The organism is Novosphingobium sp. BL-S-33, assembly GCF_056857025.1.
The window spans coordinates 3423160-3480830 of the sequence record NZ_CM166474.1 but is presented as its reverse complement, the minus strand read 5'-3'; the positions used below and the strand labels follow the sequence as shown (position 1 = coordinate 3480830).

At 64.5% G+C, this 57671-nt stretch carries 51 protein-coding genes and 1 other RNA gene (2 of these 52 only partly in view); 32 read left to right on the top strand and 20 right to left on the bottom strand.

The features are described 5' to 3' along the window. A protein-coding gene (locus AC1VVM_RS16080; protein ID WP_482904624.1) for a TonB-dependent receptor crosses the window boundary here: on the top strand, positions 1-1915 show its 3' portion. 716 nt of this gene lie to the left of the window's left edge; 1915 of the gene's 2631 nt are visible here — the last part of the coding sequence; the start codon falls outside the window, past its left edge; its stop codon occupies positions 1913-1915. A 157-nt stretch (positions 1916-2072) separates the two neighbouring features. Further along, positions 2073-2474: a DUF1801 domain-containing protein gene (locus AC1VVM_RS16075; RefSeq protein WP_482955497.1), complete on the top strand. Its 402-nt coding sequence runs from the start codon at positions 2073-2075 to the stop codon at positions 2472-2474. Positions 2475-2489: 15 nt separating this feature from the next. Here AC1VVM_RS16075 and mtgA read toward each other — a convergent pair whose 3' ends face one another. Beyond that, positions 2490-3155, bottom strand: a complete 666-nt coding sequence (mtgA, locus tag AC1VVM_RS16070; protein WP_482956366.1) for a monofunctional biosynthetic peptidoglycan transglycosylase — start codon at positions 3153-3155, stop codon at positions 2490-2492. A gap of 182 nt (positions 3156-3337) precedes the next feature. Between mtgA and AC1VVM_RS16065 the strand changes: the two genes are divergently transcribed. Continuing rightward, entirely contained in the window at positions 3338-4087 is a 750-nt protein-coding gene (locus AC1VVM_RS16065; protein ID WP_132386606.1) for an SDR family oxidoreductase, read from the top strand. 19 nt (positions 4088-4106) lie between these two features. Then, entirely contained in the window at positions 4107-5150 is a 1044-nt protein-coding gene (locus AC1VVM_RS16060) for a patatin-like phospholipase family protein (RefSeq protein ID WP_482904621.1), read from the top strand. Between the two features lie 74 nt (positions 5151-5224). Here AC1VVM_RS16060 and rpoH read toward each other — a convergent pair whose 3' ends face one another. Together rpoH and AC1VVM_RS16050 are read right to left on the bottom strand one after the other, a co-directional pair. Continuing rightward, positions 5225-6136, bottom strand: coding sequence for an RNA polymerase sigma factor RpoH (rpoH, locus tag AC1VVM_RS16055; RefSeq protein ID WP_482904620.1), 912 nt, complete (start codon positions 6134-6136; stop codon positions 5225-5227). An 89-nt stretch (positions 6137-6225) separates the two neighbouring features. Further along, on the bottom strand, positions 6226-7170 hold the full coding sequence (locus tag AC1VVM_RS16050) for an RluA family pseudouridine synthase (protein WP_482955496.1): 945 nt from the start codon (positions 7168-7170) through the stop codon (positions 6226-6228). An 18-nt stretch (positions 7171-7188) separates the two neighbouring features. Between AC1VVM_RS16050 and AC1VVM_RS16045 the strand changes: the two genes are divergently transcribed. The 4 genes from AC1VVM_RS16045 (at position 7189) to rnpB (ending at position 9565) form a co-directional block, all read left to right on the top strand. Next, positions 7189-7686 carry a M67 family metallopeptidase gene (locus tag AC1VVM_RS16045; RefSeq protein WP_482904618.1) on the top strand — a complete coding sequence of 166 codons (498 nt, stop codon included), beginning with the start codon at positions 7189-7191 and terminating at the stop codon, positions 7684-7686. A 17-nt stretch (positions 7687-7703) separates the two neighbouring features. Then, positions 7704-8360, top strand: a complete 657-nt coding sequence (locus AC1VVM_RS16040) for a histidine phosphotransferase family protein (protein WP_132387429.1) — start codon at positions 7704-7706, stop codon at positions 8358-8360. Positions 8361-8409: 49 nt separating this feature from the next. Then, positions 8410-9114, top strand: a complete 705-nt coding sequence (locus AC1VVM_RS16035; RefSeq protein WP_482904617.1) for an N-acetylmuramoyl-L-alanine amidase — start codon at positions 8410-8412, stop codon at positions 9112-9114. Positions 9115-9123: 9 nt separating this feature from the next. After that, an RNA gene (gene rnpB / locus AC1VVM_RS16030) (RNase P RNA component class A) lies at positions 9124-9565 on the top strand. Between the two features lie 42 nt (positions 9566-9607). Here the strand turns inward: rnpB and AC1VVM_RS16025 are convergent. Next, a complete protein-coding gene (locus tag AC1VVM_RS16025) occupies positions 9608-10402 on the bottom strand; it encodes a metallophosphoesterase (protein ID WP_482904616.1) in 795 nt (264 codons plus the stop codon). A 237-nt stretch (positions 10403-10639) separates the two neighbouring features. Between AC1VVM_RS16025 and AC1VVM_RS16020 the strand changes: the two genes are divergently transcribed. After that, positions 10640-11416, top strand: coding sequence for a TorF family putative porin (locus AC1VVM_RS16020; RefSeq protein WP_132386594.1), 777 nt, complete (start codon positions 10640-10642; stop codon positions 11414-11416). A 194-nt stretch (positions 11417-11610) separates the two neighbouring features. Continuing rightward, positions 11611-12039, top strand: coding sequence for a VOC family protein (locus AC1VVM_RS16015; RefSeq protein ID WP_482904614.1), 429 nt, complete (start codon positions 11611-11613; stop codon positions 12037-12039). Positions 12040-12073: 34 nt separating this feature from the next. Here AC1VVM_RS16015 and nhaA read toward each other — a convergent pair whose 3' ends face one another. Further along, positions 12074-13282, bottom strand: a complete 1209-nt coding sequence (gene nhaA / locus AC1VVM_RS16010; RefSeq protein WP_482955495.1) for a Na+/H+ antiporter NhaA — start codon at positions 13280-13282, stop codon at positions 12074-12076. A 101-nt stretch (positions 13283-13383) separates the two neighbouring features. Between nhaA and AC1VVM_RS16005 the strand changes: the two genes are divergently transcribed. The 6 genes from AC1VVM_RS16005 (at position 13384) to AC1VVM_RS15980 (ending at position 19595) form a co-directional block, all read left to right on the top strand. Then, positions 13384-14559, top strand: coding sequence for a glycosyl transferase family protein (locus AC1VVM_RS16005; protein ID WP_482955494.1), 1176 nt, complete (start codon positions 13384-13386; stop codon positions 14557-14559). 13 nt (positions 14560-14572) lie between these two features. Then, entirely contained in the window at positions 14573-14800 is a 228-nt protein-coding gene (locus AC1VVM_RS16000; protein WP_482955493.1) for a hypothetical protein, read from the top strand. Positions 14801-15327: 527 nt separating this feature from the next. Beyond that, positions 15328-16011: a hypothetical protein gene (locus AC1VVM_RS15995; protein WP_482955492.1), complete on the top strand. Its 684-nt coding sequence runs from the start codon at positions 15328-15330 to the stop codon at positions 16009-16011. Positions 16012-16058: 47 nt separating this feature from the next. Beyond that, positions 16059-16973: a sulfite exporter TauE/SafE family protein gene (locus AC1VVM_RS15990; RefSeq protein WP_482904611.1), complete on the top strand. Its 915-nt coding sequence runs from the start codon at positions 16059-16061 to the stop codon at positions 16971-16973. A gap of 41 nt (positions 16974-17014) precedes the next feature. Further along, complete coding sequence (locus tag AC1VVM_RS15985) at positions 17015-17734, top strand: TIGR02186 family protein (RefSeq protein WP_132387427.1); 720 nt, start codon at positions 17015-17017, stop codon at positions 17732-17734. Positions 17735-17849: 115 nt separating this feature from the next. Continuing rightward, positions 17850-19595: an ATP-binding protein gene (locus tag AC1VVM_RS15980; RefSeq protein ID WP_482955491.1), complete on the top strand. Its 1746-nt coding sequence runs from the start codon at positions 17850-17852 to the stop codon at positions 19593-19595. 37 nt (positions 19596-19632) lie between these two features. Here the strand turns inward: AC1VVM_RS15980 and AC1VVM_RS15975 are convergent, their stop codons facing one another. The 3 genes from AC1VVM_RS15975 to AC1VVM_RS15965 form a co-directional block, all read right to left on the bottom strand. Then, on the bottom strand, positions 19633-21063 hold the full coding sequence (locus AC1VVM_RS15975) for an MATE family efflux transporter (RefSeq protein ID WP_482904609.1): 1431 nt from the start codon (positions 21061-21063) through the stop codon (positions 19633-19635). A gap of 8 nt (positions 21064-21071) precedes the next feature. Then, on the bottom strand, positions 21072-21818 hold the full coding sequence (locus tag AC1VVM_RS15970; protein WP_482955490.1) for a 7-carboxy-7-deazaguanine synthase QueE: 747 nt from the start codon (positions 21816-21818) through the stop codon (positions 21072-21074). Between the two features lie 561 nt (positions 21819-22379). Beyond that, a complete protein-coding gene (locus tag AC1VVM_RS15965) occupies positions 22380-25049 on the bottom strand; it encodes a valine--tRNA ligase (RefSeq protein ID WP_482955489.1) in 2670 nt (889 codons plus the stop codon). Positions 25050-25235: 186 nt separating this feature from the next. On the opposite strand from AC1VVM_RS15965, the gene AC1VVM_RS15960 reads away from it, so the two are divergent. The 5 genes from AC1VVM_RS15960 (at position 25236) to AC1VVM_RS15940 (ending at position 29790) form a co-directional block, all read left to right on the top strand. Then, a complete protein-coding gene (locus AC1VVM_RS15960) occupies positions 25236-26351 on the top strand; it encodes an ABC transporter permease (protein WP_482955488.1) in 1116 nt (371 codons plus the stop codon). Next, positions 26348-27301 (top strand): ABC transporter ATP-binding protein, encoded by a 954-nt coding sequence (locus AC1VVM_RS15955; RefSeq protein WP_482904606.1) that lies wholly within the window; start codon positions 26348-26350, stop codon positions 27299-27301. Before AC1VVM_RS15960 ends, AC1VVM_RS15955 begins: the two co-directional genes overlap by 4 nt. A 10-nt stretch (positions 27302-27311) precedes the next feature. Beyond that, positions 27312-28250, top strand: coding sequence for an MlaD family protein (locus AC1VVM_RS15950; RefSeq protein ID WP_132386572.1), 939 nt, complete (start codon positions 27312-27314; stop codon positions 28248-28250). An 11-nt stretch (positions 28251-28261) separates the two neighbouring features. Beyond that, the gene (locus AC1VVM_RS15945; RefSeq protein ID WP_482904604.1) at positions 28262-28936 is read left to right on the top strand and encodes an ABC-type transport auxiliary lipoprotein family protein; all 675 of its coding nucleotides are present in this window, start codon (positions 28262-28264) and stop codon (positions 28934-28936) included. A gap of 296 nt (positions 28937-29232) precedes the next feature. Then, positions 29233-29790, top strand: coding sequence for an outer membrane protein (locus AC1VVM_RS15940; RefSeq protein WP_482904603.1), 558 nt, complete (start codon positions 29233-29235; stop codon positions 29788-29790). Between the two features lie 395 nt (positions 29791-30185). On the opposite strand, the gene AC1VVM_RS15935 is transcribed toward AC1VVM_RS15940, so the two are convergent. From AC1VVM_RS15935 to crcB, 6 genes are read right to left on the bottom strand one after another with little or no spacing between them, the layout of a single operon-like run. Then, a complete protein-coding gene (locus AC1VVM_RS15935) occupies positions 30186-30884 on the bottom strand; it encodes an ATP12 family chaperone protein (protein ID WP_482904602.1) in 699 nt (232 codons plus the stop codon). A gap of 12 nt (positions 30885-30896) precedes the next feature. Then, a complete protein-coding gene (locus AC1VVM_RS15930; protein WP_482904601.1) occupies positions 30897-31124 on the bottom strand; it encodes a hypothetical protein in 228 nt (75 codons plus the stop codon). Continuing rightward, on the bottom strand, positions 31121-31771 hold the full coding sequence (locus tag AC1VVM_RS15925; protein ID WP_482955487.1) for an HAD-IA family hydrolase: 651 nt from the start codon (positions 31769-31771) through the stop codon (positions 31121-31123). The genes AC1VVM_RS15930 and AC1VVM_RS15925 overlap by 4 nt, the downstream gene beginning before the upstream one ends. After that, the gene (locus AC1VVM_RS15920; protein WP_482955486.1) at positions 31768-32370 is read right to left on the bottom strand and encodes an FMN-binding negative transcriptional regulator; all 603 of its coding nucleotides are present in this window, start codon (positions 32368-32370) and stop codon (positions 31768-31770) included. The genes AC1VVM_RS15925 and AC1VVM_RS15920 overlap by 4 nt, the downstream gene beginning before the upstream one ends. After that, entirely contained in the window at positions 32370-33692 is a 1323-nt protein-coding gene (locus AC1VVM_RS15915; protein ID WP_482904598.1) for an RluA family pseudouridine synthase, read from the bottom strand. Before AC1VVM_RS15915 ends, AC1VVM_RS15920 begins: the two co-directional genes overlap by 1 nt. Continuing rightward, positions 33689-34108 (bottom strand): fluoride efflux transporter CrcB, encoded by a 420-nt coding sequence (crcB, locus tag AC1VVM_RS15910; protein ID WP_132386560.1) that lies wholly within the window; start codon positions 34106-34108, stop codon positions 33689-33691. Before crcB ends, AC1VVM_RS15915 begins: the two co-directional genes overlap by 4 nt. A gap of 153 nt (positions 34109-34261) precedes the next feature. Between crcB and AC1VVM_RS15905 the strand changes: the two genes are divergently transcribed. The 7 genes from AC1VVM_RS15905 (at position 34262) to gatB (ending at position 40538) form a co-directional block, all read left to right on the top strand. Further along, positions 34262-34966 carry a hypothetical protein gene (locus tag AC1VVM_RS15905; RefSeq protein ID WP_482955485.1) on the top strand — a complete coding sequence of 235 codons (705 nt, stop codon included), beginning with the start codon at positions 34262-34264 and terminating at the stop codon, positions 34964-34966. A 231-nt stretch (positions 34967-35197) separates the two neighbouring features. Then, on the top strand, positions 35198-35404 hold the full coding sequence (rpsU, locus tag AC1VVM_RS15900) for a 30S ribosomal protein S21 (RefSeq protein ID WP_132386556.1): 207 nt from the start codon (positions 35198-35200) through the stop codon (positions 35402-35404). Between the two features lie 307 nt (positions 35405-35711). Next, complete coding sequence (locus tag AC1VVM_RS15895) at positions 35712-36284, top strand: FKBP-type peptidyl-prolyl cis-trans isomerase (RefSeq protein WP_482904595.1); 573 nt, start codon at positions 35712-35714, stop codon at positions 36282-36284. After that, positions 36281-36808, top strand: coding sequence for an FKBP-type peptidyl-prolyl cis-trans isomerase (locus tag AC1VVM_RS15890; RefSeq protein ID WP_482904594.1), 528 nt, complete (start codon positions 36281-36283; stop codon positions 36806-36808). Before AC1VVM_RS15895 ends, AC1VVM_RS15890 begins: the two co-directional genes overlap by 4 nt. 127 nt (positions 36809-36935) lie before the next feature. Beyond that, a complete protein-coding gene (gene gatC, locus AC1VVM_RS15885) occupies positions 36936-37238 on the top strand; it encodes an Asp-tRNA(Asn)/Glu-tRNA(Gln) amidotransferase subunit GatC (protein WP_132386552.1) in 303 nt (100 codons plus the stop codon). Positions 37239-37370: 132 nt separating this feature from the next. Next, positions 37371-38858, top strand: a complete 1488-nt coding sequence (gene gatA / locus AC1VVM_RS15880) for an Asp-tRNA(Asn)/Glu-tRNA(Gln) amidotransferase subunit GatA (protein WP_482955484.1) — start codon at positions 37371-37373, stop codon at positions 38856-38858. 177 nt (positions 38859-39035) lie between these two features. After that, on the top strand, positions 39036-40538 hold the full coding sequence (gatB, locus tag AC1VVM_RS15875) for an Asp-tRNA(Asn)/Glu-tRNA(Gln) amidotransferase subunit GatB (protein ID WP_482955483.1): 1503 nt from the start codon (positions 39036-39038) through the stop codon (positions 40536-40538). Between the two features lie 329 nt (positions 40539-40867). On the opposite strand, the gene AC1VVM_RS15870 is transcribed toward gatB, so the two are convergent. From AC1VVM_RS15870 to AC1VVM_RS15860, 3 genes are all read right to left on the bottom strand, one after another. Beyond that, positions 40868-41167, bottom strand: coding sequence for a hypothetical protein (locus AC1VVM_RS15870; RefSeq protein WP_132386546.1), 300 nt, complete (start codon positions 41165-41167; stop codon positions 40868-40870). A gap of 38 nt (positions 41168-41205) precedes the next feature. Continuing rightward, positions 41206-44115, bottom strand: a complete 2910-nt coding sequence (locus AC1VVM_RS15865; protein ID WP_482955482.1) for a M16 family metallopeptidase — start codon at positions 44113-44115, stop codon at positions 41206-41208. Positions 44116-44341: 226 nt separating this feature from the next. Continuing rightward, entirely contained in the window at positions 44342-44794 is a 453-nt protein-coding gene (locus AC1VVM_RS15860) for a nuclear transport factor 2 family protein (RefSeq protein WP_482955481.1), read from the bottom strand. Positions 44795-45118: 324 nt separating this feature from the next. Here AC1VVM_RS15860 and clpB point away from each other — a divergent pair, with 324 nt between their 5' ends. Then, the gene (clpB, locus tag AC1VVM_RS15855; protein ID WP_482955480.1) at positions 45119-47698 is read left to right on the top strand and encodes an ATP-dependent chaperone ClpB; all 2580 of its coding nucleotides are present in this window, start codon (positions 45119-45121) and stop codon (positions 47696-47698) included. Between the two features lie 193 nt (positions 47699-47891). Continuing rightward, positions 47892-48341 (top strand): hypothetical protein, encoded by a 450-nt coding sequence (locus AC1VVM_RS15850; protein ID WP_482955479.1) that lies wholly within the window; start codon positions 47892-47894, stop codon positions 48339-48341. A 106-nt stretch (positions 48342-48447) separates the two neighbouring features. Here AC1VVM_RS15850 and AC1VVM_RS15845 read toward each other — a convergent pair whose 3' ends face one another. The 3 genes from AC1VVM_RS15845 to AC1VVM_RS15835 form a co-directional block, all read right to left on the bottom strand. Continuing rightward, positions 48448-51432 carry a TonB-dependent receptor domain-containing protein gene (locus tag AC1VVM_RS15845; RefSeq protein ID WP_482955478.1) on the bottom strand — a complete coding sequence of 995 codons (2985 nt, stop codon included), beginning with the start codon at positions 51430-51432 and terminating at the stop codon, positions 48448-48450. 346 nt (positions 51433-51778) lie between these two features. Continuing rightward, positions 51779-52342 (bottom strand): hypothetical protein, encoded by a 564-nt coding sequence (locus tag AC1VVM_RS15840; RefSeq protein WP_482955477.1) that lies wholly within the window; start codon positions 52340-52342, stop codon positions 51779-51781. Next, on the bottom strand, positions 52339-52728 hold the full coding sequence (locus tag AC1VVM_RS15835; RefSeq protein WP_482955476.1) for a hypothetical protein: 390 nt from the start codon (positions 52726-52728) through the stop codon (positions 52339-52341). Before AC1VVM_RS15835 ends, AC1VVM_RS15840 begins: the two co-directional genes overlap by 4 nt. Before the next feature lie 36 nt (positions 52729-52764). Between AC1VVM_RS15835 and AC1VVM_RS15830 the strand changes: the two genes are divergently transcribed. Together AC1VVM_RS15830 and AC1VVM_RS15825 are read left to right on the top strand one after the other, a co-directional pair. After that, on the top strand, positions 52765-55836 hold the full coding sequence (locus tag AC1VVM_RS15830; RefSeq protein ID WP_482955475.1) for a TonB-dependent receptor domain-containing protein: 3072 nt from the start codon (positions 52765-52767) through the stop codon (positions 55834-55836). Between the two features lie 101 nt (positions 55837-55937). Then, positions 55938-57671, top strand: the 5' portion of a protein-coding gene (locus AC1VVM_RS15825; protein ID WP_482955474.1) for a tetratricopeptide repeat-containing sulfotransferase family protein. Its footprint extends 312 nt past the window's final position; 1734 of the gene's 2046 nt are visible here — the first part of the coding sequence; the start codon lies at positions 55938-55940; its stop codon lies off the right edge, out of view.

Below are 57671 nucleotides of genomic sequence, written 5' to 3'. Positions count from 1 at the left end.
GCCGCTGGGTGACAATGGCGACTTCATCTCGATCGCCGGCAACTACAACGTCAACCGCAACCGCAACTTCTCGTCGGTTCCGCTGCGCACCGATTCGTCGATCTTCACGGTCAACGGCACGGCGCCGAACCAGACGCTGACGACCACCGATCGCGTTGTCGGTTCGGGTTCGACCAACCGCTTCCCCACCACCCGCGACGAGCGCGACTACACCCTCGCAAACTGCCAGGTGGCTGCCGCGCGTACCGGTGTTGTCGATTCGCCCAACGTATGCGGCACGCGTTACGACGAGAGCTACAACCCGTCGAACACCGGCAGCATCCGCATCAATTCGCGCTTCACGCTTTCGGACACTCTCGCCCTGACCGTGGACCCGAGCTACCAGTACACCAAGGCGAATGGCGGCACCGGCGCGGTTACGGGCTATGAAGGCTTCTACAAGACCAAGGCTGGCCAGAACATCTTTGGCTACATTGGCGGCAAGCCCTACTTCGGCGGCGTCGACCTCAACGGCGACGGCGACACGCTTGACAGCGTTACGGTTTACGCACCCAGCGAAACCAAGACCAACCGCTTCGGCGTCATCGCCAACCTGATCTGGAACCCGGTCGATGGTCAGACCTTCCGTCTGAACTACTCGCTCGACTACGGCCGTCACCGTCAGACCGGTGAAGCGGCGCTCCTGTTCCAGAACGGCCTGACCACGGAATACTTCCCCGAGGACAATCCGATCCTCGACGCTTCGGGCCAGCCGATCGAGAAGCGCAATCGCAAGTCGATCGCCATGCTCAACCAGGCTTCCGCCGAATACCGCGGCGAGTTTCTGGACAAGCGCCTGACCGTAAACCTTGGCGTCCGTTCGCCCTGGTTCACGCGTCGTCTCGACAACCGTTGCGTGACCGAAGCGGGCGGCGCCTTTGTCGACTGCTTCAACGACGAAGCGTCGCAGGCGGCCTTCCTGATCGCCAATCCGACCTACGTCGGGCCGACCAAGCGCACCTTCAACTACCACAAGTTCCTGCCGACTGCCGGTCTGAACTACTCGGTCACCGGCAACGTCAGCGTGTATGCTAACTACTCGAAGGGCATGCAGGTTCCGGGTACGGACAACCTGTACCAGTCGCTGGGCTTCACTTCGGACGAAGCTGTGCCGAAGCCGGAAACCACCGACAACTTCGATCTCGGCGCGCGCTACATCTCGGGCAAGGTCCAGGCTCAGGTTTCGGCCTGGTACACCAAGTTCCAGAACCGTCTGGCTTCGTCGTACGATCCTGTGCTCGACGTGACGCTCTATCGTAACCTCGGCAAGGTTGACCGCTACGGCCTCGATGGCAGCGTCGGCTACTCGCCGATCAAGGAAGTCACCATCTACGCCTTCGGTTCGGTGATGAAGTCGAAGATCCTCGACAACGTCCAGTCGGGCGAGTGCACCGCGGCAAACGTCACGGCAGGCGCATCGACCGGCATCGGCACCTGCGCGGCTGTTGGCGATCCGATCTACTACCTGACCAAGGGCAAGCGCGAGAGCGGCGCGTCGACCTACATGTTCGGTACGCGCATCCAGGGCAACCTGGGTCCGGTCCAGCTGGGCGTGCAGGCCAAGCGCACTGGTCCGCGTTACGTCAACGACCAGAACATCGCGATCACGTCGAGCTACACGCTCAACGGCAAGGTCACGAACTATCAGGTCTATGGCGCCAAGACCCCGGCCTACAACGTGGTCGATCTCGACGCCAAGGTGAAGCTCGGGTTCCTCGGTCTGAACGACCAGACCTACCTGCAGCTCAACGTGACCAACCTGTTCGACAAGCTCTATGTCGGCGGCTTCGGTTCGAGCACCTCATCGACCTCGATCCCTTACGCCTACATCGGTTCGCCGCGCACTGTCAGCGGCACCATCACCGTGGGCTTCTGATCCAGGAATTCGCGTCACGCGAAACAGGGGAGGGGAGAGAACTTCGGTTCTCTCCCCTTTTTTGTGCGTGGGTGCCAATGCGCCGTGGGCCTTGCGGAAATGTGGGCGGCTGGCCTAGCCTGCGTCCCTGCGACTGAATGGCGGGAGCGTGACGCAAATGAGCGGAAATGGCGACGGGGCGGAGCCTTCGCGGCTCATCGATGCACGGATCGCGGAACTGAATGACTGGCGCGGCGAAATGCTGGCGCGTCTTCGCTCGATCGTGCTCAAGGCCGATCCGGAAGTCGTCGAGGAATGGAAATGGCGCGGCGTGCCGGTTTGGTCGCGCTCCGGCATCATCTGCACCGGCGAGACGTACAAGGCGGCGGTCAAGATGACCTTTACCAAGGGCGCCTCGCTTCCGGATCCGGCGGAGCTGTTCAATTCCAGCCTGGACGGCAACGTGCGCCGCGCCATCGATTTTCATGAAGGCGAGACGGTCGACGAAGCGGCGCTGACCGCACTGGTACGCACCGCAATCGAACTCAATCTTGCGAAGAAGCCTGCCCGCTCGAAGTGAGCAGGGCTTTCCGGCTTACTCGTAGATGCAGGAATCGAAGCCGGCGCGCTTCACCGTGCCGATGCGCGCGGCAATCGTGTTGCCGTAGCGGCGCGTGAAGCCGGAGGGGTTCTTGACGTCGCGCGTCTTGGGGCTGGGCAGGGCGGCGGCGATGCGCGCGGCCTCGATTGGCGTGAGATTGGTGGCCGATTTGCCGTAGTAGCGCTGGGCGCCGGCTTCCACGCCGTACGTACCAATGCCGGTTTCGGCGACGTTGAGGTAGACTTCCATGATTCGCCGCTTGTCCCACAGCGATTCGATCAGGAAGGTGAACCAGACCTCGAAGCCCTTGCGGATGTAGCGCGTCCAGCCTTCGCCTTGCCACAGGAACACGTTCTTGGCGGTTTGCTGGCTGATCGTTGAACCACCGCGCAGGCGTCCGCCGGCGGCGTTGCGTTCGAAGGCCTTTTCGATGGCGTCGGTGTCGAAGCCATTGTGCGTGCAGAACTTTCCGTCCTCGGCGGCGATGGCGGCGGCGGGCATGTTGCGGTCGATCCGGCTCAGCGGCTGCCAGTCCTTGGTGATGCCGTTGCCGTCGGACAGCATCGTGACCGTCACCGGCGGCGGCACGAAGCGATAGAGCACGGTCAGCCCCACGCTGATCGCGACGAACCAGACGATGACTTTGGCAGTGATGCGCAGCAAGCGAGAGGGCCCTGAATTCGAAGGAAGTTGCCGCATCCCCTAGCGGGCTTGGACGCGGCGGAAAAGTGCACTGCGATCAATCCTCGTGCACCGCAGCGTCATCGAAACCCGTTATGGCGACTTTCCTGCACGGAATTTGCGATTACACCGATGTTTCCCCGGCAAAGGAGTGTCCCCCCATGAAGACCAGCGGCAACACCATTCTTCTCACCGGCGGTGGCTCCGGCATTGGGCGCGAACTGGCGCAGCGCTGGCATGACGCGGGCAATGTCGTGATCGTGACCGGGCGCACGCTCGCCAGTCTGGAAGAGACGGCCAAGGGCCGCGCGAACATCCACGCGGCGGCGCTCGATGTGACGGATGAAGGCGCGATCCGGACTTTCGTGCAGGACGTGCTGGCGAAGTTCCCGGCGCTCAACGTGCTGGTCAACAATGCGGGGATCATGCCGCTGGAGGATGTTTCTGCTCCGCGCGATCTTGCCGTGGCGGAGGCCTGTGTGGTCACCAACCTGCTCGGGCCGATCCGCCTGACCGATGCGCTGGTCGAGCATCTTTCGGCGCAGCCTGACGCGGCGATCGTCAATGTCAGTTCGGGGTTGGCGTTCGTGCCGCTGGTGCGCGCGGCGGTCTATTCGGCGACCAAGGCGGCGATCCATTCCTGGTCCGATTCGTTGCGCCTCGCGCTGGCGGGCAAAGTCGAAGTCATCGAACTGGCCCCGCCGGCGGTGCAGACCGAACTGACGCCCGGCCAGTCGACCCGGGAAGGCTACATGCCGCTTGGCGATTTCATTGACGAGGTGATGAGCCTTTTCGCGCAGGAGCCGACGCCGGGCCTGATCGGCGTGCAACGCCTCGCCTTCCTGCGCAACGCCGAGGCGGAGGGTCGCTACGCCGAGACTTTCGCCACTCTCAACGCGCCGCAGAACTGATCTGTCGGCGCGCATGGGCATGTTTTCCAAGGAAAAGCCCATCCCCAGCCTCGATCTCGCGCTCCAGGGCGGGGGCGCCCATGGCGCCTTCACCTGGGGCGTGCTCGACGGCTTGTTGCAGGATGAGCGGCTGAACATCGGCGCGCTCAGCGGGGCGAGCGCGGGGGCCATGAATGCGGCCGTGCTGGTCTCAGGCCTCGTTTCCGGCGGACGCGAGGAGGCGCGTGAGCGGCTGCGGGCCTTCTGGAAGGAACTCAACCGCTCGGGGCGCGAAGCCGGGCCGCTGATCCCGATGATCGAGGCGTTCCCGCAGACCTCCCGCGCAGTCTCTTCGTGGTGGACCACGGTGTTCGGCGACATCGGCATGACCCATGGCTCGCCCGAACTTGGCCGCGAGATGCAGGAGATCCTGCGCAAGGTGATCGAGACGCATGTCGATTTCGACGCCATTCGCAGCGAAAATGCCCCGCAACTATTCATTTCGGCCACCAACGCGCGCTCGGGCCGGCTGCGCCTGTTCCGCAACGAGGAACTGAGCACCGATGCGCTGCTCGCTTCGGCCTGCCTGCCGCTCTATTTTCCGCCGGTGAGCATCGATGGCAAGGACTATTGGGACGGTGGCTACAGCGCCAATCCGCCGCTGGTCCCGCTCGTGCTGGAAAGTCCGAACGACGATCTGCTGCTCATCACCGTCAATGCGCAAGTTCGGCCCGATACGCCGCGCGGGGTCGCGGCGATCGTGGACCGCCTGACCGAGATCGGCTTCAACCAGTCGATGCGGAAGGAATTGCAGGGGCTGCTGCTGCTGAAATCCTCGATCGGGCATACCCGCGCCAAGGACGGCCTTATCGCCCAGGTCGAGCGGCTGCGGCTTCACGAGATCCATGACGAGCCCACGCTCTCGGCCATGCCCGCGCAGACCAAGCTGCTGCCCGTCCGCCACCTGCTTCTCAAGCTCCACGATGTGGGCGAGGTGGCGGCGAAGCAGTGGTGCGAGGCCAATATCGAACACCTCGGCAAGCGCGGTACCGTGGACATGGCGGCGCGGTTCGGACCGGCCTGAGGACGCGGGGGACAAAAGAAAACCGGGCCGTCCCTGCGGACGACCCGGTTTCTATTTCAGCAGTGCCGCAGCCCTTAGAGCGCGGGAACCAGCTTCTTGTCAGAGGCGATGCGGTTCATCGCCTTCTGGAGCTTTTCGAAAGCGCGCACTTCGATCTGGCGCACGCGTTCGCGGCTGACGCTGTAGACCTGGCTCAGTTCCTCAAGCGTCTTGGGATCGTCCGTCAGGCGGCGTTCGGTCAGAATGTCGCGCTCACGTTCGTTGAGGCTGTCCATCGCTTCCACCAGCATGGCGTGGCGCACGGTGGCCTCTTCGGCATCGGCGACGGTTTCGTCCTGAAGCGGGCGGTCATCCGCAAGGATGTCCATCCACTGGCCTTCGCCTTCCTCACGCAGCGAGACGTTCAGCGAAGCATCGCCGCCCATCATCATGCGCCGATTCATGTTGACCACTTCCTGCTGCGACACGCCGAGCGTGGTGGCAATGGTGGCCACATCCTTCGGATGCAGATCGGTGTCTTCGTAAGCGTCGAGATTCTTCTTCATGCGACGCAAGTTGAAGAACAGCTTCTTCTGCGCGGCGGTGGTGCCCATCTTCACGAGCGACCACGAACGCAGGATGTACTCTTGAATCGACGCTTTGATCCACCACATAGCATATGTGGCGAGGCGGAAGCCCCTATCGGGTTCGAACTTCTTGACCCCCTGCATAAGGCCGATGTTGCCTTCGGAGATCAGTTCGGACACGGGCAGGCCATAGCCACGATAGCCCATCGCGATCTTCGCGACGAGGCGAAGATGGCTGGTTACGAGCTGTGTCGCTGCTTCGGGATCTTCATGTTCCGTGTAGCGCTTGGCGAGCATGTATTCCTGCTCGGGCGCCAACACCGGGAACTTGCGAATCTCGGAGAGGTAGCGGTTAAGGCTCTGCTCACTGCCCAGCGATGGAACCGCCGGGAGATTGCGTTGCTTGGTGCTCACTGTCATCCGTCCTTTCCGGTCGGCCCGCGGTCAAAGACCCTATGCAGGCATCTTAGCTTGGGGCCACCTGTTCAAGATAGCATGTTAAACCGATTTCACTGACGCAGTTCGTCGATCAGGGCCCGCATGTCGTCGGGAAGCGGGCTGGAAAATCGGACCGTCTCCCCTGTAACGGGGTGGACAAAGCCAAGTTCCGCAGCGTGCAGAGCCTGGCGATGAAATCCGAGTCGCTGAAGGACCGGGCGAATTGCTGAAGGGGTGCGTCCATAGACAGGATCTCCCAATAGCGAATGCCCGATTGACGACATGTGAACGCGCACCTGATGTGTTCGTCCTGTTTCGAGGCGGCACTCCACGAGCGCTGCGCCTTTCAGCGCCTCGATCGTGCGGTAATGCGTTACCGCGTGCTTGCCTCTGCCTGATTCTACGAGTGCCATCTTTTTACGGTTGGTATTCGAACGACCGATCGCTCCGGTTACAGTCCCGGCGAGCGGAATCGGTTTTCCGGCGACGACGGCGCGATAGGCGCGCTCGATCGAGTGATCCGCGAACTGGACGGCAAGGCCTTCGTGAGCCCGGTCGGTCTTGGCGACGACCAGAAGGCCCGACGTATCCTTGTCGATGCGGTGAACGATTCCCGGCCGCGCGACGCCGCCGATTCCCGAAAGCTGGCCCCGGCAGTGATGAAGCAGGGCATTGACCAGCGTGCCGTCAAGATTGCCCGCTGCAGGGTGAACGACCAGGCCGGTCGGCTTGTCGACGATGATCAGGTATTCGTCCTCGAACACGACGTTGAGGGGGATATCCTGGGCTTCGGCCTCGGCGGGGGCGGCTTCGGGCACGGCGATGGCGAACGGTGTGCCCGGCGCAACCTTGAGTGAGGCCTGTCCGGCGGGCTTGCCCGAAAGCGTGACCCGGCCCTCGCCCATCAGGGCCTTGATTCGTTCGCGCGAAAGGCCGCTGGCATCGGCCAGTGCCTTGTCGAGGCGGCCACCAGCCTCCCCGATCGTACCTTCAATGATGTTTTCCATGACCCCCATTGTCTGTACGATTTGGGGATGAATGTCGAAGTGACAAGAGTTGTCGAGCTGACAGAAGAGGTTGTGTCGGCTCTGCTGGCCGCCGCGGTCCGCGCGCATCCGGAAGAGTGCTGCGGGCTTCTGCTGGGCGAATCGCTGGACGGGCGCGAGCGCATCAATCGCGCCGTGCCTGCCGGCAATGTCGCGGCCGAGCGCACGCGGCATTTCGAGATCGATCCCGCTGCGCTGCTCGCCGCGCACCGCGCCGCGCGGAGCGGTGGGCCCCAAGTTCTGGGCTATTACCATTCGCACCCTACGGGACAGCCCGTACCTTCCGCCGTGGATCGCGAACATTCCACCGGCGATTTGCGGATTTGGGCGATCATCGGCGACGGGCGTGTTGCTTTCTGGCGAGATAGCGGGAATGGTTTTTCACCAATAACCTGCGACATCGCTGGTGGACGTCGGCCGGATTCGGCTGTCTCGCCAGAGTCGCAAGCACCCGATACCCACCCGGCATCCCAATCCGGAATGTGATGGAAGTCCCTTTCACGATGACCACGAGCGCGATCGAACTTGCCAGCCTTCTCTGTTCGCGCCTGTGCCACGACATGTTGAGCCCGGTGGGGGCGCTATCGAACGGTCTTGAGCTGCTCTCGGACGAGAAGGATCCGGAGATGCGCCAGCGCTGCTTCGAACTTCTCGACCAGAGCGCACGGATCTCGGCGGACAAGCTGAAGTTCTTCCGCCTCGCCTTCGGCGCGGCGGGCGGTTTCGGAGACATGGTGCCGGTGAGCGAGGCGCGGGCACTGGTCGATGCGCTGATCGCGAACAATGCGCGGATCGTGGTCAACTGGTCGCTCGGCAGCGATATTCTGCCCAAGCCGGCGATCAAGACGCTGCTCAATTTCGCGCTGATCGGGATCGAGGCGCTGCCGCGCGGCGGCACGCTGGACATCGCCGCCGAACTGCGCCCGGACCAGCTTACCAGCGGTACCAGCGAGATCGTGGTCCGCGCGGCGGGCCCGCGCATTGCGTTCGATCGCGACGTCGGCCGGGCGCTGGAAGGTACGCTGCCCGAAGGCGACCTGTCGAGCCGCACCGCACCCGCGGCCATGATCCAGCAGCTCGCGCAAAGCCTCGGCGGCCGCCTGCAATATGCTTTGGGGGATGACGCGCTGGTACTTGGCGCGGTATTGCCCGGAGTCTGACCGCAAGGCCAGAGTGCGCGAGACCGGATAGTAGGGAAAGGGAAGGGCGATGAATCGGTGGCTGGTCAACCGCGTCGTCGAATCGCCCAACCAGAATGCGCGCAAGCTGCCGGTGTCGATGGTGGTGCTCCACTATACCGGCATGAAAACCGCCGAAGAAGCGCTCGCGCGGATGTGCGATCCCGAGGCCGAAGTCTCGGCGCATTACATGATCGACGAGGAGGGCCTGGTTACCTCGCTCGTGCCCGAGGACAAGCGGGCCTGGCATGCAGGCCGGTCCTACTGGCGCGGCGTGACCGACGTGAACTCAGCCTCGATCGGCATCGAACTGGTCAATCCCGGACACGAATGGGGTTACCGGCCGTTTCCCGAGGCGCAGATGGATGCGCTGCTGCCGCTGCTGGCGGACATCATGGACCGGCACGATATCCCGCGCGCCAATGTGGTCGGCCATTCCGACATTGCCCCCGCGCGCAAGGAAGACCCGGGCGAGTATTTCGACTGGGAGCGACTGGGCCAGCTTGGACTCGCGCTGGAAATTCCGGCCGCGAAGATGAACCTGTTCTACGACAATCCCGGCGCCTTCTACCTCGCGCTCGAACGCTTCGGCTATGACATCGCCGATGGCCGCGCGGCGGTGCGGGCGTTCCAGCGGCGCTGGCGGCCCGACATGATCGACGGCGAGATCGATGGCGAAATAGGCGGAATCCTGTTCGAACTGCTGTTGGAGCGAGACACCGGCCGTGCTAGGTGACCGCTCGCACCGGGGAGCTGGGCAGCCGCGGGCATCTTCGGATGCGCGAGGAAAGTCCGGGCTCCACGAAACAAGGGTGGCGGGTAATGCCCGCCGGGCGAGTCGGGTTTTCAGGCCCGGCGAAGCCTAGGGAAAGTGCCACAGAGAGCAGACCGCCTCGCCTCGTCAGGGTTCGCCCTGAAAGGCAGGTAAGGGTGAAAGGGTGCGGCAAGAGCGCACCGCGCTTCCGGTAACGGAAAGCGGCAAGGTAAACCCCACCCGGAGCAAGACCGAATAGGGGCTGCGCGCTGTCTTGAACGGCGGGTTTGTTTCAGACCCAGGCAGCCCGGGTTGGTCGCTTGAGCGGCGTAGCAATGCGTCGCCTAGAGGAATGGCTGCCGCCGCGGCGTAAGGTCCCTCGATTGGGAGACCACGCCAGGCACAGAACCCGGCTTACAGGCTCCCCGGTGCATTAGATGAAATGTGTTCCCCACCCCGTCTTGGGGCTGGGACTTTACGCGGCGATCTGGATCGAGATGCCGCCGCCTTCGTCGCGCGCCTGGATGAACCAGCGGTTTTCGCCCTCAAGGCCGATCGCGGTCAGCGTGCCGTGGATATAGGCGCCGGTATCAATGCCGATGCGGTTGGCGCGGATTTCCGGGGCTTCCGTGATCGTGTGACCGTGCACCACCACGGCGCCGAAATCACCGTCATGCGTGAGGAACGGCTCGCGAATCCAGCGGCAATCGTGGCCGAGCTGGTGGTCCAGCGGCGTGTCGGGGCGCACCCCGGCATGGACGAAGAGATAGTCGCCGATGCGCACCATCTTCTCGAAACTGTCGAGGAAATCGAAATCGTCCTGCGGAATGGCGTCCAGCATGGCCAGCTGGAGTTCCTCCATCCCCGCTTCCATCGCGAAATCGGGGTCGACTCCGTAAGAGATGATCGTCTCACGGCCGCCGAACTTGAGGAAGCTGCGGAACGCCTCAAGCTTGCGGGCGGCGACCAGCAGCATTTCCTCGTGATTGCCCTGGATGAATTCAACGCGGCGTTCGCGCGACCAGCGGCGAGCGCGATCGATCACGCCGGCGCTGGCGGGGCCACGGTCGATCAGGTCGCCCAGCAGGATGACATCGCTGACCGCCTCGCCCCGTGCCGCGTCGTCACGTTCGATCGCGGCGATGAGCCCTTCGAAGAGATCGAGCCTGCCGTGAATGTCTCCAACGGCATAGACGCGCTGGCCCGGCGGGAGCTTCGGTGTCCTTTGCTTGGCGGGACGGGCAACGAGATTTCTGATTTTGGCAAACATCCGGTGTCGAGGTGTACGCCGCGATCACCGCCACGGCAAGCGCGGGGCGTGCTGCATGTGCGAGTGGCAAAAAGTCCACACTTCGTTTCCTGATTGTTGCTTAAACGAAATTTTACTTGTGCACGACCTTGGTGCGATGCAGCATTATTGTGCTGTCGCAAGTTGCGCCCAAAACGAGGCGTGCGGTGAAAGTGCAGGCGGGAACAAGCACCAAAAAGAATTTGTGAGGGAATGAACATGCTTATGTCCGTCCGTGGCGCCATCGCCGCGACTCTCCTCGCGGGCTCCGCGCTCGCTGCAACGCCCGCCTTTGCTGACGAAGCTGCGCCTCCCAAGGACTTCACCGTCACCGGCAACGTTGCGCTCACCACCGATTACCGCTTCCGCGGCGTATCGCTTTCGAACGGCGATCCGGCCATCCAGGGCGGCATCACCGTTTCGCACAAGAGCGGCGTCTATGTCAGCACCTGGTCGTCCTCGATCCATGGCGGCGACGTCTATGGCGATCAGGAACTCGACCTCATCGCGGGCTGGACGGGCAATGTGGGCGGTGGCCTGACGCTTGACGGCGGCATCCTCTACTACGTCTATCCGAGCGGCCACGTGGGCGACGCGAACTACTGGGAGCCTTACGCTTCGGTGTCGTACGCGGTCGGTCCGGCCAAGCTGAAGGCTGGCCTTGCCTATGCCTGGAAGCAGAAGGGCCTGCTCGATAACGACGGCTTCCACTCGGACAACCTGTACCTCTACGGCAACATCGACTTCGCGGTTCCGAAGACCCCGGTCACCATCTCGGGCCACCTGGGCTATACCGACGGCGTCCTGTCGCCCTGCTATTATTGCGCCGGTACGCGGTCGTTCAACGACAAGACCGGTATGGACTTCTCGATCGGCGCTTCGATGACCGTGTACGGTCCACTTTCGGTGGGCGTCAGCTACATCGGCGTCAGCGGCGTTTCGATCGACGGCTATACCGACGATACCGTGGTTGGCACGCTGACCGCTTCGTTCTGACCTGACGGCAGGCGAAACCCATTTCGCGGGAAGACCCGCCCGGAGTATTCCGGGCGGGTTTTTCGTGCCCAACGGCGCCGTTTGCTGCCGTGACGCAAGAACGAGGTGGAGCGGCAGGCGCGGTCTGGTCTATCGTATGCGCTGCGCAGACGCCGTAATGGCGCGCCGCACTCTCCCTCCGCTAAGGACTACCCGTGACCAAGTATCTTCACACCATGATCCGCGTGACCGATCCCGAGTCGACGATCGCCTTCTTCGAACTCATCGGCCTGAAGGAAACGCGCCGCTTTTCGAGCGAGCAGGGGCGTTTCACGCTGATCTATCTCGCCGTTCCGGGCGAAGAGTCCGAAGTCGAGCTGACGTACAACTGGCCTGCCGAGGACGGTTCTTTCGAGGAATACAGCGGAGGCCGCAATTTCGGCCATCTCGCCTTCCAGGTCGATGACATCTACGCCACCTGCCAGACGCTGGCCGATGCCGGCGTGATCATCAACCGTCCGCCGCGCGACGGACACATGGCTTTCGTACGGACGCCCGACGGCATCTCCGTGGAACTGCTCCAGGACGGCCGCCTCGAACCCGCTGAGCCTTGGGCGTCGATGCCGAACGTCGGTTCCTGGTAATTGCCCGAAGGCGGGACGCGGAGCGGCAGCGGCGTCAGGCCGCGACCGGCTTCGAGTCCCGCCGCAGCGGCTTTGCCAGTCGCAGGATCGCATAGCCCAGCAGCGATGAGAGCAGCGATCCTGCCAGCACGCCCAGCTTCGCCTCCTCCACCAGTTCGGGGGATTGCGGGAAGGCGAGGGCGCCGATGAACAGGCTCATCGTGAAGCCGATTCCGCACAATACGGCCATGCCCCAAAGCTGAACCCAGCTGGCGCCTTCCGGGCGCGGTGCAAAACCGAGCCGGTCGGACAGCACGATGGCCGAGAAGATGCCGATCTGCTTGCCAAAGAACAGTCCCAGCGCCACGCCCAGCGGCACTGGGCTGAGAAGCCCCGAAAACCCGATTCCCGCCAGTGCCACGCCGGCATTGGCAAAGCCGAACAGGGGAACGATCACGAAGCTGTTCCACGGCGCCAGCGCGTGCTCCAGCCGCAGCAGCATCGACTTGCCACGCAGCGGGCGCAGCGGGATCGTGAAGGCCAGCAGAACGCCCGCGACGGTGGCGTGGATCCCCGAATTCAGCACGCAGAACCACAGAGCCAATCCCAGCAGCAGATATACCGCGACGTAAGGCACGCGCAGCCGTCCGCAGGCGAGCAGTGCCACCAGCACCGCCACTGCCGCGATGGCCCAGCCGGCGTCGATCCGCGCGGTGTAGAACAGCGCGATCACCGCCACGGCGCCCAGATCGTCGACGATGGCCACGGTTAGCAGGAACAGGCGCAGCGCGGCCGGCACGCGGCGCCCCAGCAGCGCCAGCACGCCCACGGCGAAAGCGATGTCGGTCGCGGCCGGGATCGCCCATCCGCGCTGCGCTGGCAGCGAGATCCCGGCGGTGGCGAGATAGATCAGCGCGGGCGTGGCCATGCCCGCGAACGCAGCCAGCACCGGCAGGCGGCGCCGGGCCGGGTTCGAGAGTTCTCCGTCAAGAACCTCACGCTTGATCTCCAGCCCGACGACGAAGAAGAACACCGCCATGAGCGCGTCGTTGATCCACGCGTGAAGTGTGTCGAGTCTCGCTACCGGGCTCCAGGCGAGCGGGTGATGAAACAGCGCATGGTAACCATGACCAAGCGCGGAATTGGCGGTCAAAAGCGCCAATACGGCCACAAGGATCAGCAAAATTCCCGCGGTTGCGTCACCTCTTATTAACTTTGTGAAACGGAACGCCAATTCATTGGCCAAATTTCGGTCCGAACTCATAAGTCCTGTTTCGGGCAGACTTGACGGGGATGCAAGCCGGCAAACCTGCCCAAGGCGCCGAGATCACAGGGGGTGATGAGCCGGCGCCGATGGGGGGCACCGTGGGATCAGCGTATGTGATTGGGCAGGCTGCGGTCTGTTTGCAGTATATGGAGCAGGAACTGCTGCTCTTCACCGCGTTCTGGCTTTTGCTGGGCGCCTGCGACGATCTGGCGACGGATATTGTCTGGCTGCGGCTGCAATTGGCCGGAAAGGGACGCAGCACGCGCCTGTCTCAGGAGGCTTGCGAGGCGCCGCTGATCGGCCGCGCCGCGATTTTCATAGCGTGCTGGCGCGAGGAAGCGGTGATCGGCCATACCTTGCGCCACGCGATCGAAGCATGGCCGGTGCAGGATTTTCGCCTCTACGTCGGCTGTTACGCGAACGATCCGGCGACGCTTGCGGCGGCCATGGAAGGTGCCGGGCAGGATCCGCGAATCCGGCTGGTCATCCATTCGCGGCATGGCCCGACCACAAAGGCGGATTGCCTCAATCGGCTCTACGCCGCGCTGTGCGAGGATGAGCGCCGCTGGGGGCAGCGCTTCCGCAGCGTGATCCTGCACGATTCAGAAGACATGGTGCATCGCGCCGAACTGACCGTGATCGACACGGCGCTCAAGGGCGCGGACTTCGTGCAGATACCGGTGCGCCCGGAGCCCCAGCCGCGTTCGCGCTGGATTGGCGGGCACTATCTCGACGAGTTTGCCGAAGCGCACAGTAAGTCGCTGGTGATTCGCGATGCGCTTGGCGCCGCGCTGCCGGCAGCAGGCGTGGGCTGCGGTTTTTCGCGTGAGATGCTGGCCCGGATCGCCGGGCATCGTCAGGCAGAAGGCAACAACGGCCCCTTCGCGGCGGAGTGCCTGACCGAGGATTACGAACTGGGCGTGCTGGTCTGGCGGGCAGGGGGGAAGAGCCGCTTCATCCGCGCCCGCGACGCGCGAGGCGATCTGGTCGCGACGCGCGCTTACTTCCCTTCCCGTCTCGAGGATTCGATTCGCCAGAAGACGCGCTGGATCCACGGCATCGCCTTCCAGTCGTGGGACCGGCTCGGCTGGAGCCCGCTCGATGGCGGGGCGGGGCTTGCCGACGTGTGGATGTCGGTGCGCGATCGCCGGATGGCACGCGGCTCCCGAATTCTCGCCCACGCTGCGGGTGATGCTGGTGGCCTGCGGGGTCAGTCTGGCATGGCGCTGCGCGCTGCGCGTGCTGTTCACGGCGCGGGAATATGGCCCGCTTGAGGGGGTATACGCATTGCTGCGCTTGCCGGTCGCCAATCTTATCTCGATTTTCGCAGGCAAGCGCGCGCTGGTCAGCTATCTGCGGACACTCGCGGGCGGCGCGGTCGTCTGGGACAAGACCCATCACGATGCCCACCCGGCGGCCATGGCCACCGTTTCGGCACCGCGCGCGGCCGTGCCGGTGAAGGCCACACAAGGCGCGCGTGGAAACATGCCCAATGCCATGCGGACGGCAGCCTGATGTCTGATTGTATGCGCGGACAGCCGGTTGTCGTTTTGCTCGCGGTGCTCTTCGCATGGACCGGAGGGCGCCTCTCCGCATGAGAATCCACACCATCGATTCCCGCACTGGTTCAACCTGCGAGAGCGGCTCCGTCGAGCCCGCGGGGCGAGACAGCTTACCACTTCGACTTGGTGAACGGCCCCCAGACGCTGGCGGGGGGGTACGCGGAGCCCGTACCGCAAGCGCGCAATTGGCGCGATTTCCGTCCGGGAGGAATGGCATCGCCGCAAGGGGCGGCGTTTGGGCGGGCGGTCTACCCGCCGGAACTGATCTATGGCGCCCAACCTTACCCGACCGGCAAAGAGTACAGGACCGCGGAGCCGTCATCGCTCGCGGCGCGCGTTGAGCAACCGGCAGCCAATCCCGGTCGGGATTTTCCGTCGGCTCTGATCCGGGCCTTTGCGCGTGAACGGCTGCCGGCGGGACTTCCCTCCTTCCAGGCCCTGTCGGCGATACCTGGGGGTGGGATACCGCCCGCAGGCGCCATGGCCGGAGTGCCTCGTGGACCAAAACGCTGGTCGGTCGATTCATGGGCGCTACTGCGCGGCAACGGCACCGGGCCGCTCGTCAATGGCACGTTGCTGGCGACTTACGGTGCCAGTCAGGCCGGAGCAGTCCTGCACTATCGTCTGGCCATGCAGTCCGCCAATCGGCCCGAAGTCTATATGCGCAGCACGGCAACGCTGGGGCAGCTCCAGCGTGAGACGGCCGCCGCGATTGGTGTAGCGGCGCGCCCCTTGCCGTCTTTCCCGATGATTGCCGCACTGGAAGGACGGCTGACCGAACAGGCGGGCGAAAGCCGCTTCCAGCCTGCTGCCATGGCGATCACCACGCTGCCGCCCTTCGGACTGCCCGGGCATTTGCGCGGGGAGGCCTATGGGCAGGCCGGCTATGTGGCAGGCAAGTACGCGACGCCGTTTGCCGATGGACAGCTGCGGGTGGATCATGCGCTGCTGTCGCTCGGCCGGGTGGAAAGCAGGATCGGTGGCGGGCTTTGGGGCGGGGCGCAGAACGGGGCGAGCCGCCTCGATGCCGGACCTTCGGCCACCGTCGCACTGCCGCTGGCGCGCGGAGTGAACGGCCGCGTCGGCGTCGATTGGCGCTTCCGCGTCGCGGGGGATGCCGAACCGGGCTCGGGCCCCGCGCTCACTCTTTCCGCAGGTTTCTGATTCGCTGCTTTTCTCGGCCACCGCGCTGCGGTAGCGAGATAGCTCGCATGGATGTCTATCTTCCCATCGCCAATCTCTCGGTCAACGGGCTGGTCATCGTTGGTCTGGGTGCACTGACAGGGATCCTGTCGGGGATGTTCGGCGTGGGCGGCGGCTTTCTGACGACGCCGCTGATGATCTTCTACGGCATCCCGCCGACGGTGGCCGCTGCCTCGGCGGCCAGCCAGGTGACCGGGGCCAGCGTTTCCGGCGTGTTCGCCCACGCCAAGCGCGGCGGCGTGGATTACCTGATGGGCACCGTGATGGTGGTGGGCGGCATTGTCGGCACCGGGATCGGGGCGGTGCTGTTCAACTTCCTCGCCCGGTTGGGCCAGATCGATACCGTCATCAATATCCTCTACGTGGTCATGCTCGGCTCCATCGGCAGCCTCATGGCCAACGAGAGCATTCAGGGCATCCGCGCTGAGCGTAGCGGCGTACCGATTGCCGCGCGCAAGCGCCGCCATCACCCGATGGTCGCAAGTCTGCCGATGCGCTGGCGCTTCTATCGCTCAGGGCTCTATATTTCGCCGCTGGCACCGCTGCTGCTGGGGATCGCCACGGGCATCCTGACCATGCTGATGGGGATCGGCGGCGGCTTCATTCTGGTTCCGGCGATGCTCTACATCCTTGGCATGAGCGCCAATGTGGTGGTCGGCACGTCGCTGTGGCAGATTCTTTTCACCACCATCGCCACGACCATGATGCACGCGATGACCACCCATGCGGTCGACCTGGTGCTGGCCTCGCTCCTGCTGATCGGATCGGTCACGGGAGCGCAGTTGGGCGCGCAATTCGCGCAGAAGGCCAGTCCGGTAAAATTGCGCCTGATCCTGGCCGTGGTCGTGCTGTTGGTGGCGGGGCGCATGGCGATCGGACTTGGCTATCGGCCTGACGAGATATTCACGGTGGCGCCGCTGTGAGGGCCGCGGCCGCCTCTGCTTTCGCCATTGTGGCGCTGCTCATGTTGGGCGGCTCTCGCGATCCCATTCTGGTGCCCGAAGTCTCGCAGCACGAGGTGGCGTTGCAGCAGGGCTTCACTGGGACCGAACTGCTGTTGTTCGGCGCCATCCTCACTCCCGAGGGATCGCGCGCCGCGCAATATTACGACATCGTTGTCGTGTTGAAGGGGCCGACCCAGTCCATCGTCCTGCGCCAGAAGCGGAAGGTGGCCGGGATCTGGATCAATGCCGACAGCACCGAACTGCGTTCGGCACCATCCTATTACGCGATCGCCTCCACCCGCCCGATCGCCAAGATCGTCGACGACAAGACGGCGGCGATCTACGAACTCGGGCTCAAGTGGTTGCAGCTTTCGCCGATCGGCGCGATCGATCCTGACGAGCAGGCGCGTTTCGCGGGCGGACTGGTCGATCTCAACCGCCGCAACGGCCTCTACCGGGAGGATGAGGGCGGGGTGAAAGTGAGCGAGCAAGTGCTTTATCAGGCGCGCATCGGCCTGCCCTCGCGCGTGCCGACCGGCACTTATACGGCGGAGACTTTCGCCATTTCCAATGGCCGGGTGGTGGCCTCCGCCAGCAGTCAGGTGGAAGTGCGCAAGCTCGGCGTCGAGCGGGCCATCGCCGATTTTGCGGAGAATTACGGCTTTGCCTATGGCCTGCTGGCAGTCGCTGTCTCTGTGGGCATGGGCTGGCTTGCGGGCCGGCTTTTCGCGATGCGCTAAAAATGCCCCTTTGGGCATTTTTCAAACGGACTATGAGCCTTTCGTATTAGTGCGATTTTAGCCGGAAATTAACTGCGCGGTCATAGCTCTCCAAGCGCCAAGGACTTTTGGGGGCATGATGAATCAGATGCAGATGGAAGGCTTCGATCCCACACGGGCGCCGCAGGCCGGGTCGGCGACCGCGCAGCCGGGATCTGCCGCGCCCCATCCCCAGGGGCAGCCTCAAGCCGCCCCACAGCGGCAGGCACCGCGACTGGATACCGGGCGCGAACCGATCGGCGTCATCCTCGAAATTTCCGGCGCGGGCACCCGCATCGCGCTCGACATCAACCGGCTGGGCGAGGTCATGAAGGATGGCGATCCTTCGGTCGCGCAGTCCGGGCAAGTGGGCAGTCAGGTCAAGATCCGCGTCGGCAACGGCTGGCTGCTCGCCAGCATCCGCAACCAGAAGAGCGACAGCAAGATCCCCGGCGGCATCGTTGCCGAGGCGGACTTCCTGGGCGAGGGGAGCGAGGAGCGCCTGACCGGCCGCATCCACGGTTTCCGCCGCGGCGTTACCTTCTATCCCTCGCCGGGTTCGCTGGTCTATCCGGCCACCACCGAGGATTTGCGCCAGATCTATGCCAGCGACGGGCGCAGCGCGATCCAGATCGGCAATGTCTATCCCACCAAGGACATCCGCGCCGGCCTTTACATCGACGCCTTGCTGGGCAAGCACTTCGCGCTGCTGGGCTCCACCGGGACCGGCAAGTCGACCAGCGCCGCGCTGATCCTCCACCGCATCTGCCAGCATGCGCCCGAGGGTCACATTATCATGATCGACCCCCACGGTGAGTACGCGTCCGCGTTCCGCAATACCGGCGTGATCCTCGATGTCTCGAACCTCCAGATGCCCTATTGGCTGATGAACTTCGAGGAGCACTGCGAGACGCTGCTGACGGCGCGCGGGGACGACCGTCAGCTCGACTGCGAGATCCTAGCCAAGTGCCTGCTGGAAGCGCGCTCGCGCAACCGGCTCGCCGAACAACTGGGCAAGATCACCGTGGATTCGCCGATCCCCTACTTGCTGTCGGACTTGTCCAACATTCTCAACAACCACATGGGCAAGCTCGACAAGGGCCATTCGAGCGCGCCTTACGTGCGCATCAAGAACAAGCTCGACGAGATGAAGGGCGATCCGCGCTATCAGTTCATGTTCTCGGGCATGCTGGTGGGCGATACGATGGCGGAGTTCATCGCCAAGATCTTCCGCCTGCCTTCGCGGGGGCGGCCGATTTCGATCATCGACGTTTCGGGCGTGCCTTCGGACATCACCAGCACCGTGGTTGCCGTGCTCAGCCGCATGGTCTTCGACTATGCGATCTGGGGGCGCGAGGAGAAGACGCAGCCGATCCTGCTCGTCTGCGAGGAAGCGCATCGCTACGTGCCGAACGAGAAGAACGCCGATGGCTCGTCGGTTGGCCGCATCCTGTCGCGCATCGCCAAGGAGGGGCGCAAGTACGGCATCTCGCTGGGGCTCATTACCCAGCGTCCGTCGGACCTTGCCGAGGGCGTGCTGTCGCAGTGCGGCACGATCATCTCGATGCGGCTCAACAACGACCGCGACCAGGCCTTCGTGCGTGCGGCGATGCCCGAAGGCGCGCGGGGGTTCCTCGATTCGATCCCGGCGCTGCGCAACCGCGAGTGCATCATCTGCGGCGAGGGCGTGGCGATCCCGGTCCGCGTTTCGTTCGACGAGCTTGAGGAATACAAGCGCCCAGCCTCGGCCGACCCCTCGTTCACCGAGCTGTGGAACAGCTCCGGCGGCGAGGAGGAGGCCGTTCTGCGCACGGTCCAGCGGTGGCGTGCGCAAGGGCGGTGATGGTCCTTGTGTCCTCCCCTTGCAGGGGAGGAGTTTCTCAAAGATCGAACGCTGCGCGCCACTTGCCCCAGCGATAGTAGCCGACGGTCATGGCTACGGTCAGCGTCGAGCCGACCGGGTAGGACCACCACAGCGCCTGGCTGCCGATCAGCGGATAGGCGAGGAAGTAGAAGCCAAGGCGGCCCGGATAGAGGCCAAGGAACATGATCACCAACGGTGCGACCACCGCGCCGTAAGCGCGCATCGTGCCGGTCAGGATCATGGTGATCGACACGATCACGAACGATGCCGTGCAGATGACCTGAATGTTCTGCGCGATCGGCATCGCCGGGCTGTTGCCGCCGAGGAACAGCGCCAGCAGCGGATGATCGAACAGCACGATCAGCGCCGCCAGCACCAGCGACATAGCCAGATTGGTGACAAGGCCAATTCCCGTCACTTTGCCCACGCGCTTGTGGTCATGCGCGCCTAGCGACTGGGCGACCATCGCGCTGACCGCCGAGCCGATCGAGAAGGCGGGCATCTGCAAGTAGTTCCAGAGCTGGAGCGAGGCACCGTAGGCTGCTGCCGAATGCAGCCCTTCTTTGTTGACGAGGCTGACCATGATGAGCCCGGCAGAGGACACCAGCAGCATCTGCGCGCCCATCGGCAGGCCCTTGAGGATCACGTACTTCAGCTCGCTGCCGCGCGGGATCAGGTAGCCCAGCTCCGCGCCGCGCAGGCGCATCGGCAGGTCCTGCCGGTAGATCCGCCAGACCTGGAAAAGCAGCCCTGCGAAGTTCGCGAAAGCGGTGGAGAGCGCCGATCCGGCAATGCCCAGCGAGGGCAGCGGGCCGGGGCCGATGATCAGCAGCGGGTTCAGGATCACGTCCAGCGCCACGGTCAGGATCATCGCATAGAGCGGCGTCTTGGAATCGCCCGCGCCGCGCATGCCCATGGAAACCATCAGCGACAGCGAGCCGAGCGGCAGCGTCACGAAGATCACGCGCAGGTACGCCAGTGCCTCGATCCGGCTGGCCTCGGGCGTGCCCAGCGTATGGAGCAGGGAATCCGCCCCGAACCAGCCGCCAAGCCCGCAGATCACCGCGAGCAAAGTGCAGAAGCCCACGCCCGAACCGAACGTTCGGCGCGCCGCATCGATCTGCCGCGCGCCGAAGTGCTGGCCGACACGCACGGTGGTCGCCATGCCGAAACCGAACACCAGCGCGATCATCAGGAACATGATGATATTGGCGTTGGCGGTGGCCGCCAGCGCGCTTTCGCCCAGCAGCCGCCCGACCCAAATCGCATTGACCGATCCGTTGAGCGTCTGGAGGACGTTCGAGATCAGCATCGGGACGGAGAACAGCAGCAGCGTCTTCAGGATTGGACCTTGCGTCAGGTCGCCCTTCATCCGCGCCATCTGTGGAGGCGGAGGTGCTTCCTCGGGCTCGGTCTCGCCGGCCGGAATTGGCGATGCTTCGTTCATGTGTCCCCTTACGTGCCCCGCGTATCGCCCCAGATGTGGATGTGCAGGCGGTCTGTGAAGCGATAGCCTTCACGCATGCATAAATCCGAGAGCCAACCCGAGCGTTGCCTGATGACATCGCTGGAGCGTCCTTCGGGCATCAGGAATAGCCGCTCGCGGGGGATTGCGTAAGTATCCCTAAGGGCCTCGACCTCGGCGACATCGGCAGGCTCGGCCACCACGAACTTGAAGTAGGCGCGCCGCTCCGCCGCCCATGCCGTCAGCCGTTCGGGCACCAGCGCCAGTTCTGCCGGATTGCCGCTGTGCGCCAGCTTGGGGCTGACATTGTACTGCTGGACCCGTGCATCGAGGCTGGCATGCGGGGCGACCGAGCCATTGGTCTCGATCTCGACATGCATTCCGGGGCGGATCTCGTCGAGCGCGGCCAGCATCTTTGCCAGTTGCGCGCCCTGAAGCAGCGGCTCGCCGCCCGTGATCACCAGCCGGTCTGGCGGCAGGTCGGCCACCATGCGCGCCACGTCGGCTTCCTCGGCCATGACCTGATTGGCCTTGCGCTCGAACGCCAGATCGTCGCGGTGGAAGCGGTTATCGCCGGTGAAGCGCCAAGTGTAGGCGGTGTCGCACCATTGGCAGGCGAGGTTGCAGCGCGACAGCCGCACGAACGTGCTCGGCCGCCCCATGCTGGGCCCTTCGCCCTGAAGCGAAGCGAACACTTCGGGTTCGCCGGGAGTGGTGGTGGCAAGCGCAAGCTTCACGGATGGTCTCGGTATAAGGTTACGGTTTTGAGGGGTGAGGTTGACACAGTTTACACGGTCCAGAGCAAAAAGTGTCACCTTGCGTCGGAGGTGTCACCTTGTGGCTGGAATCGTGAGGAAAGCAGGGTGGTCATGCGCGAAAAAGTGTCAGATGCGCGCGGGGTAGGAAAACGAATTCGGGATGACAGTCGGGATTGGCAACAATTCCGCCTTTAACGGAATATGGAATTGACTGAACTGTCTTCGTCATTGCGAGCGTAGCGAAGCAATCCAGCGCGGCACTGCGCTGGATTGCTTCGCTACGCTCGCAATGACGAAGGTCGGTGTGGGATTTTCGAGCGCATTCAGAGCATTTCCACCTGTCCGACTGATCATATTCACTACGTCATCCCCGCAAAGGCGGGGATCCCTCTTCTTTTTTGCACGCGGAGGCGCGGAGGCACGGAGAGGTGGATTGCTGCACTGTCCCTCCGCGTGAAACGAGAAAAGCGGGGCCCCCGCCTTCGCGGGGGCGACGAGGGGGAGCGGTGTTGGCTTAGCCCCGCCTCCCTCCGCTTGATCTTACCCCAGTCGTGCCAGCGCCGCAGCCAGACGCTCGGCTTCGGCCGAGTGGTGGGCATGATCCGCACGCGCCTTGTCGATCGCCTCGGGCTTGGCCTTCTCGACGAAGGCCGGGTTGCCCAGACGCTTGTCGAGCGAGTCCCGTTCCTTGACCGAAGCGGCCATGGCCTTTTCCAGACGGGCCTTTTCCGCTGCGATGTCGATCACGCCTTCCAGCGGGATCGCCAGCGTCGCGTCGCCCGCGCCCACCTGCATGGCGGCGCCGGCCGGAGCGGCCTCGAACAGAATCGCGTCCAGACGCGCCAGACGGTCGATCACGGTACCGTTGCGGCCGATCACCGCGCGGGTCGCGTCGGAGGGATCGGCGACATAGGCAGTGAGGCGCGCGCCCGGTGCGATGCCGAGTTCGGACTTGGCGCCGCGCAAGTTGCCGATCAGCGCGATCAGCCATTCGACTTCGGCCTTGGCTTCGGCATCAACCGAAGCTTCCGGCGCGGGCCATGCGGCGACGATCAGGTCCTGATCGCGCGTGCCCATCTTGCTCCACAGCTCTTCGGTGACGAAGGGCATGAAAGGGTGGAGCATGACGAGGATCTGGTCGAGCACCCAGCCGGCAACGGCCTTGGTCTCTTCGTCGAAGTTGCCCTTGATGAGTTCGATGTACCAGTCGCAGAACTGGTTCCACACGAAGTGGTAGATCGCGTTGGCGGCCGCGTCGAAGCGCAGGTCGGCCATGGCCTTGTCCAGCGCGGCGACGGTTTCGACGACTTCGCCGATGATCCACTTGTTGACGGCGGACGTGGCTGCGGGCGCCTTGATCGAGGTGCTGGCGACGATGCCGTTGGACTGGCAGAAACGCGCGGCGTTCCACAGCTTCGTGGCGAAGTTGCGGTAACCCTCGACGCGCTTTTCATCCATCTTCACGTCGCGGCCCTGGCTTTCCATGGCGGCCATGAAGAAGCGCAGCGCGTCGGCGCCGTACTTGTCGATCAGGCCCAGCGGATCGACCACGTTGCCCTTGGACTTCGACATCTTCTGGCCGTCGGCAGCACGCACCAGACCATGGAGGTAGAGCCGCTTCCACGGCACTTCCTTCATGAAGTGAATGCCCTGCATGGCCATGCGCGCATCCCAGAAGAACAGGATGTCGAAGCCGGAAACCAGCAGGTCGTTCGGGTAGTGCTTCTTCAGCAGCGGGGCATCTTCATCAGGCCAGCCGAGCGTCGCGAAAGGCCAGAGCGCGGAGGAGAACCAGGTGTCCAGCACGTCGTTGTCGCGGGTCAGCTTCTTGTTGCCGGCCTGCGCCTGTGCCTCTTCCTCGGTCTCGGCCACGAAGATCTCGCCGTCTTCCGCGTACCATGCCGGGATGCGGTGGCCCCACCAGAGCTGGCGCGAGACGCACCAGGGCTGGATGTTTTCCATCCAGTTGAAGAAGGTCTTTTCCCAGGTCTTGGGAACGATCTCGATCGCGCCGGAGCGGACGGCTTCCATCGGCGGGCCGGCCAGCGTCTGCGCATCGACGTACCACTGATCGGTCAGCCAGGGTTCGATCACCACGCCGCTGCGGTCGCCGAACGGGGTCTGGATCACGCGATCCTCGACCTTTTCGAGCAGGCCGTCGTCTTCGAGGAAGGCAACGATCGCCTTGCGTGCCTCGAAACGGTCCATGCCGATGAACTGCGCGGGCACAAGGCCGTCCTGCGTCTGGCAGACGTTGGCATCGGCATCGAGCATGTTGAGCATGTCGCCGGCCTTGAAGCCCGCACGCTTGCCAACCTCGAAATCGTTGAAGTCATGACCCGGGGTGATCTTCACCGCGCCCGAGCCCAGTTCGGGATCGGCGTGCTCGTCCGCGACGATGGGAATCTCGCGACCGGTCAGCGGCAGGGTGACCGTGGCGCCGCGCGCCAGCAGTTCCTTGTAGCGCTCGTCCTCGGGATTCACCGCGACGGCCATGTCGGCCAGCATTGTTTCCGGGCGGGTGGTGGCGACGTGGATATGGCCCGAGCCGTCCGAAAGCGGATACTTGATGTGCCAGAAGTGGCCGTTGGTTTCGCGCGTTTCGACCTCAAGGTCGGAAATGGCGGTGCGGAACTTGGGGTCCCAGTTCACCAGGCGCTTGTCGCGATAGATCAGGCCCTGCTTGTGCAGGTCCACGAAGACCTTGACCACGGCCTTGGTGAAGTGCGGATCCATCGTGAACTGCTCGCGGCTCCAGTCCATCGAGCAGCCGAGGCGGCGCAGCTGGCCGGTGATGGTGCCGCCGGATTCGGCCTTCCATTCCCAGACCTTCTCAATGAAAGCCTCACGCGTGTAGTTGGCGCGCTTGTCCTGCTTGGCTTCCATCTGGCGTTCGACCACCATCTGGGTGGCGATGCCGGCATGGTCGGTGCCGACCACCCAGAGCGCGTCCTTGCCCTTCAGGCGCTCGTGACGGATCACGATGTCCTGCAGCGTGTTGTCCAGCGCGTGGCCGATGTGGAGCGATCCGGTGACGTTCGGCGGCGGGTTCACGATGGTGAACGGCTGCGCGTCGGCACGCTCGGGGCGGAACAGCCCTTCGCTTTCCCAATGCTGATACCACTTCGCCTCGATCTGGGCAGGGTCGAAGGTCTTGTCCAGCCCGGTTTCAGGGGCGGTTTCGGGAGCGGCTTCTGGAGTGTCGGTCATGGCGCGGCGCTTTGCCAGTTGCGCGTTTCGCGCGCAAGTATTGGGTGGGGGAGTGGGCTGGTGCCGCAAGCGCGTCACGGATGTGACGAGCGCACCCGACAAAACCCCGCAATTGCGAAATGAACAATCCGTCGCATCGGGGGAACCCCTTGCCGGTGCAGGCATTTTCCCCCAATACGAGCGCACATGCGGGAATGGGCTGAATTCACTCTGTCGCAAGGCGACCAGGACGGCGTTCGCACGGTTGCGCTGAAGGGGCCGCTTTGCGTCCATTCGCTGGGCAATCTCGATGCCAAGCTGGCGCAGCTGGATGGGCCGTTCGACCGGGTGGACATGTCCGGCGTGACCGACATCGACACGACCGGCGCCTGGCTCGTCAGCCGCTATGCCAGCCGGCACAAGCTTGAAATCACAGGCGAAAGCGAGTCCGCGCGGAACCTGTTTGCCGCGATCGGCCGCCTGCCGGTTGACGAACCGCAAGTCGAGACGCAGCCCGGATTGCTGATCCGCACGCTGGGCGAATTCGGCGATCTGGTGGTCAACTGGGGCAAGGGCTTCGTCCGCGCGACCGGATTTCTGGGCGAACTGATTCTGGCGCTGGGCGCCGCGATCCGCCATCCCTCGCGCCTGCGCGGCACGGCGCTGGTGTTCCACATGCAGTATGTGGGCATCAATTCGCTGTGGATCATCGGGCTGATGAGCTTCCTGATCGGCATCGTCATCGCCCAGCAGGGCGCGGTGCAGCTCGCCCAGTTCGGGGCGGAGATCTATACGATCAACCTCACCGGCCGCCTTGCCATGCGCGAACTGGGCATCCTGATGACCGCGATCATGGTCGCGGGCCGGTCGGGCTCTGCCTTCGCGGCGCAGATCGGCACGATGAAGCTGACCGAGGAAGTGGACGCCATGCGCACCATCGGCGTCTCGCCGATGCAGGCGCTGGTGGTACCGCGCGTGTTGGCGACGATGCTGATGATGCCGCTGCTGGGCTTCTATTCCACGGTGCTGGCGATCATCGGCGGCGCCACGATCTCGAACTTCGCGCTCGACATTCCGTTCTGGACCTTCCTCAAGCGCACGCAGGAAGTGGTGCCGATCACCGACGTCTGGGTAGGCCTGCTCAAGGCTCCCGTCTTCGCGCTGATCGTGGCGCTGGCGGGCTGCTATCAGGGCATGCAGGTGAAATCGAACGCAGAGGAAGTGGGCCAGCGCACCACGCAGGCGGTGGTCACGGCCATCTTCACCGTGATCGTGCTCGACGCTTTCTTCGCGATCTTCTTCACCAAGATCGGCTGGGCATGACCGAAACCGAAACCGAATGCCCGCAGGCGCAGGACGGACAGCCTGACGATTGCCCGATCGTGGTCGAAGGGCTGCGCAATGCCTTCGGTGAGCATGTGATTCACGAGAATCTCTCGCTCAGGGTCCGCAAGGGCGAGATTCTCGGCGTGGTCGGCGGCTCGGGCACCGGCAAGTCGGTGTTGATGCGCTCGATCATCGGGCTCCAGCAGCCCGATGCGGGCAAGATCACCGTGCTGGGCCACAGCATCGACGAATCCGCCGACGAGGAAGACGATGTCGATTTGCGTTCGCGCTGGGGCGTGCTGTTCCAAGGCGGCGCGCTGTTCTCCACGCTGACGGTGGGTGAGAACGTCGAAGTGCCGCTCAAGCAGTTCTTCCCGGAGATCGGCGACGAACTGCGGGCAGAGATCGCGCGCTTCAAGGTGCGGCTTGCCGGCCTGTCTGAGGACACGGCGTACAAGTATCCCAGCGAGCTTTCCGGCGGCATGCGCAAGCGCGCCGGGCTGGCGCGCGCGCTGGCGCTCGATCCCGAACTGCTGTTCCTTGACGAACCGACGGCCGGGCTCGATCCGATCGGGGCTGCCGCGTTTGACCGGCTGACGCGCGGGCTCAAGGAAACGCTGGGCCTTACGGTGTTCCTGATCACCCACGACCTCGATACGCTCCACGCCATCTGCGACCGCGTGGCGGTGCTGGCGGACAAGCAGGTGATCGCGGTGGGGACGATCCCCGAACTGCTCGCGCTCGATCATCCGTGGATCCAGGAATACTTCAACGGCCCGCGCGGCCGCGCGGCGCTGGGCGCGCGGGACGAAATCGCGGAGGAGGATGCGGCCGAGGCGATGATCACGCCCGCACCGTCCGGCGAAACCTCCGGCGACAACAATTCGGCCGACGATTCTTCGGCCAACAATAATTCCGGTAACGATTCAAACGAGCCGGGAGCATAAGGCACCAAGCATGGAAACACGGGCCAATCACGTCTGGGTCGGAGCGGTCACGCTGGTGCTGCTGGCAGCGCTCGCGGCGTTCATCATCTGGATCGCCCGCCTGAACGAAGGCGCGCGCAACGAGTTCGACATCTTCTTCAAGCAGTCGGTGGACGGCCTCTCGCGCGGATCGGGCGTCGATTTCGCGGGCGTTCCGGTCGGACAGATCCGGGAGATCGAACTCTGGCCGCAGGACCCGAGCTTCGTGCGCGTGCGCATCCGCGTCGACAAGAAAGTGCCCGTGACGGTGGGTACCACCGCCACGATCCAGGGCAGCTTCACCGGCGTTTCCGACATCCAGCTTGAAGGCGCTGTCAAGGGCGCGCCGCTGCTCACCGAGCCCGGCCCCGAAGGCGTGCCGGTGATCCCGACGAAGCGGGGCGGGCTGGGCGAGATCCTCTCGAACGCGCCGCTGCTGCTCGAACGGCTGGCAACGCTGACCGAGAACCTCAATCTGTTGCTGTCCGAAGAGAACCGGCGTTCGATCACCGGCATTCTCAAGAATACCGACAAGATGACGCACGACATCTCGCAGGCGACGCCGCAGGTGAAGCAGACGCTGCAACAGTTGCAGTCGACACTCGATCAGGCGACGCGCACGCTGGCCGCGTTCGAAGGCGTGGCGGGCAAGGCGGACAGTCTGCTGGGCGATCAGGGCAGCTCGCTGGCCGATCAGCTGCGCCAGACGCTGGCCTCGGCGCAGAAGTCGATGGATACGCTGAACCAGACGTTGGAGCACGCGCAGCCCGCGTTCGACAAGGTTTCGAACCAGACGCTGCCCGCCGCCGAGTCTGCCATCCGCGATCTTCAGGCGACCAGCCGGGCCCTGCGCGCGGTGACCGAGAAGATTGACGATCAGGGCGCCGGCGCGCTGCTCAAGGGGCAGAAGCTGCCCACCTACAAGCCATGATGAGGGCGACGATGGTCGAGATGCAAAGCGCAAAGACGGACGGGGGCAGGGGCTCCAGTGGCGGGCTTCCCGGTGGCCGGATGCTGGGAGGTGCGCTTGCCCTTGCGGCCTGCCTGGCGCTTCCCGGCTGCATCAGCCTTGGCGCCAAGCCGCCGGAGCAGCTGATCCGTCTGACACCGGACGATAGCGCGCCTGCGGGCACGCAAGTGAGCGGCCAGGTGGCCGATGCCATCGTCGTGCTCGATCCCGATTTCGATCGCAGCCTCGACACGCCGCGCGTGCCGGTGAAGATCGACGCGTCCAGCCTGTCCTACCTCAAGGACGCATTCTGGACCGAGCGGCCCGCGCGGCAGATGCGCACCTTGCTGGCCGAGACGCTGCGCGCGCGCACCGGCAAGCTGGTCGTCGTGGGCGGCGATTTCGAGACCACCGGCCGCACCCTGATCGGCGGGCGCCTGCTGGACATGGGCTATGACGTGCCCACCCGCTCGGTCATCGTCCGCTTCGATGCGACCCGCGCCGAACGGGGCGGCCCGATCACCACTCGCCGCTTCGAGGCGGCCGTGCCCAACGTGAAGCCCGATGTCGCCGATGTCGCGCCCGCGCTGAACCGGGCCGCCAACGATGTGGCAAAGCAGGTCGCAGACTGGGTAAAAGGTGAAGCAACGGCGCCCGCCGGGCAGTAAAAGACATTATTCGCAAGATTTGACGTCTTTTGCCGATCGCTTGGGCGGGTTTGGCGGATGCGGCGGAAAATAAATTTCCGCCGCATTTATGGTTTTTGCGAATTTTCATATCAACCGCGGGTTTTCGCCATTCTGGCGTGATGGCGTCAGGCCTTATTGTGACACCTTTGTCACTATGGCAGTTTTGTGACGACATGTTTCAAGTCTGTAAGTTGAAAGGGAATCCCCGGCCTGTATTCGGCCCCCGACCTCGCCGCCACGAATGTTGCGGGGCAAGTAGAATGCAGGAGCATACCATGAACAAGATCGCCCTTCTCGGCGCTGCCGCCGCCCTTTTTGCCGTTCCGGCCGCTGCCAACGCGCAGGCCTATGTCCAGGCTCAGACCGGGCTCGACAGCGTTTCCGTCAATGGCGGATCGTCGGAAGGCCTGACTTATGGCGTGGCCGCCGGCTACGACGTGCAGGCCCGCGAAGCGCTGTTCTTCGGCATCCAGGCCAGCGTTTCGGACAGCACCACCAAGGAATGCGAGCACGACCTGCTCTCCGCCGGTGACAAGCTTTGCGTCCGCGCCGGTCGCGACCTTGCCGTCATCGCCCGCGTGGGCACCAATGTCGGTGCCGACACCAAGCTTTACGTCCTTGGCGGCTACACCAACGCCCGTTTGCGCGCGACTTACGACGACGGCGTGAACAAGGATAGCGCCGGTACCAACGTCGACGGCTTCCGCGTCGGCGCCGGTTTCGAGCACGATTTCGGCGGCAACCTGTTCGGCAAGGTCGAGTACAACTACTCGAACTACGAGAAGGGCGTCAGCCGCCACTACGCGCTGGCCGGTCTCGGCGTGAAGTTCTGATCTCAAGAAGAGCGGGAAGGCACGGCGGCAACGCCGTGCTCCGTGAGGGATGCCCGCTCCGGTTCAGCCGGGGCGGGTTTTCCTGTTTTTATAGGCTCGCTCTCCGCCGCAAGAGAAGCGGGATCCCCGCCTTCACGGGGATGACGGGCTGTTGGTTGGCTTGTGCAGACAACAGATCATCGCGCCTTTTGGGAGGCTTTTCCTGTCACGTCGTTGTGGCAGGTGGTGCCAACTCTATCGCTCCGGCGAGGCTGAAATTCCCTCGGATGCGGACAGCCGGTCTCCGCACCTTCCCAAGATATTCCCCGGCGGGGTCACGCGAGCTTCTCGCAAAAAAACTCCGTCGTCCCCGCGAAGGCGGGGACCCCGCTTTTCTTGCGACAAAACCCAGCGGTTCAGCCCGCCCGAGCCAATCGGACAAAGTCCATCGCCAGCGTAAAGGCGGCAAAGCGCGCAGCGCGGCGTTCGGCGGCTTCCCAGTCCTCGCCCCAGAGTTCGACCTGCCAGTCCTCCTCCAGATTGGCGGCCTTCCACAGCGCTTCGGCGTCGGCGCCGGGCTCGATGGCCGCCAGCGCTACCACCAGCGAGTGGGCCAGACTGGACAGCATCTTCAGCGACGCCAGCGTGAAAGCGTCCTGCGCCCCGAGCGTGGCTTCCAGTTGCGCCAGCGTCTCGGCGGGCTGTGCCTTGTGGACGATCCCCGAAACGCGCGTGAAGCGCAGGCCGTGGCGCTGCTCGGCAGCGGCCAGCAACGGCTCCCACACCGCGAATTGCCGCGTGTACAGCGCGTCCTCGGGATCGGCGCGGTAGCAGAGCGTGTCGGTCTCGGCATAGGGCAGGATCTCGCGCACCGCGAGCGCGCGGTCCGGGATGACGACATCGACCGCGAAGTCGGCCAGATCGCGCAGCGGGAACGTACCCGGGTCGATCTCCTCGCCCTGCGTTGCCCATTCGGCGGCGAGCGCCTCGGCCAGTGCCGGAGTGGGAACCACTTGGGGGCGGCCGCCGGCGGTCTTGATACCGCGCCCGTCGAGCAGCACGCGCCAGCCGTCTTCCGTCCCGGAGACGGTTGCTTCCTTGTAGAAACGCTTCACTTCAGATGTCCGTCAGTTCTGGCTGCGCCATTTGCGCACGAGCATGGTGGGAATGACGAAAACGTCGACAAGGCCATTGGCGATGAGGACATATCCGACCCAGAGCGGGAGGTTCAGCTTGCCCGAACCGATCATCATGCCGCCCACCACGCAGGCGACGCCGAAGATGCGGACGAGCTGGATAGTGGCCCAGCGCCTGCGTGCAGGATCTCGGGCAGGATCGGTCTCGTTTGTGGTCATGCGATCAGGTGCTCCAGCAGCGCGCGCGGGGTTTCGACGACGATCTCCGCCCCTGCGGCGATCAGTTCCTCCGGGTGGTGATAGCCCCAGTCGACGCCGATGCCGCGCGTTCCGGCGTTGACCGCCATCCGCATGTCATAGGCGGTATCGCCGATCATCACGGTTTCGCTGGCTTGCGCCCCCGCCTCGAAGATCGCTTCCTCCAGCATCGCGGGATGCGGCTTGGATGGGTGGCGGTCTGCGGTCTGGAGCGTGACGAACAGGTCGGTGATGCCGTTGGCGGCAAGGCAGTGCGTCAGTCCGCGATCGGACATGCCGGTGGCGACGCCGAGCGTCCAGCCCGATCCATGCAACGCGCGCAGCGTCTCGTCGATGCCGGGGAACAGCGGCTGCGAGACGCGGCCCTCCTCCCGCGCGGCGCGGAATGCCAGCTTGTAGGCCTCGGCCATGGCGTTTTGCTGCGCCTCGTCGCTTTCGGGCAGGAGCTGGCGGATCGCCTGCGGCAGCGAAAGGCCGACTGCGCGGCGGATCAGCCCGCGCGAGGGTGCGGGGAGGCCGAATTCCGCAAAGCTCGCCTCCATGGCCTCGCAAATCGGCGCCTGTCCGTCGACCAGCGTGCCGTCGCAATCGAAAATGGCGAGTTTCATTCAACAAGGTCCCGCATAAGCTGCGCCATCGCGCGCGATCCCTCCGCTTCGAGCCCCAGCGCGACGCGTTCGCGTTCGTCCGCGGGCTTGTTCTGGGAGAGTTTGAAGGTGGGCCGCCAAGCCTGCACGTCCATCTCGAAGCCGACGATTCCGGCCTTGAGTTTGGCGAGATGGCCGGGCGGCACTTTGCCCATGGTCCAGACTTCGCCCTGGCTGACGCGCGCCTCGTTGCGGGCGGACAGGGCTTCCAGCAGGCCCATCAGGCCCTCGTCATCCATCCGGCGCACGCGGCCTTCCATTTCGACGCTGACGTAGTTCCACGTCGGCACTTGCGCGCCATCGGCATACCAGCGGGGCGAAACATAGGCGTCGGGCCCGTTCACCACGGCCAGCACGGTCGTATCGGCAATGTGGCGGGTGAGGGCATTGCCGCGCGCCAGATGGAACTGCACGGCGCCGTCGCCGGTCCGGAGCAGGGGCGTATGGGCAACGCGCGGTCCGTCCGGCGTGGCTGCGAAGACCATGCCGAAGCCGATCTCGTCAACCAGCGTCTCGACCATTGTACGGTCGGCCGGACGGAACTGCGCGTTGGGATGCATCAGCGCTTGCCGCGCGGTGCGCCGCCACCCGGACGACCGGCGGGCTTGCCGCCGGTGCCGCCACCGGGCCTGCCCGGGCCGGCAGGCTTGCGGACGCCGCCCGGCTTGGCAGCGACCGGCTTCCCGGTTGCGGCCTTGCGCGGACCGGCCTTCGGGCCGCTCGGCTTGCCACCGGGCTTTCCTGCCGGCTTGCCACTGGGCTTCCCGCGCGAGCCGGGGCGTTCGGCGCCGCCGTCACGGCGCGAACGGCGTTCGCCGCGGCGTTCCTTGCGGTACTGCTTGGCGTGAGCCTTGGCGACGCGCTTCTCGTCTTCCTTGCCGAACACGGCCGGGCCTTCGGGCAGCTCGGCGCCGTCCGCCTCGTCGAAGCCGAGCGAGGCCATCGAATTGGCGAAGTGCTCGGGCAGGGGGGCGGTCACGTCCAGCGGGGTGCCGTCCGGATGCTCGATGATCAGGCGGCGTGCGTGGAGGTGCATCTTGCGGCTGATCGTGCCCGACAGGAACGCTTCCTGCCCGCCGTACTTGCCGTCACCGACGATCGGGTGGCCGATCGCCGCCATGTGGACGCGCAGCTGGTGGGTGCGGCCCGTCAGCGGGTGCAGTTCCACCCATGCCGCGCGGTTGCCCGCACGGTCCAGCACGCGGTAGCGGGTGCGGGCGGACTGGCCGCCTTCCTCGTCAACGTGCATCTTCTCGCCGCCGGTGCCCGGCTGCTTGGCGATGGGCAGTTCGATCATGCCGTCGTTGATGCTGGGCACGCCCACCACCAGCGCCCAGTAGATCTTCTTCGCGGTGCGCCCCGAAAAGCGCTTGGAGAAGAACGAGGCGCTGCCCGGCGTGCGGGCGATCAGCAGGACGCCGGAGGTGTCCTTGTCGAGCCGGTGGACAAGGCGCGGGCGCGGGCCCTTGTCGACATAGGCGTCGAGCAGGCCGTCGACATGCTCCTTCATGCCCGAACCACCCTGCGTGGCAAGGCCGGGGGGCTTGTTGAGCACGATCGCCGCGCGGTCCTGCGTCAGGACCATCGAATCGGCGAGCGCGATCTCTTCCTCGGTCAGTTCGCGGCGCGGACGCGGTGCGCCAAGGCCGGGCTTGGCCTCGCCGCCCGGCGGCACGCGCAGGACTTGCCCGGCGGAAAGGCGGGTATCGACATCGGCGCGCTTGCCGTCGACGCGCAGCTGGCCGGTACGCGCCCAGCGCGAGACCATGGCAAAGCCGACTTGCGGCAGATGGCGCTTGAACCAGCGGTCAAGGCGGACGCCCTCGTCGTCGTGGCCGACGGTGAACTGGCGGACGGAATCGGAATTATCGGCACGGCTCATGCTGCGCTCCTCATCAAGGTAAGGCCGAGGAACAGCGCGCAGAGGCCGGCGGCCAGAGAAATCGCGACGTAAAACACGGCAAGGCCCGGATGGCCGCGCTGGGCAAGCGCGACAGTGTCCAGGCTGAAGGACGAAAATGTTGTGAAGCCCCCAAGCACGCCGACGCCTAGCAGAAGGCGCAGGTTTTCTCCACCCACCGTCCCGCTGGGCATGACGCGGCCGAGCCAGCCGATCAGCAAGCCCATGGCAAGGCTGCCGACGACGTTCACGGTGAGCGTGCCGTAGGGAAACGCCAGTGCGCGGGTGGGGCCAAGCAGAACGGTCCAGCCATAGCCCACGCCGAAGCGCAGCCATGAGCCGATCGCGCCGCCCAGCGCCACCAGACAGGAGGCGAGGAGGAAGGAGGGTTGGGGCATGGGCCCGCCTTAGCCGCGAATGCGCGGATTTCCAATCGTGGTGGAAGCCCCGCTCGACATCCGTGCAGATACTTGTCCGCGCTTTGACCGTTTGCAGGGCATGGCCCTCTATAAAGAGCCCGGGTGCGACCCCACTCCGCAAGGAGATATCCTATGCAAGTCTCATCCGCCACGAGCGCGCTCAGCGCTCTGTTCAATCCCCGCAAGGACATGGACAACAAGGTCGCCTCTGCGGTCAGCAACGGCACCATCACCGATACCGATGCCAGCGCCATGGAATCGGCGCTCGATTCGATCGACAGTTCGCTGACGTCGGGTTCGGGCAGTTCTTCCGGCACTTCGGGCAGCCGCCTCGATCCCTCGCAGATGAAGGATCGCATCGATTCGCTGATTTCCGATCAGGTTTCGGCAGGTACGCTGACCGACGACCAGGCGAGCACGCTTCAGTCGCTGTTCGCGCAGGGCCCTTCGGCCTCGTCGTCGGCTTCCACGGATGCCGCCGCTTCGACCGGCACTGACGAGACGCAGGACGGCGTCGAAGGCATGGGCGGTCCTGGTGGCCCGGGCGGCCCCGGTGGTCCCGGCGGCGCGGGCGGCCCGCACGGCGCCCATGGCGCACACCACTCGCACCGCACGCAGTCGACCGACGACAGCGACGATACGGACGATTCGACCTCTACCGATTCGACCACGTCCACGACGTCGACCGATTCCACCGACGACACCGATACCGCGCTCAACGCGATCCTCAGCTTCATCCAGAATCTGAAGGACAATCAGGGTACGAGCAGCACTTACTCGGCCTCCGGCATCAACGAAGCCTCGGCTTCCGGCCTGATCGTCGATCAACTGGCCTGATCGGCGCTAATGGTGTAGAAAGTCTTCCGTCGGGTCGCCGTGCCCGGCGGAGGGCGCTTTTCCGGGCTCGAATTGAGCCGAGATAGCTTGCCTTGCAGCCCTGTTGGTGCTAGCGGCGCCCAACTTCGAGCCGACCTCCCACGGGATTCGGCGTATTTTCGTGTTTTCCCAAGGCACCTTCCGCGTCGGAATGCGGAAACAGTGCTTTCGATTTGTGAGGTGTGTCGGTTTATGCAGATTCTCGTCCGCGACAACAACGTCGATCAGGCTCTTCGGGCTCTCAAGAAGAAGCTGCAGCGTGAAGGCGTTTACCGCGAGATGAAGCTGCGTCGCCACTTCGAGAAGCCCTCCGAAAAGCGTGCACGTGAAAAGGCTGCTGCCGTTCGCCGCGCTCGCAAGCTGGAGCGCAAGCGTCTCGAGCGTGACGGCGTCAAGTAAGGCATTTGCCTGAAGGGGCGCGGGCATCCGCCTGCGCCTGACAGCACCGGCCCGTGCTCTCATCCGGCCGCCATGGAACATCCGTTCCGCATGGCGCCGGGCGAGGGTCGCGGGCCGTGCCGATTCGGGCATGGTGTGTGCAAGCTGCGTCTGTTCAGGCTGCGCGCCCGCGATCCGCGAATGCGGCTTAATCGCTTGATGACCGCGATTTCCTGATCCATGAGGGCGCGGACGAATCCGTGCCCTTTTGCGTATCCGCGTCCCAATGCGCGCGCGCAGGCGCCACAAGAGAAACCAGGAAGGCTCCATGACAGAGATCACCCGCGTCCCGCTGCAGCCGATTGCCAAGGGCGCCGTTGCCAAGATCTGGATCGGCGTTGCCGCCATCGCGCTGGCCGCCGGTGGTATTGCCTATGCGGCCCTGCCGCCTTCCGTGCGTGTCGAGACGATCAAGGCCGGATCGGGCGAATCGCCCACCATGGATGACGTGGTTCTGATCAACTACAAGGGCACGCTGCCCGACGGTAAGGTCTTCGACCAGCAGAAGGGCGTGCCGATGGCACTGGCGGAAGTCGTTCCCGGCTTCGGCAAGGCGCTGGTCAAGATGCAGCGCGGCGGCACCTACAATGTCGAGATCCCGGCGGCGCTGGGCTACGGCGACAAGGGCGCAGGCCCGATCCCGCCGAACACCAACCTGCACTTCGAGATCCAGCTGATCGACTTCAAGAGCCGGGCAGAGATCGAGCAGCAGCAGCGCATTCTCCAGCAGCTTCAGCAGATGCAGATGCAGCAGGGCGGCGCGGCCGCCGGCGCGGTTCCGGGCGGCATGCCGGGCGGTATGCCCGCAGGCGCCCCGGCCGAAGCGCCGGTCCAGCCTTGATCGCCGCCGCAGTGAAGATCGCCCCGTTCGCTCTCGCATTCGCGCTCATGGCGCCGGTGGCGGCCCATGCGGCTGCTCCGGCAGCGGCCGCACCTGCCGCCGCCACCGCTGCCGCGCCCACGGTCAAGGTCGAAACCCTGACCGCGGGTGAGGGCGCCAAGCCCTCGCACGAGGACTACGTGCTCGTCGCCTACAAGGGCATGCTCAAGGACGGCACCGTGTTCGACCAGTCGGATGCGACGCCGATGGCGGTTGCCGACGTGGTACCCGGTTTCGCGCAGGGCCTCGTGCAGATGCAGCGCGGCGGTTCCTATCGCCTGACGATCCCCGCCGCGCTCGGCTACGGCGCGGAAGGGTCGGGGCCGATCCCGCCGAACTCGGACCTCGTGTTCGAAGTCCAGCTGATCGACTGGAAGACCCATGCCGAATTCGAACAGATGATGGCGGCGGTTCAGGCGCAGCAACAGGCGGCACAGCAGGGCGCTCCCGCTGGCCAGCCGGCTGCGCAACAACCCAAGCAATAAAGCCGTCGGCGGCCTTTCGGGGCCGCTCGATGCTTGAAGCAATTCGGGCCGGGTGCTAGCTGCCCGGCCTGAACTTATGGCGTCCGCGCGTTTCCGGTGCGGTGCCGGTCAAAACTGAAGGAACGCCATGTCGGTCGATACCGCAACCGTTGCGAAGATCGCCAGCCTTGCCCGCATCAAGGTGAGCGAGGCTGAAATCGAGGCGATGGTCCCCGAACTCAACGGCATTCTCGCCTGGGTCGAGCAGCTTGGTGAGGTCGATACCTCGCAAGTCGAGCCGATGACCGCCGTCATCCCCAACACGCTGCGCCTGCGCGACGACGTGATCGATGCCGATCCGCTGACCGGCGGCGACAAGCGCGATGCGGTTCTGGCCAATGCGCCTGCCGCGCAGCACGGCTTCTTCGGCGTGCCCAAGGTTATCGAGTGATATCGGCGGAACGCCTCGTATTCCCATCCTTCGACAGGCTCAGGATGAGCGGGTCGGGGAACAGGGACATTTTTTCCCCGCTTGTGCTGAGCTTGTCGAAGCACTGGCGGCACACAACGGCTGGATTGCAGCATGACTGAACTTACGGAACTCGGCGTCGCGCAGATCCGCGACGGCGTTGCGGGCGGCGATTTCACCGCCGTCGAAGTGGCAGAGGTGTTCAACGCGAACGTCGCCGCCGCGCAGGAAGCGCTCAACGCCTTCATCATCGCCACGCCTGAAAAGGCAATCGAGGCCGCGCAGGCCACCGACGCCAAGCGTGCCAAGGGCGAGGCTCTGGGCAAGATGGGCGGCGTGCCGATCGGCATGAAGGACCTGTTCGCCACCTTCGACGTGCAGACCACGGCCGCCAGCCACATGCTGGAAGGCTTCAAGCCGCAGTACGAATCGACCGTCTCGCAGAAGCTGTGGGATGCCGGTGCGGGCATGCTCGGCAAGCTGAACCTTGACCAGTTCGCCATGGGCTCGTCGAACGAGACCAGCTACTTCGGCAACGTGATCTCGCCGTGGAAGCGCAACGACGGTGGCAATGCTGCCCTCGCTCCGGGCGGCTCCTCGGGCGGTTCCTCGGCTGCGCTCGCCGCGCGCCTTTGCCCGGCGGCGACCGGCACTGACACCGGCGGCTCGATCCGCCAGCCGGCCGCTTTCACCGGCACCACCGGCATCAAGCCGACCTACGGCCGCTGCTCGCGCTGGGGCGTGGTTGCCTTCGCCAGTTCGCTCGACCAGGCAGGCCCGATGGCCCGCTCGGTGCAGGACTGCGCGATCATGCTCGAAGCCATGGCCGGTTTCGACGCCAAGGATTCGACCAGCCTCGACCTCCCCGTGCCGAACTGGGAAGCCGCGCTTTCGGGCGACATGAAGGGCAAGAAGGTCGGCATTCCGAAGGAATACCGCGTCGATGGCCTGGACGACGATGTCGCCAAGTCGTGGGACGACGGCATTGCCTGGCTGAAGGATGCGGGGGCGGAGATCGTCGAGATCTCGCTGCCGCACACCAAGTACGCGCTGCCGACCTACTACATCATCGCCCCTGCCGAAGCCTCGTCGAACCTCGCGCGCTATGACGGCGTGCGCTACGGCCTGCGCGATCTGCCGGACGGTGCGAACCTTCAGGACATGTACGCGGCCACCCGCGCCGCCGGTTTCGGCCCCGAGGTGAAGCGCCGCATCCTGATCGGTACTTACGTGCTCTCGGCCGGTTTCTACGACGCCTACTACACGCAAGCCCAGAAGGTCCGCGCGCTGATCGCGCAGGACTTCGCCAAGGCCTTCGAGCAGTGCGACGTGATCCTCGCGCCGACCGCGCCTTCGGCCGCCTTCGGCCTTGGCGAGAACGTCGACGATCCGTTGAAGATGTACCTCAACGACGTCTTCGCGGTGCCGGCCTCGCTTGCGGGTCTTCCGGCGATGTCGGTCCCGGCCGGCCTCAACCGCGAAGGTCTGCCGCTGGGTCTTCAGGTCATCGGCAAGGCTTTCGACGAACAGGGCGTGCTGAACGCCGGTCTCGCGCTGGAACAGCGCGCGCTGTTCGCGGCTAAGCCGGAGAAGTGGTGGTAAGCTGGTCGTTCCTTTTCGAACTGGTCAGTGGCATCGCGGAGGTGTTGCCTATCCGGGAGCCGAAAAGGGAAGACGACCGACCCGCAGCTCGGCGCAAAGTGCCGGAGCGGGAAACAAATGACGGGGTGAGGCAGCGGCATCGGCTGCTGCGTCGCCCCAGAAGTGGACCGAAACACGATGACTGAATCAACCTATCGCATCCAGGGCGCCACCGGTGACTGGGAGGTCGTGATCGGCCTCGAAGTCCACGCGCAGGTCACCTCGAACTCCAAGCTGTTCTCCAGCTCTGCCACCGCGTTCGGCGCGGAGCCGAACAGCCAAGTGTCGCTGATCGACGCGGCGATGCCGGGCATGCTGCCGGTTCCGAACCGCGAATGCATCCGTCAGGCCGTGCGTACCGGCATGGCGATCGAGGCGCAGATCAACAAGTGGTCGCGCTTCGACCGCAAGAACTACTTCTACGCCGATCTTCCGCAGGGCTACCAGATCAGCCAGCTCTACCACCCGCTGGTGGGCGAGGGATCGCTGACCATCGAGGCGGACGAGAAGGCGGGCATCCCGGCCGACAAGGTGATCGGCATCGAGCGCATCCACGTCGAGCAGGACGCGGGCAAGCTGATGCACGACCAGCATCCGACGATGTCCTACGTCGATCTCAACCGTTCCGGCGTGGCGCTGATGGAAATCGTCAGCCGTCCGGACATGACCTCGCCCGCCGAGGCCGGCGCTTACGTGGCAAAGCTGCGTCAGATCCTGCGCTATGTCGGCTCGTGCGACGGCAACATGGATCAGGGCTCGATGCGCTGCGACGTCAACGTCTCGGTGCGTAGGGCCGGCGAGCCGTTCGGCACTCGTACAGAGACCAAGAACGTCAACTCCGTGCGCTTCGTCATGCAGACGATCGAGCACGAGGCCAGCCGTCAGGTCGATGTGCTGGAAAGTGGCGGCAAGATCGTGCAGGAAACCCGCCTGTTCGATCCGACCAGCGGTACCACGCGTTCGATGCGGTCGAAGGAAGACGCGCACGACTATCGCTACTTCCCCGATCCGGACCTGCTGCCGCTCGAACTCGACGATGCCTTCCTTGAGGCATGCCGCGCGAGCCTGCCCGAGCTGCCAGACGCCAAGCGCGCCCGCTACGAAGGCGAACTGGGCCTTTCGGCCTACAACGCGGCCGTGCTGACCGCCGATGTCGATACTTTTGCTTGGTTCGAGGCGCTGCTGGCCGAAACCGCTTCGGCACAGGGCAAGGCTCCGTCCGAAGTGGCCAAGCAGGCCGCCAACTGGCTGATTTCCGAATTCTTCGGCGCGCTCAACAAGCTGGGCAAGTCGCTGGAAGATTCGCCGATCAGCCATGAGCAGGCGGCGGAACTGCTGGCGCTGGTGGGCAAGGGCACGATTTCCGGCTCGATCGCCAAGCAGGTTCTCGAAACGATGTTCGAGACCGGCGACAACGCCGGTGTCATCGTCGAGCGTGAAGGCCTGAAGCAGGAATCGGACACCGGCGCCATCGAGGCCAAGGTGGACGAGATCCTCGCTGCCAATGCCGACAAGGTCGCGCAGTACCGCGAAGGCAAGGTCGCGCTGTTCGGCTTCTTCGTCGGCCAGACGATGAAGGCCATGGCCGGCAAGGGCAATCCGCAGGTGGTGAACGAGATCCTGAAGGCCAAGCTGGGCTGACGGACTGCGATACTGATTGAAAAGGGCCGGGAAGCGGATGCGCTTCCCGGCCCTTTTTGCGTCTAGTGAGAGCGTCAACGGAATAGGGGGACCATCGCTGGCGGTGCCTGTTCGGTCCAGAAAGATATGTCCCTGTACTAAACCTCTCCGTCGCCCCCGCGAAGGCGGGGGCCCCGCTACCTTGTGCGTCACCGCAAGAAGAAGCGGGATCCCCGCCTTCGCGGGGATGACGGTGTTTTGTCAGGTAGTCGGAAGGGGTTTCGGCCGGACGAGCCTGCTCAGTAGGGCAGGCTAGTCATGAGGCCACCGTCACTGATCTGCCCCGCGTTTCAGCTCGTCTTCGTACCGTTCAGCGCCATCGTGCCGAAAAACCCGGCCTTGATCGTGCCGGTGAGCGTCTGCCCTTCCACCGTCGCCTTGCAATCGAGATCGATCGGCATCGGGGAGGTCATCTTCATCTTCCAGCTCAGCGTATTGCCGCTGATGGTGCCGTTCTTCAGCTCCATCGTGCCAAGATCGCCGGTGATCTGTCCGGTGAAGGTGTCACCTTCGGGAACGATGGTCAGCGTGCCCTTCTGATGACCCATCGGGGTCTTGGTGGAGCATTCGTAGGTTCCCCCGAGCGACATTCAGTTTCTCCTGTTCACAACACTGGCGCAGCGCGGCGTCATTGCGATTCGTCGCCGCCCGCCGCGTTATCCGTCTTGGGCGCCTGCTGGATTTCGATCGGCAGGCCAAGTCCCTTGAGCTGCGGCTCCACCACTTTGCGGTCCCCCACGACCACGAAGACGAGGCCTTGCGGGCGTAGATACTGCGTCGCGGCGGCCGCGACGGCGGGCTGGCCGATGCCGCGGTACTTCGCCGCCAGCGTCACGTAGTAGTCCTCCGGCCGGCCGAGGCGGTCGTTCTGGCGGATCGCGCCGGCAACTTGCGAATTGGTTTCGAACAAGTTGGGAAGCTGGCGGATGGCGCCGTCCGTCACGCGCTGGAATTCCTCGGCAGTGATCGCCTTGGTGGCCGGATAGGCAGTCATGTCGGCGATGATCGACTTGATCGCGTCGCCTGTGCGGTCGGATTGGACCGGGGCGGAGAGCGTGAAGGCGCTTGGCCCCAAGGCCTTGGTGACGCCGCTGTAGACGCCGTAAGACCAGCCCTTTTCCTCGCGCAAGTCCTTGTTGAGGCGCGAGAGGAAGCCGCCACCCAGCACTTCGTTGGCCAGTTGCAGCGGCTCGCCGTCAGGCGTGCGACCGGTGATCGGCAGGACGCGGCCGGCCAGGATCACCGATTGCGGCGAATGCGGGCGGTCGATCAGCACGATGCGCGGCTGGCTGGCCGCCACTGCCGCGTTGATCGGCTTGACCGGCGCGGGTGTCGTCGGCGCTTGCCAGTTGCCGAAGGCGCGTTCGAGCAGGGGCTTCAGCTCGTCCATGGTCACATCGCCGACCACGGTGATACGGGCAAGATCGGGGCGCAGCCACTTGGCGTGGGCGGCCCTGAGCGCGTCGGGCGTGAGCGCCGCCAGCGTATCCGCCTGACCAAGCCCGTCGCTGGGCTGGGCATAGGGATGGCTGCCGTAAAGCGCGGCGCCGAGCGCGCGGCGGGCGAGCGCCGGAGGGGAGGACTGCGCCTGCGAGAGCGCGGCCTGCGCCTGCGCCTTAACGCGGTCGACCTCGGACGGGGTGAAGGCCGGGTTGCGCACCACGTCGGCCAGCAGGTCGAGCGAGGGGCCGAGGTTGGCGGTCAGCGCGGTCAGCGAGGCGCTCGAGGTATCGAGCGAGCCGTCGATCGAGATGCCCGCGCCCAGACGTTCCTGCGCCTCGGCGATGCCGGTGGCATCGAGGCTGGTGGTGCCCTGATCGAGCATCGACAGCATCAGGCCCTGCGTGCCCGGCGTATCCAGCGCGTCGGCGGCATAGCCGGCGTCGAAGTCCATCGTCAGTACCACCTTGGGCACGGCGGTGCGGCGCGCGAGCGCCACGGGAATGCCGTTCGACAGGGTAGCGTGCTCGATCGCCGGGAAGGCGAGGGCGCCGACCGGGGCGACCGGCGGGGCCGCGACTTTCGGCGCGGGCGGCACCGGGGCTACCGGGCGCTTCGGATCGGGCTTGGGGGCGGGCGTCTTGTCCTCATCGCCCCAGCCGCCGAGCTTGGCGCCGTCCATCGTGCGTTCGCCCGGCACGACGTCCAGCGCGTAGACCGGGCGCGAGAGCCATGTGTTCATCGCCGCCTTGACTTGCGCCGGGGTCAGCGCGGCCATGGCGGCAAGGTCATGCTTGTACTTGGCCGGATCGCCCGAATAAGCTTGCCCCTCGGCCAAAGTGGCGCCCTTGCCCTCGAAGCCGCCGACGCGTTCCAGGCCGCCGATCTGATCCGAAAGCGTGCTCACCACGGAGCGGCGCACTTCGTCTTCGGTGGGCCCGTCGCGCAGGAAATCGGCCAGTACCTTGTCGAAGGCGGCATTGGCCTTGGCGCGGTCCACGCCCGGTTTCACGGTCATCGCCATGGTGAGGAAGCTGACGCTTTCCAGCACTTGCGCGTAGGCGGTCACGCTCACGGCAAGCTGCTGGCCGCGCACCAGTTCGTTGTCGAGCCGTGAACTGGCAAGGCCGCCGAGGATATCCATGCCCACCTGAAGTGCGGGGGCATCGGGATCGTTGAGGCCCGGGCCGGTCCAGTTGCGCGTCAACTGCATCATCGGCACCTGATCGGCGACCTCGCGGTGGACGGGGGCGGGCAGGGTGACGGGCCCCGCCGAGACCGGCGCGACGGCCGGGCCGCGCGGAATGTCGCCGAACCACTTTTCCACCAACGGTCGGGCGCTGGCCGCGTCGATATCGCCCGAGAGCACCAGCACGGCATTGTTGGGGCCGTAGTGGTCGGTGAACCATGCGCGCACATCGGTCAGCGAGGCTGCGTCGAGGTCCGCCATCGAGCCGATGGTGGTGTGGCGATAGGGGTGGCCGATGGGCAGCAGGCCTTCGTTCAGGGCGTATTCGAAGAGGCCGTAGGGCTGGTTGTCACCCTGCCGCTTCTCGTTCTGGACAACGCCCCGCTGCTTGTCGAGCTTGTCCTGCGTGACGGCGGGTAGCAGGTGGCCCATGCGGTCGCTTTCGAGGAACATCGCCAGCGGCAGCGCGCCGGTGGGCACGGTTTCTACGTAATTGGTGCGGTCGTAGGAGGTGGAACCGTTGCTGGACGTGGAGCCGGCGGCGTCCAGCGGCACGTCGAAATCGGGGACATTGGCCGATCCGCCGAAGAACAGGTGTTCGTAGAGGTGCGCGAAGCCGGTCTTGCCGCGCGGTTCGTTCTTGGAGCCGACATGGAAATAGAGCGTGACGCCGACGATCGGTGCCTTGCGATCGGTATGGACGATCGTGGTGAGCCCGTTGGGCAGCACGAATGTCTCGTAGGGAATGTCGACCTTGGAGACGAGCGCCGCGGGTGAGGCGGGCTGCGGTGCTGCTGCGGCGACCGGCGGAGGCGCAGCGCTCGACGCGGTGTGCGGCGCGGTGGCGCAGGCGGAGAGGAGCAGGGCGGCTGAGAGCGCGAGCAGGCTCGTACGGGTAACGGGTCGCATGGGCTGAGGTCTAGCACGTATGGCGCGCCTCGCCAGTGTTTCAATCGCTTGGCAAGATGGTGCTGGTTTAATCCCTCCGCCTTTGCCCCAAACACGCCGTCGCCCCCGCGAAGGCGGGGGCCCCGACGCCTTGCGGCATACGAAAGCGTGTCAGAAAGAAGCGGGGTCCCCGCCTTCGCGGGGACGACGGGTTTCTTTGTCTGCGTCGCTTGGAGCTAAGGCGGCCTCAACCGCGCCGGAAGATCTGGCCGGAATCGAACCGGGTGATGCGCCATTCGCCGTCACTGTCGCGGCGGCATTCCATTTTCACGTCGGCAACGGCGAGGGGATCGCAGGTGTTGAACGGTGCCTCGCCCTGCGCGGCGAAGAACAGCAGCAGGTAGCCGACCTTGGCATTGTCCGCATCGTCGAACGAGACGCGCAGGCTGCTGATGATGTGGCGCATGGTCATCAGTCCGGCACCAGCCCGCAGCGCTTCGGCGCGGCCCTTGTAGAAGGCCTCCACGGCCTTCAGCCCTTCGCGCCATTCGCCGCCCACGTTGTAGGCCACGTCCTCGGCCAGCACGTCGGCATTGCGCATTTCAAGGCCGTTGTGGATGTCGAGCTCGTCGCCCCACTCATAAATGACCTGCTTGATTGCGAGGACGTCCGCTGCCTGCTGAGGGGTGAATTTCGCCACGTCTCGATGCCTCTTCCCGTTGATTTCGGTCTGGCCCGCGAAGCTAGGCAATGGGCGGCGCAGCGCCAAGCATTTGCATGCGCGGCAAGCCCGTTCAACGCCGGGGCGACGTTTGATCCGGGTGCCTCCGGATAAATTGCCGCGCGCTTCGGGGTTATCGGGGGTGGCAATCCCGGCGCGGACACCCATCTTGGGGCCGGCCGGTTCCGGCTCTTGTGATTCAACCACTTCTTTCCGCGCCGGGTGGCGCGAAAAAGATCATGCCATGGCTTGTGTTGCAATAATGCAACACTATATGATCGAGATCAGGAGGCAATTCACACCATGAATCTCGAAAAATTCACTGACCGGGCCAAGGGCTTCCTTCAGGCGGCGCAGACGGTTGCGATCCGCATGAACCACCAGCGCATCAGCCCGGACCACATCCTCAAGGCCCTGCTGGAAGACAGCGAGGGCATGGCCGCCGGGCTTATCAAGCGCGCGGCCGGCAATCCGGACTTCGCCGTGCAGGAAGTCGACAAGGCGCTGGGCAAGCTGCCTGCCGTCTCCGGCAGCGGGGCGCAGGCCTCGCCGGGGCTCGACAACGATGCCGTGCGGGTGCTGGATCAGGCCGAGCAGCTGGCCACCAAGTCGGGCGACAGCTTCGTCACCGTGGAGCGCATGCTGCTGGCGCTGGCGCTCGCCACCACGACCGGGGCCGGGCAGGCGCTGAAGGCCGCCAATCTCACCCCGCAGGCGCTGGAAGCGGCGATCACCGATCTGCGCGGCGGCCGCAAGGCAGACAGCGCGGGGGCGGAGAACGCCTATGACGCGATGGCGAAGTACGCGCGCGACCTGACCGAGGCGGCGCGTTCGGGCAAGCTGGACCCGGTGATCGGCCGCGACGAGGAGATCCGCCGCACCATCCAGATCCTTGCCCGCCGCACCAAGAACAACCCCGTCCTCATCGGCGATCCCGGCGTCGGCAAGACCGCCATCGTCGAGGGTCTCGCCCTGCGCATCGCCAATGGCGACGTGCCGGACAGCCTGAAGGACCGCACCTTGATGTCGCTGGACATGGGCTCGCTGATCGCGGGTGCCAAGTATCGCGGTGAGTTCGAGGAACGCCTGAAGGCCGTGCTCGACGAAGTGAAGGGCGCGGAAGGCCAGATCATCCTGTTCATCGACGAGATGCACACGCTGATCGGCGCGGGCGCCTCCGAGGGATCTATGGACGCGGGCAACCTGCTGAAGCCGGCACTCGCGCGCGGCGAACTGCACTGCATCGGCGCGACCACGCTCGACGAGTACCAGAAGTACGTCGAGAAGGACGCTGCGCTCCAGCGCCGTTTCCAGCCGGTCTTCGTGGGTGAACCGACGGTCGAGGACACGATCTCGATCCTGCGGGGCCTCAAGGAGAAGTACGAACTGCACCACGGCGTGCGCATCACCGATGCGGCGCTGGTGGCGGCGGCGACGCTCTCCAATCGCTATATCACCAACCGCTTCCTGCCGGACAAGGCGATCGACCTCATGGACGAGGCCGCCAGCCGCATCCGCATGGAAGTGGAAAGCAAGCCCGAGGAGATCGAGAAGCTCGACCGCCGGATCATCCAGCTCAAGATCGAGGAAATGGCGCTCGCCAAGGAGACCGACGAGGCTTCCAAGGACCGCCTCGTCAATCTGCGCGAGGAACTCGCCAACCTCGAACAGCAGTCGAGCGAACTGACCACCCGCTGGCAGAACGAGCGCGACAAGATCGCCGCCGAAGGCAAGATCAAGGAACAGCTCGATTCTGCGCGGCTGGAGCTCGAACAGGCGCAGCGCAATGGTGACCTCGCGAAGGCAGGCGAGCTGTCCTACGGCACGATCCCCTCGCTGGAGCGCAAGCTGGCCGAGGCTCAGGCGCAGGCCGGAAACGCCCTGCTGCGCGAGGAAGTGACCGAGGATGACATCGCCGGCGTCGTCAGCCGCTGGACCGGCGTGCCGGTCGACAAGATGCTGGAAGGCGAGCGCGAGAAGCTCCTCAAGATGGAGGAGATGATCGGCCAGCGCGTGATCGGCCAGAAGGACGCGGTTGCTGCCGTATCCAAGGCCGTGCGCCGCGCCCGCGCGGGCTTGCAGGATCCGAACCGGCCGCTGGGCTCGTTCCTGTTCCTGGGCCCCACGGGCGTCGGCAAGACCGAACTGACCAAGGCGCTGGCGGGCTTCCTGTTCGACGACGACAGCGCGATGGTGCGCATCGACATGTCGGAGTTCATGGAGAAACATGCGGTCGCCCGCCTGATCGGCGCGCCTCCGGGCTATGTCGGCTATGAGGAAGGCGGCGTGCTGACTGAAGCCGTGCGGCGCAGGCCCTATCAGGTCGTGCTGTTCGACGAGGTGGAGAAGGCGCACTCGGACGTGTTCAACGTCTTGCTGCAAGTGCTGGACGATGGCCGCCTGACCGACGGGCAGGGCAGGGTGGTGGACTTCACCAACACCCTGATCATCCTGACCAGCAACCTCGGCAGCCAGTACCTCGCCCAGCTTGACGAAGGGCAGGACGTGGAAACTGTCGAGCCGCAAGTGATGGAAGTGGTGCGCGGGCATTTCCGGCCCGAGTTCCTCAACCGACTGGACGAGATCGTGCTGTTCCACCGCCTTGGGCAGGAGCACATGGGCCCGATCGTCGATATCCAGGTCTCGCGGGTGCAGAAGCTGCTCAAGGACCGCAAGATCACGCTGGACCTGACCGATGCAGCCAAGCGCTGGCTCGGCCGGGTGGGCTACGACCCGGTCTACGGCGCGCGGCCTTTGAAGCGTGCGGTCCAGCGGTACTTGCAGGATCCGCTGGCCGAGAAGCTGCTGGCGGGCGAGATCCCCGACGGCTCGCACGTCCATGTCGACGATGGCGACGGTGCCCTGGCGATCACGGTCGCATAAACATCGAGCGCGTTGATCTATCTGATGCCCCTCGGAGCGATGCTCCGGGGGGTATTTTGTTTGGCCGAAAGGCAGGGGCGGTGGGGCAAGAAAATCGGGTGACGACAGCGCTTTCGCGCGGGAAGAACTGGCGCTCGCCGGGCGCTCCGTTATGGTGTCGGGCCGGTATGGTTGGTGCGAAAGCGAGGACCGAATGAACAAGATTGCGGCAGGTTTGGTGTTGATGATGCTGGGGGCAAGTCCGGCGCTGGCGGCGTCGCCGCTGGAGTCTTGCCGTGCGATCGGCGATGCGGCGCAGCGGCTCGCCTGCTACGATGCGATCCCCATCAAGGGGCAGAAAGCGGCGGCGCCTGCCGATCCGGTCGCGTCATTCGGATTGACCGAGACGCAGAAGCAGAAGGTCGCGCGCGAACAGCCTGATGTCCCGGCGCCGGTCGAGGATGTCACCAGCAAGATCGCCGTGCTGAGCGCAACGCAAGTGACGTTCGACAACGGCATGGTCTGGAAGGTGACCGATGGCAGCGACATCCTGACCTGGGCACGGATCGGGCAAGAGGCGACCGTCAAGCGCGGAACGCTCGGCGGCTATCGGCTGACGATCCAGAAGGTCAATCGCCTGGCGGTGGTGACGCGTGTGCAGTGAGCGTGACGCCCGTTTGACGCCAAACAAAAGAAGGGGCGGAGCCGCAAGGCTCCGCCCCTTCTTTTTCGGTAGGAAGGCGCCGGACTGGCCGGCGCCTTCGCAAGCCTTACATCTTGACGCGGATACCCGCGTAGAAGCGACGGCCAAGCGCGTCGTAGGTGCCGGTGTCGGCCTGCTGGCCGGTGACCGTACCCGTTACGCCGCCGAAATAGGCAGGTGAGTTGTCGAACAGGTTGTCGACACCGACGTAGAACTCGGCGTTTTCATTCACGTTGAACTTGGCCTGGGCGCCCAGGTAGAATTCGTCGTGAGTCTTGTAGTAGTGGTAGCCCAGGAACTGGTCGTCGAGCCACGACGGGCCGATGTAGGTTCCGTTAAGCGCCAGCGACCAGGAGTCGGTCCCGACGTTGAGCATGGTGGTGAAGCGGTCCTTGGCGGAACCGACTTCGTTGATGAAATAGTCCTTGTCGCCGCCCGGTTGCGGGATCGTGTAGCCCGTCAGCAGGTGGGTGTAGGCCACGTTCAGGCTGGTGTTCAGGCGCATCGAGCCGATGTCGAACGGCTGCGAGTAATTAAACACCACGTCGATACCCGAAGTCGCCACGCCACCGCTGTTGGTCGGGCCCGTATCGACCGAGTAGAGCGCGCCGGCGCTACGCGCACCCTGCGGTCCAGTGAGGCGAGTGACGAACGAGCAGTAATCCTTATCACCCTGAACATAGCACTGGTTGAGGATGAAATTCAGGTCGGTGCTGACGATGGCGTCCTTGATCTTCACGCGGAAGTAATCGACGGTCAGCGTCATGTTGCGCAGCGCGTGGATCGACTGCGGATTGATAACCGTGCCGATCGTCAGCGTTTGGCCGCGTTCTTCGTTCAGATTCGGGTTGCCGCCGGCGAAGCTCGTCACACCCTGGCGGTCGGCCTGGTTGACGATGAACTGGCCGTTGGTGTTGATGTTAGCCAGCACGCCCGGATCGGCACGGCAATGGTCGCCCAATGCGCCGCCACCCGTAGCCGCGATCCCTTCGCAAGGATCGGAGACCGTCGGGAAGTCCTGGCTGCGGCCCTGATACAGCTCGCTGATGTTCGGGGCGCGGACGGTCTTCGCGTACATCGCGCGGAAGCGGATGTCACGGACCGGCGCGAACTCGCCGCCGAAGTTGTAGCTGAAGGTACCGCCCACGGTGCTGTAGTGCGAATAGCGCGCAGCGCCGCGGAGCGACAGGTCTTCGACGATGCCCTGGCTGATCAGCGGAAGCAGCGCTTCACCGTAGAACTCGTAGAGGTCAAACGAACCGCTGGTGGGCGGAAGTGCGTTGCCGCCATTGAGCCCGGCCGATGTCAGCTGATCCCAGCGCGCATCCTGTGCCTCGCGGCGATATTCGGTGCCGACGGTCACGCCGATGTCACGTGCCCCCAACGGATTCTTGACCGAACCGACGATGTTACCGCCGACCTGCGTTTCCTTGTTGTAGGCCTGATAGAACGCGGGCGCTTCGAGGTAAGCGATCGCTTCCTTGGAGAGGCTGTTGGCTCCGAACATGTTCGCCGGGACGCAGCCCTGCGACCGTGCGGTGGCATCGGCGCACATGAAGCCGCCGGCACCATCCGGAATGATCTGCTGCGAGGCAGCGAAGTTCAGGACGTTGATCTGGCCAGTGCCATGCTGGGTAACGTTCGTTTCGCCGTAATTGCCGAAGACTTCGAAATTCCACTTCGGCGCAATGTCGCCACGCAGACCGGCAACCGCGCGGTAGGTATTCTGCGTCGACTGATAGGTACGCGGGCCGAAGTCGGCGAGGCGCTTGGCGAGGTAGATGTCCTTCAGACCGTCGCCATTGGTATCGACGGCAGCGTTGAAGATCGCGTCAGGTACGAAAGGATTACGGACCGGAGCGCCATTATACATCGTCTCGATCGGCATCTGGCCGTCGCCGTAGGCGAACGAGGTGTCGAACGGGAACGGTTCGATGTTGGACCGGGCGTGAACGCTTTCGAACGAACCTTCGAAGAACGCGGTGACGTGATCGGTCAGATCGTAGTGTGCGTTGACGTTACCGAGGTAGCGCTGGATCGGAACGGCGAGATAGCGCACGGCCTGGCGGTTGTAACCGTTGGGTCCTACGCCGGCACCGTTGCCGCAGGTCGCTGCACTTGCGGTGAAGCACGGCTGGATCTGACCTGTCGGGCTGTAGGTGAAGGTGCCGGTCGGGTTGCCGTCTACATCGTAGGTGTAGTATGCGCCCTGCGGAGCGTAGGACGAGTAAACCGGCTGGTTGCGATAGATGCTGCCATCGGCGTTGAGCTTCAGTTCGCCGTTCACAAGCGAGTACGAACCGTCTGTATCCGACTTGCCGGCTTCGGTCTTGTGATTGCGCGAGTACACGGCGCCCTGTTCGGAATAGCCGAGGTACATCGTGATGTTGCCGCGGCCATCGTCGAAGTTGCCGCCCAGCAGCACGCCGGTGTCGAGCGAGAAGTTGTCGCCCACGCCCGAAATGCCGGTCTGTGCGTGTGCTTCGATCCCCTGGTAGTTGTCCTTGAGGATGAAGTTCACAACGCCCGCAACCGCGTCCGAACCATAGATTGCCGAGGCGCTGCCCGAAGTCAGGGTTTCGACGCGCTCGACCATCTGGGTCGGGATCATGTTGAGGTCGACGGCGTTGCTGCCCGGAACGCCCGAAACGACGCGGCGGCCGTTAACGAGGACCAGCGTGCGGTCTACGCCGAGGTTACGCAAATCAACCGTTGCGACGCCGGCTGCCGAAGTCAGGAAGCCCGTGTTCGTACGCGAGAAGGTCGGCGTGCCGAACACCGGATTCTTCAGCAGCGCGTCCTGAATGTTGACAACACCCTGGCTGCGAATCTGTTCCGAGCTCATGACCTGAACCGGTGCCACGGTGGTCGGCAGATCCGACTTGATGCGCGAACCGGTCACGACGATGGCCTGGCCCGAATCGGCATCGTCGGATTTTGCGGCGTCAGTCTGCGCGGCGTCCTGCGCGTAAGCCTGAGCCGAGCACAGCACGGCAAATGCCGTCAGGCTCGTGGCGCCCCGCAGGGCAGCCTTCTTCAGAGTGAGTTTCACGTGTGTGTCCCTTGTTGCGACCGCCTTACCGCAGCGTGACCAAGCGGAGAGGAAGCCGGATGCAGCTGGCAGGCACCGGAAAATGCCCGCAGCAATGGGACGTTGTGTTGCTGTCGGGCGGCTAGCATTCAACCCGTTTTGCAGCCTGAATGCGCAATGAATTTCATCTTGTGGCGTTTATGTAACAGGTTTGATGCCCTGATTTTCGCGCATTTCCGCTATATTTACCATTCTTCCGGCAACGTTGTGATCGAGTTCGCACACTGGATGTGGCGAAAATTCCGCGGGCGAAGCGCGTTTACGCAATTCTGTTACGTGGGCGGGGTCCTGCGACTATGTCGCGGGTTTATTGCACGCGCCGCATTTTTACGGCCGCTTGTCCATGAATCGCCACGAAGTACGTTCCGAGCGCACCGCGCGTGATGCGGACCTCATTGCCGGGCTTGGGTGACAGAACGAAGTCTCGCGTGTCGTTCTGTTCCCATGTGCTGCCGTCGGCGAGAGTCACGACCCAGCCGTTGGCGTTGTGACGGGCGCTTTCTACCGTCGTCGACACTTCCTTGATCTCGTTCGCGTCATCCTCGCTCCCGCCGAAGCCCATCAGCTTGGCGACCGGGGCGGCAAAGCCGAACAGGCCGCGCTTGGCGCGTTGTACTGCCTGCTTGTCGGCGACCACGATTTCCTTCTTGCGCATGGCGTCGTCCAGCGCAGCGGACTGGCGATCGAAGCAGGTCAGGCGCGCGGGGCCATCGGTGATCGTGCGGCAATCCAGAAGGTGCTGGAAAAGTTCGGGCGGCGGAGGTGCCTCTTCCGCCTTTTTGGCGGCTGACGCGGCGATGGGGGCGAACAGGGGGGGGAGCAGTGCAAGGGCCAGGATGGATTTCAGGGCTGTGCTTCTTGGGCCGCTCATCGTGTTCCCCTGTTTGCCGCCATGATTGGCGTGGCTGCGGCAAAGTTAGCAACGTAGATCGCGCTTCGGCAAGTCTGCTTGGCTGCGCCGCAATAGATGGCCGCGATTGCACAATTGGGCGCAATAAACTGTCTTCTGTGGGGTGTTTGAATTTTGCAACGTTGCGGCAATATCACTGCTCTGAGCTTGACGTCGCTAACGGCATTGCGCCATTTGTCGCGCGTTTGTGCCAAAATGTTGCGCATATGCCACAAGGTTTCGAGAATGTTGCTCGCAAGACGCAAGGCCCTTTGCGCTTTGCAGTCTTTGCGCAATGAATTGCACCATCTTCCGGTGCGCGAAATGTCGTTGATCGGATTTCGCACACCGGAGACTTCAAGGCGCAAGGGTCACGCCGCGCCTTAGCAAAGGGACACACACCAGTGAAAACAACAACTCTCACCGCGCTGAAGGCAGGTGCAGCACCCATGGTGCTGGGCTTCGCGCTGTTCAGCACCGCCGTTCAGGCGCAGGACGCCGCGGCTGCGGATACGGCGCCGGAGTCCAACGCGCCGATCGTCGTCACCGGTTCGCGCATCGCGTCGCCGAACCAGACCTCGATCGCGCCGATCACCACGGTGACTTCGCAGGACTTCCAGCTGTCGGGCACCACCCGCGCGGAAGACCTGCTGAACTCGCTGCCGCAGGTGACTGCGGGCCAGAGCTCGAACCTGTCCAACGGTGCCACCGGTACGGCCACGGTTGACCTTCGCGGCCTCGGGCCGTCGCGTACGCTGGTGCTGATCAACGGCCGCCGTCTGATGACCGGTGACCCGAACAGCACCACTTCGGCTGCTGACCTTAACTTCATCCCCGCCGCGCTGGTGAAGCGTGTTGACGTTCTGACCGGCGGCGCTTCGGCGACTTACGGTGCGGACGCTGTGGCCGGCGTTGTCAACTTCCAGATGGATACCGACTTCGAAGGTTTCCGTATCGACGCCAACTACGGCCTCTATACGCACAGCAACGGCAATGATTTGGCCCAGGACATCCTGAACCAGAAGGCCGGGGATCCTGCCTACAACTACCCCACTGGTAACAATGCCGATGGCGGCCAGTACGACGCCACTATTGCGTTCGGTACTAGCTTTGATGACGGCCGTGGCCACGCCACTGCCTATGTCGGCTATCGCCGCGCCACCCCCGTTCTGCAGGGCCGGCGTGACTATTCGTCGTGCTCTATCAGTGCGAACTCGAAGGGCGTTCTGAGCTGCGGCGGTTCGGCCATCTCCAACCCAGCCAACGTGCTTATCTTCGATAAGGGGAACGCCACGTCGTCGACCTTCGGCGCGCTGGGTGCCGGCGCAGTTGGTGCCGGCACGATCGAGGTGGGCCCGCACAACATCTACAATTTTGCGCCGCTGAACCATTATCAGCGTCCGGACGAGCGCTACACCGCTGGCGTCTTTACCGACTACGAGATCAGCAACGCAATTCATCCGTACATGGAATTCATGTTCATGGATGACCGTACTGTCGCGCAGATCGCGCCTTCGGGTGACTTCGGCAACACGCTGACGATTAATTGCGATAATCCGCTGATGTCTGCTGCCCAGCGCGATGTGATCTGCCAGCAGAGCAACCTGATTACCGGATACATCGGAAACTTCCCTGTGGCTTCCGGCGCACCGTTCAATCCGACGCCGGGTGCGGCGCCGCTTGAATTCCCAAGCTCGGTTGTTGGCGGAGCGCCATATAACAAGGCTTACATGCAGCTCCTGCAGCGTAACGTGCAGGGTGGTGCTCGCCAGAGCGACCTCCAGCATACCGCGTTCCGCACGGTCATCGGGTCGCGCGGCGAACTGGACAAGGCATGGTCGTACGATGCCTACTATCAGTATGGCCGGACCAACTACTCGCAGGTCTACTCGAACGAGTTCTCGGCCTCGCGCCTTGCCAACGCGCTTGACGTGGTGACCGGTCCCAACGGCCAGCCGGTCTGCCGCGTCAGTCTGAGCGACCCGGCGTCGCGCTGCGCACCGTATGACGTGTTCAGCGGTAACATTTCGCAGGCTGCGCTCGACTACCTGTCGGCCACCGGCTTTATGAAGGGCCAGACATCACAGCAGGTCGCCAGCGCTACCTTCACTGGCCTGCTGGGTGAATACGGCATCAAGTCGCCGCTGGCGTCGGATGGCGTAAACGTCGCGATCGGTGCCGAATACCGCCGTGACTCGCTGGAACTGCGGACTGACGAAGCCTTCTCCACCGGCGACCTGACCGGTCAGGGCGCGCCCACGCTCGACACCGACGGTAGCTACAAGGTGAGCGAACTGTTCGGCGAAATCGAGGTTCCGCTGATTCAGGACGGCTTCGTGCAGAGTCTGTCGTTCAATGGCGGCTACCGCTATTCGCACTACAGCATCTCGAACGGCCGCACCTTCAACACCAACACCTACAAGCTGGGCCTGGAACTCGCTCCGATCTCGGACATCCGTCTGCGTGCCGGTTACAACCGCGCCGTTCGCGTGCCGAACATCCAGGAGCTGTTCTCGCCGCAGATCATCGCGCTTGATGGCACGACCGATCCTTGCGCCGGCACGGACACGGTGTCGCCGGCTTGTGCGGCGCAGGGCGTCTCTGGCGGTACGACGCTCAACCCGGCGAGCCAGTACAACGGCCTGATCGGCGGCAACCCCGATCTGAACCCGGAAAAGTCCACCACCAAGACTCTGGGCGTGGTGCTTGCGCCGCACTGGATTCCGGGGCTGACCGGCAGCGTCGACTGGTTCGACATCAAGGTGAAGGATGCCATCCAGCAGTTCGGCGCAGACGCCATCCTGGCAGCCTGCGAGGACTCGGACGGTACGGCTGATGCCTGCTCGCTCATCCATCGTAACCCGGCCGGCTCGCTGTGGCTCAGCTCGGACGGCTATGTGGAAGACATCTACCACAACGTCGGTAGCGTGAAGACCCGTGGCTTCGAGTTCAACGGCAACTACACCACCGAAATCGGCGGTGCCGGTCGTCTGTCGCTGAACTTCGTGGGTACCTACCTCAACCACTACACCGTCGATAACGGCCTGACCGCCGAGTACAACTGTGCCGGTTACTACGGCCCGACTTGCGGCACTCCGCTGCCCAAGTGGCGCCATAAGGTCCGTACGTCGTTCACCATGGCCAATGGCCTCGGCCTGTCGGTCCAGTGGCGTCACCTCTCGGGTGTCACCACCGAGTTCGCCAACCCGTCGAGCACACTGCAGGACTCGCGTCCGCAGCAGCAGAACTCGCTCGATACCAAGATCAAGTCGCAGGACTACTTCGACCTGACCTTGACGGCGGCTCTGGGCGATCACCTGACCTGGCGTCTGGGTGCGACCAACCTGTTCGACAAGGACCCGCCGCTGGTTACTTCGATCGGTTGCGCAAGCACGGTCTGCAGCGGCAACACCTATCCGGGTACGTACGACGCACTGGGTCGTTACGTGTTCACCGGCATCACGATGAACTTCTAATCGCTCTTCTGAACGGTTAGTTTCTGGCGGCGGTCTTCCCCTGGGAGGGCCGCCGCCTCTGTTTACGGCGCCCTGTGGCGCCCGGAAATTCGGACTTCACGATGACTTCCAGCACGCCTTCGGAACAGCTGAACCAGATCGCCGGGCTGGCCCGCATCGGGCGCCTTGACGAGGCTGCGGTCATGGCGGCATCGGCCACGGCAGTGCACCCGCAGGATGCCACGCTGGCAGCGCTGGGCGGGGCCGTGGAGTTCCATCGCCGGCAATACGATCGCGCCGCGACCTATCTGGAACGCGCGCATACCATGCGACCGCAGGACCTGGTCGTGCGCACGAACCTTGTGGAATCCTATCTTCATCTCGGACGCAACACGCAGGCGCTGGCCTTGTGCGACGAGGCGGCGGCGCTTGCGGAGCCCAGTTTGCGGTTGGCGGGCATGGCAGCGCATCTCGCTCAGGAGGCGGAGGATTTCCCGCTGGCGAGCCGGCTTTACCGCCATGTTCTGGCCAAGCGGCCGGACGACTGGTCGCTGCTCAACAATCTCGGCAATGCGCTGCGCCAAATGGGCGAGGGCGAGGAAGCCGTGAAGCTGTTGCAGCGCGCGGCGAAACTGGCGCCGGACGCCCCGCCGATCCGCGTAAATCTCGGCACGGCTCTCTTCGGGACTGGCCGGGGGGAGGAAGGCGAGCAGGTCCTGCGCGATGCGGCACGCGATTTTCCCGACGACCATGTGCCGATGCTGACGCTGGCGAATTATTACCGCGAAGTCGGACTGCTGGACCGGTACTACGAAGCGCTTGCAGAGGCTGCGCACCGCGCGCCGGACAATGCGGGCCTTCAGTCGGACTATGGGACGGAAGCCGCGCGGCAGGGCCATTTTGATCTGGCCGAGGCACGGCTTGAGGCTTCGCTTGCCATTGAGCCGGCGCTCGGCCCCTCCTTTGTCGGACTGGCGGCCGTCTATGAACGCGCCAATCGCGAGGCCGAACTCGATGCTCTGACGGAACGCGCAGCGGCGGCCGGTGTGGACGATCCCTCGCGGGCCTATATCGACGCGCTTCGCTTCAAGCGCGCGGAGCGTTTCGAGGACGCTTTCGCCGCACTCGAGCTGTCGACCGAGGTCGTCCAGTCCGACCGCGTTGCTCAGCTTCGCGGCATTCTCTTCGATCGCATGGGGCGGCCGGACGAGGCATTCGCCGCGTTTGCCGAAATGAACGCCATCAACCTTGAGCAACCCTCGCAGCCGGGGGTGCTGGCGCGTCTCCACCGTGAGGCCGTGGCGCGCGACAGCGCGCTGCTGACGCCCGAGTGGGCGGCCGGATGGAGCGCCTCGCCGTCCTCCGATCGCCCGGCGCCAGTATTCCTGCTGGGCTTCCCGCGTTCGGGCACGACGCTGCTCGATACCATGCTTATGACCGCGCCCGATACGCTGGTGCTGGAGGAAGAGGATATCATCGGCCAGATCGAGCACGAACTCGGCGGCATGGAAGTGCTGCCCGGCCTTGACGAGGCCGCCATCCGCGCGGCGCGCGCGCGCTATTTCGAACGCGTCGCTGGGTTCGGTCCGCTCGGCCCCGAAACAATGGTGATCGACAAGCACCCGCTGCATCTCAATCAGGTTCCGATGATCCTCCGGCTGTTCCCGGATGCGAAGTTCGTGCTGGCGCTGCGCCACCCTTGCGATGTGCTGCTGAGCTGTTTCATCACCAATTTCCGCACCAATCCGGCGATGAGCAACTTCCTCGCCCTCGATACGGCGGCGGAGTTCTACGACATGAGCTTCGCGTACTGGACCAAGGCGCGCGCGATCTTCGACATGTCCGTACGCACCGTG

Excerpts from the sequence above, each read along its gene's own strand:
- AC1VVM_RS15980 (WP_482955491.1), top strand. The coding sequence starts at position 17,850 with ATGATGAATCAGATGCAGATGGAAGGCTTCGATCCCACACGGGCGCCG.
- AC1VVM_RS15920 (WP_482955486.1), bottom strand. The coding sequence starts at position 32,370 with ATGCATCCCAACGCGCAGTTCCGTCCGGCCGACCGTACAATGGTCGAG.
- AC1VVM_RS16045 (WP_482904618.1), top strand. The coding sequence starts at position 7,189 with ATGAATGTCGAAGTGACAAGAGTTGTCGAGCTGACAGAAGAGGTTGTG.
- AC1VVM_RS15960 (WP_482955488.1), top strand. The coding sequence starts at position 25,236 with ATGCGGGAATGGGCTGAATTCACTCTGTCGCAAGGCGACCAGGACGGC.
- AC1VVM_RS16025 (WP_482904616.1), bottom strand. The coding sequence starts at position 10,402 with ATGTTTGCCAAAATCAGAAATCTCGTTGCCCGTCCCGCCAAGCAAAGG.
- AC1VVM_RS16075 (WP_482955497.1), top strand. The coding sequence starts at position 2,073 with ATGAGCGGAAATGGCGACGGGGCGGAGCCTTCGCGGCTCATCGATGCA.
- AC1VVM_RS15990 (WP_482904611.1), top strand. The coding sequence starts at position 16,059 with ATGGATGTCTATCTTCCCATCGCCAATCTCTCGGTCAACGGGCTGGTC.
- AC1VVM_RS15930 (WP_482904601.1), bottom strand. The coding sequence starts at position 31,124 with ATGACCACAAACGAGACCGATCCTGCCCGAGATCCTGCACGCAGGCGC.
- AC1VVM_RS16035 (WP_482904617.1), top strand. The coding sequence starts at position 8,410 with ATGAATCGGTGGCTGGTCAACCGCGTCGTCGAATCGCCCAACCAGAAT.
- AC1VVM_RS15870 (WP_132386546.1), bottom strand. The coding sequence starts at position 41,167 with ATGTCGCTCGGGGGAACCTACGAATGCTCCACCAAGACCCCGATGGGT.
- AC1VVM_RS15950 (WP_132386572.1), top strand. The coding sequence starts at position 27,312 with ATGGAAACACGGGCCAATCACGTCTGGGTCGGAGCGGTCACGCTGGTG.
- AC1VVM_RS15925 (WP_482955487.1), bottom strand. The coding sequence starts at position 31,771 with ATGAAACTCGCCATTTTCGATTGCGACGGCACGCTGGTCGACGGACAG.
- AC1VVM_RS16065 (WP_132386606.1), top strand. The coding sequence starts at position 3,338 with ATGAAGACCAGCGGCAACACCATTCTTCTCACCGGCGGTGGCTCCGGC.
- AC1VVM_RS15940 (WP_482904603.1), top strand. The coding sequence starts at position 29,233 with ATGAACAAGATCGCCCTTCTCGGCGCTGCCGCCGCCCTTTTTGCCGTT.
- AC1VVM_RS15915 (WP_482904598.1), bottom strand. The coding sequence starts at position 33,692 with ATGAGCCGTGCCGATAATTCCGATTCCGTCCGCCAGTTCACCGTCGGC.
- AC1VVM_RS15975 (WP_482904609.1), bottom strand. The coding sequence starts at position 21,063 with ATGAACGAAGCATCGCCAATTCCGGCCGGCGAGACCGAGCCCGAGGAA.
- AC1VVM_RS16020 (WP_132386594.1), top strand. The coding sequence starts at position 10,640 with ATGCTTATGTCCGTCCGTGGCGCCATCGCCGCGACTCTCCTCGCGGGC.
- gatB (WP_482955483.1), top strand. The coding sequence starts at position 39,036 with ATGACTGAATCAACCTATCGCATCCAGGGCGCCACCGGTGACTGGGAG.
- AC1VVM_RS15905 (WP_482955485.1), top strand. The coding sequence starts at position 34,262 with ATGCAAGTCTCATCCGCCACGAGCGCGCTCAGCGCTCTGTTCAATCCC.
- AC1VVM_RS16050 (WP_482955496.1), bottom strand. The coding sequence starts at position 7,170 with ATGGGGGTCATGGAAAACATCATTGAAGGTACGATCGGGGAGGCTGGT.
- rpsU (WP_132386556.1), top strand. The coding sequence starts at position 35,198 with ATGCAGATTCTCGTCCGCGACAACAACGTCGATCAGGCTCTTCGGGCT.
- nhaA (WP_482955495.1), bottom strand. The coding sequence starts at position 13,282 with ATGAGTTCGGACCGAAATTTGGCCAATGAATTGGCGTTCCGTTTCACA.
- rpoH (WP_482904620.1), bottom strand. The coding sequence starts at position 6,136 with ATGACAGTGAGCACCAAGCAACGCAATCTCCCGGCGGTTCCATCGCTG.
- AC1VVM_RS16040 (WP_132387429.1), top strand. The coding sequence starts at position 7,704 with ATGACCACGAGCGCGATCGAACTTGCCAGCCTTCTCTGTTCGCGCCTG.
- crcB (WP_132386560.1), bottom strand. The coding sequence starts at position 34,108 with ATGCCCCAACCCTCCTTCCTCCTCGCCTCCTGTCTGGTGGCGCTGGGC.
- AC1VVM_RS15985 (WP_132387427.1), top strand. The coding sequence starts at position 17,015 with ATGTTGGGCGGCTCTCGCGATCCCATTCTGGTGCCCGAAGTCTCGCAG.
- gatC (WP_132386552.1), top strand. The coding sequence starts at position 36,936 with ATGTCGGTCGATACCGCAACCGTTGCGAAGATCGCCAGCCTTGCCCGC.
- gatA (WP_482955484.1), top strand. The coding sequence starts at position 37,371 with ATGACTGAACTTACGGAACTCGGCGTCGCGCAGATCCGCGACGGCGTT.
- AC1VVM_RS15945 (WP_482904604.1), top strand. The coding sequence starts at position 28,262 with ATGGTCGAGATGCAAAGCGCAAAGACGGACGGGGGCAGGGGCTCCAGT.
- AC1VVM_RS15850 (WP_482955479.1), top strand. The coding sequence starts at position 47,892 with ATGAACAAGATTGCGGCAGGTTTGGTGTTGATGATGCTGGGGGCAAGT.
- AC1VVM_RS16060 (WP_482904621.1), top strand. The coding sequence starts at position 4,107 with ATGTTTTCCAAGGAAAAGCCCATCCCCAGCCTCGATCTCGCGCTCCAG.
- AC1VVM_RS15955 (WP_482904606.1), top strand. The coding sequence starts at position 26,348 with ATGACCGAAACCGAAACCGAATGCCCGCAGGCGCAGGACGGACAGCCT.
- AC1VVM_RS15865 (WP_482955482.1), bottom strand. The coding sequence starts at position 44,115 with ATGCGACCCGTTACCCGTACGAGCCTGCTCGCGCTCTCAGCCGCCCTG.
- AC1VVM_RS15995 (WP_482955492.1), top strand. The coding sequence starts at position 15,328 with ATGGCCGGAGTGCCTCGTGGACCAAAACGCTGGTCGGTCGATTCATGG.
- AC1VVM_RS15895 (WP_482904595.1), top strand. The coding sequence starts at position 35,712 with ATGACAGAGATCACCCGCGTCCCGCTGCAGCCGATTGCCAAGGGCGCC.
- AC1VVM_RS15840 (WP_482955477.1), bottom strand. The coding sequence starts at position 52,342 with ATGAGCGGCCCAAGAAGCACAGCCCTGAAATCCATCCTGGCCCTTGCA.
- AC1VVM_RS15965 (WP_482955489.1), bottom strand. The coding sequence starts at position 25,049 with ATGACCGACACTCCAGAAGCCGCTCCCGAAACCGCCCCTGAAACCGGG.
- clpB (WP_482955480.1), top strand. The coding sequence starts at position 45,119 with ATGAATCTCGAAAAATTCACTGACCGGGCCAAGGGCTTCCTTCAGGCG.